The sequence below is a fragment of the Streptomyces sp. NPDC089919 genome, assembly GCF_040684615.1.
Lineage (GTDB): Bacteria > Actinomycetota > Actinomycetes > Streptomycetales > Streptomycetaceae > Streptomyces.
The window spans coordinates 1-47,367 of sequence record NZ_JBFBGK010000066.1 but is presented as its reverse complement, the minus strand read 5'-3'; the positions used below and the strand labels follow the sequence as shown (position 1 = coordinate 47,367).

Below are 47,367 nucleotides of genomic sequence, written 5' to 3'. Positions count from 1 at the left end.
CAGAGTCCGCGGGGGACGGTTCTGCGCCCCCTCGACCAGCAGCTCCGCCACGGCCTTCACCGGACTCCTCCGCGGAGTCCGGCGACCCGGGGCCCGGGCGTCGACGGGGTCGGGGAGCGGTCAGCTGCCGACGGTCAGGGTCAGGCTGGTCGGAGCGTCCGGGTTGGGCAGGGCCACGAGCGAGTCCTGGCTGTTGACGTCGTCGTAGGCGAAGCCGTACGCCTTGCCGTCGAGGCTCTCCTTGTGGAAGAAGGCTGCGTACGCGTTGAACGTGGTGCCCTTCTTGTAGTAGGTGCTGGCGTCGTTCCAGGTGGCCGGGCTCTCCTGGGCGACACCGCGGTTGAAGGCGGCGCACAGCCGGGCCTCGACGGCCTTCTCCGTGTCGTTTCCGTCCGCGAGGCTCCCGGCGCACCCGGTGACGTCGGTGGTGGACGGCTTCTTCACCTGGAAGGTGTCCGAGCCGCCGCCGACCGCGGTGAAGGTGAGGGGACCCGTCCCGTCGGAACCGGTGTCGCCCTTGTACGTCGTGTTGCCGACCGTGAGCTGGAAGGGGGTGGTCCCCCCCTTCTTCCATCCGGTCCACGCCTGGGCGATCGCGCTGTCGAAGTACTTCCCGTACGTGCCGTCGGGCTGGAAGCCGGTGGCCGACCGCGGTGCGGTGATGCCGTTCGCGCCGACGAGCGACGAGAAGGCGGGGTTGTCCTTGGTGAAGTCCTTGTAGTCGGCGATGACCTGCGCAGTCGACTTGTTCTCGATGCCGACCTTCTTGTCGACGCCGGAGGAGTCCTGCTTGAGTTCGAGCTTCATGGGGATGGCGAAGCCGTCGACCTGGGTGGTGTTGCCACCGAAGGCTACGGAACCGTTCTCGAAGGTGTACTCGACGAAGTCGAGCACGGGCTTGTTGCTGTCGGTCGGGGCGTACTGCACGTAGCCGGAGTCGCTCGTGCCGCCATCCGCCGCGGGCATGTGCAGCGGCTCGTGGGAGACGAAGATCCGGCCGCCGAAGTGCGCAGGGAGCTCGACGGTGTAGCCCGCATCGCTCTTCTTGAGGTCCGACAGCTTGATCGACATGGTCTTGTCGGCCGCCGTCGCCCCGGGCTGGTCGGTGACCGGCTTCACCGTGCCGTCCGCGGTCACGTAGGAGTAGTGCTTCGGGCTGGCCTGACCGACGACGGTGACGTAGTCGCCCGCGTTCTTGTCCACGATGTTGAGGGGGAAACCGCCCTTCCCGTCGGGCGGCGTGGGCGGGGCGACCGGCTTGCCGTCCTGGTCGAACGCGCCCGACTGCTTCTGGCCGCCGGGCAGGTCGCTCGGCTGGTACACGAAGTAGTAGGTGAACTTGCCCGTCACCGGGGCCGTGGTCGTCCAGGTGCCGTCGGCGCCCTTGGTCATCCGGATGCCCTGGGGCTGGCTCGTGCCGGCGGGCACGTAGTCGACGTCGACCCAGTTGAGGTCCACGCCGGGCTTGGGGTCCTTGAGGCCGAACGACCAGGTGGTGCCGGTCTGGTCCGTGCTGACCTTCTGGGTGAAGTCCTGGTCCGCGTCGGCGTTGGTGGCGGCCGGGGCCGCGGGCGCGGTACCGGTCGCGGCCGCCGGCGGGGCGTCGGCCGCATGCGCCAGGGCTGCGCCGCCGATCGAGACGACGGGTACCGCCAGGAGCAGCGCGGCGCACGCGGCGGTGCGCAGGGTACGGCGGCTGGGGCGTGCGGGACCGGAGGGGGCGGTCGGGCGAATGGACATGACGTTCCTTCGTGTCGGACGGTGTCTGCCCTTCAACGGATACTCCGCCACCCACCGCGAGGGCCTGCGCCAACGGACAAGCGTGGGGACGCCGTCCGACGGCCCAACGTCATGCGCCGTACGCGGGACCGCCTCCTCCGGCGGGGTCAGCGCACGCCGGCCACCGGGAGCTCGACGGTCACCGCGGTCCCGTGGGGTTCCACGGCCTTCAGGGTGAACCTCCCTCCCATGCCCTCGGCCCGGACCCGTTGCGAGGACATCCCGATGTGGCCCGCCTTGGCCTTCGCGGCCAGTCGGCCGGGCGGGATGCCCCTGCCGTCGTCGGCGACATCCAGCCGCACCACGTCCTCGTCCGCCTCCACCCGCACCCGGACGTGCTGCGCCTGCGCGTGTTTGACGATGTTGGAGAGGAACTCGGCGGCGGCTCGGAAGACCAGTTCGTCGACGGGGGTGGGGCCGGCGCTCCGGAAGGAGAACTCCACCTCGAAGCCGCCCCGTAGCGCCCCCTCCTTGAACAGGGCCCGCAGGGCGCTTTCCAGGCCGGCCAGCTCCACCTGGTCGGGGTGCAGCTCCGTCACGGACGAGCGGAGCTGGCGGGCCGCGTCGGCCAGGGCGGACTCCAGCCGGGTCAGGTGCCCGGTGAGGTCCTCGCCCGGCCCGGCCTCGCCGATCTCCTCCGCGTCGAGCTTCGCCGCGAGCACGCTCTGCAGGGCGCCGTCGTGGAGCACTTCGGAGATCCTGCGCCGCTCGTCCTCCTCCAGCGTGATCACCTGGCTCAGGAGCACCGCGCGCTGCCGGACGAGGCCGGCGATGGTGGAGACCCGGGAGCGCTGGAGGGCCGAGAGGAGCACGCAGCACGTCGACACCATCGCGATGAAGCAGGCATGGGTGATCAGGTAGACCCAGTCGGGCGCGGGGGCGGCGGCGATCGCCCCCCCGATGTACGCGCTGAGCGATGCGACGCTGGCGAAGACGGTGACGTACGGGACCAGCTGGAAGGCGGCGACGAGGGGCACCAGGAAGTACAGGTCGTCGAAGAGCGTGATGTAGTTCGAGGTGTCCTTGGGGAAGCCGCCCGAAAGGACCAGGACCGTGGTGATGGCGGTGAGGTCCAGGATCATCGGCCAGAACGCGACGTGGAGCGGGGACATCCGGTCCCACCACGCCAGCAGCAGGAGCAGGTTGACCGCGCCGTAGCCCCACATGATCGCGTAGACGACCGCCGGATGCTCACGGGGCGGAAACACCGTCATGTTCATGGTGAACAGCGCCAGCATGGCGACGATCCGGAAGGCGCTCTGGATGCGCAGGGCGCGCCAGGTGTTGTCCCGCATCAGGGCGTACACAGAGGCGCCGGGTACCAGGTCCGGACGCCGGAAGGACGGTCGCCCGAACCGGAGCGACCCCATGCTCCACGTCATACGACCTCCCGGTCCGGCACCCCATTATCCCCGCCCCGTGCCCGCCCCGCCGCCCGGTGGCGGGCGGGTGGGCGGGGCCGCGACATCGCCCGCCGGGGCGGATGCGCCGTCGTCGGTCCGGTGGCGGGGTTCAGCCGTCCGGGGCGTGGTCGCCGAGCTCGTCGATGATGCGGACGAACGGGCGGCGCAACACCACGACGGCGGGCCGCGCGTCCGTGTGCACGTAGTCGAGGAGCGCGGCCCGGACGGTGGCCGAGGCGGGCCCCGGGTCGCCGCCCGACAGCGACTGCCGGATCGCCTCGGCCGTCGGGACGGCGATCTCCGAGAGCCGGGTGCCGGTCTCTGCGAGCAGGGGTGCCAGGCCCTCCCGGCCGGCGAATCCGGTGATCTCCCGGGCCAGGATCAGGACGTGCTCGGCGAGCCGGCCGGCCCGCTCGACGGCCTGTGTCAGCTCCGCCACCTCCCGGCCGTGGTGCCGGCGCAGGGGATTGAAGCGCAGCAGACGTGCGGTCTCGCGGGCCCGCGCGGCGTGGGCGCGGACCACCGCGCAGTGCTCGGTGGTGACGGTGAGGTTCTCACGGGCGGCCACGGGCCCCGTGCCCAGGACCGCCACGCAGTCGTCGAGGGCGGCGGTGAGGCGGGTCCGGCAGTCGTAGGCGAGCCGGGTCAGGACCCGGCGCGGGTGCGGCGGCCAGAGCAGGGGCGCGAGCACGACGGTCACCACACCGCCGACCGCCGTCTCCCACAGCCGGTGGAAGCCGTAGGCGTCGGGGGAGGGGTTGGCGAAGACCAGCAGTGAGGAGACGGCGACCTGGAGGTTCAGCCCGCCGGCCCGCACGATCATGCCCAGCGCGAGTCCCGCGGCCAGCACCAGCGCCAGCGCGGCGGTCGACGGGCGGACCAGATGGAGGACCGCGATGCCGAGCAGCACGCCCGCGAAGACGCCGAGGACGCGTTGGAACGACACGACCAGGGCGTTCATCGGATCACCGCGCAGGGCCACCAGCGGCACGATCGCCGCGTAGACCGGCGGCTGGTCGGCGCCGAGCCAGAGCGTCACCTGCCATCCGACGACGGCGGTGACGAGGATCCGGGCCGCGGCGGGTCCTTCGGCGGCCACGATCGTGCGGATGCGCTCCGAGCGCGTCGGGCCGGGGGTGTCCACGCTGCTCATGTGCCGTCCTCGTGGGAAGAACCGTAGGGGCAGTGTGGCCTCCGGCGGCCCCGAGGCGTACGAGGCGTACGGAGCGTCGCGGCGGAGCACCGGACGGAGCACCGGACGGAGCACCGGACGGAGCACCGGACGGGGGCGCAGGACGCGGAGCCGCCGCAGCAGCCTTCCCCGACGGCGCGCGGGGTCCGGTACCGCCCACCGATCGGAGGATGACGGCCCGGACCCCTCCCCGGACGATGACGGAAGGACGCACCCGCGCAGGGCAGGAGGCCCCGATGACCGTTCGCACGTGGTGGAGCCGCCGCCGGCGCCGGCCCGTGCCCCCCTCGAGGGAGGCGCGGCACTGGCAGGCCGCGGTGTCGGCAGCCGACTGGTGCGTCACCCGGGCCTACCACGGCGGGTACTCGGGAGTCCCGTACGAGGTGACCGTCGAGGACGTGCGGCTCTGCGCCGACCAGGACTTCGGCCGGCCGGACGTCACCGCCGACCAGGCGGCCGCCGCCATCCGGCAGCGCTGGTACGCCCGGCGCTGCGGGTGGCACCTGCAGACCGACGCCTTCGACCGGGCGGACCGCCCGTGAGGCCGGCGGGCCGCCCCGCCGGCACGGCCACCGCCCGCCCGGACGACGGCGCCGCCGCACCCGGAAGGCGATGCTCCGTCATGTGACGATGGAGCCATGAGCAGTCCCCCCGGACGACGGGGCCGACTCCGCTTGTTCGCGTTGTTCGCGCCCGTCCCGGGCAGCCGGCCCGCCGCCGTCGGCGGCCTCGTCAACGGGGTGGCGGTCGCCCTCCCGCTGCTGGCCGGCATCGCCGCGGGCGACCCCGGAGCGGGGGCCTGGGCCTGCCTGGGCGGGTACCTCGCGGCGTTCACCAACAAGGGCGGACCCCGCGGCCGCCGCACCCTCGCACTGGTCACCGCCGCCCTGGCCGACGCCGCCGCCTTCGCCGCCGGAGAACTCGTCACGGGCCTGTTCCCGCTCGCCCTCGTCCTGCTGGGGGCCCTGGTGTTCCTGGCCGGCCTGGGCGACGCGGTCCACCCCGCGGTGGGCCGGCTGGGCACCATGCCCACCACCGCGCTGGTGGCCGGCTCGGCCGCCGCCGCGGCGGCACCCGGCTCCGGCCGCACGGCCCTGCTCGTCCTGTGCGGCGGGCTCTGGTACGCCGCCGCCACCGCCCTGATCACACCCCCGCCGCGGCTGCGCGACGTCCTGGCCCGCGTCGCCGAGCCCTACCGCGAGACCGGCCGCCACCTGACCCGCATCGCGGCCGGCACGGCCGGTACCCCGGAGGACTACGCCCGGACCGCCGCCTCGCTGGACCGGGCCGGTGCCGCCGTACGGTCCCTGCACGGCGAGGGCGGTGACGACCGGCTCGCCGCGCTCCTCGACCCCCTGGTGGGACACGCCACCGCCCTGGCCGACCTGACCCGGGCGGTGCACGCCACCGGCCCCCCGCCCGCGGGGACCGCCGAGGCCTTCGACGCCGCCACCGGCGCGCTGGCCGGCCGGATCGCCCGCCTGGCCGGGCTCCTGACCCACCGGCGCGGCAGCGCACCGGCAGGCCCGGACCCCCACCCCGCCCTCGCCGGACTCGACGCGGCCTGTGACGCCCTGCGCCCGCTCGCCGCAACCGGGCAGGTGTCCTATCAGGCACTGTCCCGAGCCGGACACCGCCGCCGCCTCCTGGCCCGGATCGCGGACGAGGCGGACCTCGCCGATGCGGTGGCCGCCGGCCTGCCCGTCGCGCCCGGCGACCGGGCCCGTCCCGCCCCCGGACCGCGTCCCGCGTTCGACCGGGCCCGGCTGCGCGCCGCGTTGGCACCCGACTCCGCCGGCCTGCGCCACGCCCTGCGGACGGCCGTGGTCGCCTGCGGCGTGTTCGCCCTGGTCCGGGCCTGCGGACTCGGGCACGGCGAGTGGGCCGTCCTCGCGGTGCTGCGGGTGCTGCGCCCCCGGTACGGGGACACCCTCGAACGCGCCTGGCAGCGCACGCTCGGCAACCTGGTGGGCGGGACCTGCGCCGCGCTGCTCATCATGGGCGTCCGGGAGCCGGTCGGGCTCGCGGCCGCGCTGTGCGCCCTGATCGTCCTCGGCTTCACCGTGCGGCCCGTCAACTACGCCTTCTGGGTCGTCTTCGGAACCCCGCTGGTGCTGCTCCTCGGGGACGTCTCCCATCCCGGGGACTGGCGGTCGGCGCTCGCCCGGATCGCCATGACGCTGCTCGGCAGTGCCGCCGCCCTGCTCGGCGGCTACCTGCTGTGGCCGACCTGGGAACAGGGGCGTCTCGCCGCGCGGGCCGAGGAGGCCACGGCCGCGGCCGCCGCCCACCTCGACTCGGTCCTGGGCCGGTTGCTCGCACCGCCGCCGGCCGTCGGGGCGTCCGCGGGCGGCCGCACGGGGGCCGGGGACCCGGTCCGCACCGCCGCCGAGCGTGCGCTGGCCGCACTGCGGGACGCCGAGCAGCAGGCCCGCCGCGAACCGCACCACGACAGCGCGGACGTCGACCGGGCGGCAGCCACCGCCGACACCCTGTACGACCTGGCCCTGGCCCTGGCCGCGCTGGCGGCCCACCCCCCGCCCGCGGTGCCCCGTATCCCCGCCCTCGCCGGGTACGCGGCCCACGCCGCACCGGCCCTGACGGCCCGTACGGCGGACGAACGCAGGGAACGGCTCGCCGGGCTGGCCGACGCGCTGGAGGAGATGCGGCTGTACATGGAGGAGCTGCACGTCCGGCGGCAGCGGGAACTGGCGGCCGGACGGTCACGGGCGGAGACGCCGGCCCGTGTCGCGGTCCGGGAGGACGGCCCCGTCGTCGAGCTGCTCGCCGGGATCGCCCGTCGGATCGGGGAGCTGCCGCCGCACCGGCCCTGACGACGCGTCGAGCGGCCCCCGCCAGGGCGGGGGCCGCTCGACGCCGGTGTCGGCCGCCGGGGTGCGGCGGCCGGTTCAGGGAGTGGTGGAGGTCAGGTCGGCGTAGACGACGAGGTTGTCGAGGTAGCCGCTGCCCACGGTGGTCCCGGCCGGGACCGCGCAGGTCACCAGCCGCAGCTGGGGAGTGCCGGTGGCCCCGTAGACGGCCTGGGAGGGGAACCGGGACTTGGGGTAGACCTCGGACTTCGTCACCGTGAAGACCGCGGTGCTGCCGTCGGCCCGGACCGTCTCGATCCGGGCGCCGGGCCGGAGCTCGTGGAGGCGGTAGAAGACGCTCTTGCCCAGGCTGCCCACCGTGACGTGGCCCAGCAGGACGCTGGCACCGGTCTCGCCGGGCGTGGGGGAGCCGTCGTACCAGCCGACGGGGGAGTCCGCCTCGATGGGCGGCACCTCGACCGTGCCGTCGGCGGCCAGCCCCAGCGCCTCGACCCTGCTGTCCACGCCGATCGAGGGGATCTCGATGCGCTCCGGCACGGAGCGGGCCATGGCGGGCGGCCGGCCGGCCCCCGCGGGGGCCGTGGCGGCCGGGGTGCCGTCGTGCCGGGTGAGGGCGAGGGCGGCCAGCACGGCCGCCACCAGGACCAGGACGGCGCCGCTCCACAGCCACCGGGCCCGCCGCCGGCCGCGGCCGGGGGGTGCCTGCGGCGTCCCGGCGGGACCGGGCGCCGGCGGTGCCGGGTAGCCGCTCACCGCTTGTGCACCCGCAGCCAGCGGCGGCCCAGGAATCCGGCCGCTCCGACGGCTGCCGCGAGGCCGGCGCCCTCACCGGTCTCCCGGAGCGGGCTCTGGTGCCCGCCGCCGGTCACGACACCGGTGTCGGGCGCGCCGTTGGGGATGTGCGGGGTCACGGGCGCCGCCGTGGGCGTGGGCGTGGGCGTCGGCGTGGGAGCGGGCGGCGTGTAGGGGGTCGCGACGGAGAAGCTGGTGGAGAACTGCTGGCTGACCGGAGGGGCGCCGGGGATCGTGCTCTTGGCCGTACACGTCACGGTGACCGGGTACGTCGTGGGCTTCGGGGCGAGGTCCGGCAGCACCTGCGCCGTGGCCGCGAAGTGGGCGGGGTCCGAGGCGGTGATCGTCGCCTGCCCGCCCGCGAAGGCGTTCGAGGTGATCGAGTCCACGGCGATGGCCCCCGAGGGGCAGGTACCGGAGAGGTTGAGGCTGTCCGGGGTCAGGATCTGGTGCCGGCCGAGCGCGGTCGACTTGATCACGAGGGACCCGGGGGTGGTGGTGCCGGGGTCGGTCGTACCCCCGCCGCCGAGGGGACCGCCGCCGTCGGTGCCGGACCCGTCCGCGGCCGTGCCGCCGCCCGAGCCGCCGCCGGCACTCGTCCCGCCGGTCGTGGGAGCCGTGGCGGTGCCGGGCGCGGGCGTCGCGGTGCTGCTGGTCGCGGGCGTCGCCGCGAATGCCGGTGCGGCTGCGGGGAGGAGCAGCGCAGCCGCTCCGACGGCGGCTGTCGCGATGCCCGTTGCGATGATCGACCTCATGCCCTGTCTCCTTCTGAGCGCGTTCCAGGCCGGATCCCCGATGGAGGCGCCTGTGTGTCGCGAGGGACACTCTTCGCCTGGTAGGGGGGTCCGGTCATGGACCGATCGGAGGACCGGCCGGTGGATACGCGGTCGTGGAGGGTTCCGCCGGGGGAGCGGGCCGATCCGCGGACGACCGCTCCCGGCGGGCGCGGGCCGGGCACCCGCGCCGGGCCGGGGACGTTCCCGCTCCGGCCCGCCCGCGGTCAGTCCCGCCGGAAGAGGCCGGTCAGTACCGCCTGCTCCAGGACGTGACCGGTCATGGCGGCCTCCAGTTCCGGCCGCCCGGCGGTGTCCGGGAGGTCGAGCACCGTGTCCAGTGCGTACAGCGTGAAGACGTACCGGTGGGTGCCGTCGCCCTGCGGCGGCGCGGGTCCGATCCAGGTGTTGGTGCCGCGGGTGGTGCGGCCCACCACGGCCAGGTGGTCGTCCCCGCGGAAGAGGCGTTGCTGACCCGCCGGGATGTTCCACAGCACCCAGTGGTCGAAGTTGCCGTCCGGGCGCCGGTCCCGCGGTACGTCCGGATCGTGCACCACCAGCGCCAGGCTGACGGCCCCGGCGGGCACGTCGCCGAACAGGAGGGGCACGGGGGACTCGTCGCCGTCCACGGAGTGTTCGACCGGGATCCAGCCGCCGTCCCGGAAAGCCGTGCTTTCGATCTTCATGTCGCCATGGTGTCCCCGAACGGGCCGGCCGGCCCGTCGGGACGGCCCCCGGGCCGGTCCGCGCACGGGGGCCGGTCCACCCGGGCGGGGGCGTCGCCGTCCGCCCCCGCGTCCCCCGGCCGGGGGACGCGGCCGGCCGCGGTCCGCGCGGATGCTGGGGGTACCGTCCAGCACGTTCCGAACCGGAGGCCCCGGATGCCCGCGTCGCCCGCCCCCCACCCGGCCCGGGCCCCCGAGCCGTCCGTCCTGCCGGCTCCCGGCCGCGAGGCCGGGGAGTACGGCGGGGGCGAGCGCGTCCCCCTCGCCCAGCAGCTCGCCAAGGGCACCGCCCGCGAACCCATCGAGCTGCACGTCGAAGGCGTCGCCGAGGTCCTCATGCGCAGGATCGCCCTTCCGGTCGGCGGTGCCACCGGGTGGCACTACCACCCCGGGGACCTGCTCGCGGTCGTCGAACAGGGCGAGCTGACCCACACCGATGCCCATGGCAGGACCCACCGCTACGGGCCGGGGGACGCCTTCCTGGAGCCCCGCGGCTCCGAGCACGTCCACGAGGGCCGCAACACCGGTGGCGACGAGGTCGTCCTCCACGTCACGTACCTCAACCCGTCCGCGGGTCCGCTGGCCGTGCCGGTCGGCTGACTCCGGGTCAGCACCCGGTCCCGGTGCCCGTCGGCCGGGACCCTTCACACGGGCCGGCGGAGGAGTGCCGTACGGCCGGGCGGGTGGGAGATCCGCTCCACGGAGGAGAACCACGGGGCGTCGTGCCATACGTACATGCACATGCCCGTACGGACGAGAGGAAGTGAGCCGATGCCCAAGTACCTGGTGCACGCCACCTACACGGGAGAGGGCCTCCAGGGCCTGGTCGCCGAAGGCGGCAGTGGGCGGCAGCGGGCCGTGGAGCAGGTGCTCGCCTCCGTCGGGGGCAGCCTCGACTGGATGTCCTTCGCCCTGGGGCAGGCCGACCTGTACTGCGTGGTCGACGTCCCCGACCAGACGGCCATGGCCGCGGTGGCGATGGCGGCGCGTTCCTCCGGGGCGGTGGTGTCCTGGGTGGTCCCGCTCCTGAGCGTCGCCGAGATCGACGAGGCGGCCAGGAAGACGGTCGAGTTCCGGCGGCCCGGGGCCTGAGGCACGGCACGGGCGGGACTGTGCTGAGCGGGTCTACTCACAGACTGGTTACTGCCGGGTCTTTCACCCCGGAGAGCGGTTGCCGCATCAGCCGTGCATGCTCCTCATGTCACGGACGGTCCTGCACCGAGCTGCCTGTTCTCTTGTTCCGCACTGCATCCGGTGTGCGCTTTCGACGCTACGGGCCGCGGCCGTCGGGGCGGATGCCCCGACCGGCCGGCCCGACGGGGGACCGGCGCATCCCCCATCGGGCTGCCTCGGCCGGTCCGGCCCGAAGGCGGGCATAGTGGGACTGAACACCCCGAGGGCACCGCGGGCGCCGGGCGACGCCGACGGAACGGCGCGTTGCCGGACCGCGGCAGCCGCGCCGGTACGGGACGAGCCACCAGGAGGAGCGTTGACCGGGGACCGCGCAGCCGACGAGGAACAGATCTGGAACCAGATCCTGGCGATCGCAGCCGGGTTCAAGGCGAACGACGCCGCGGTCTTCTCCGACGTGTACGCGCACGACGCGGACTGGACCAACGCCTTCGGGACGACCCGGCACGGCCGCGAAGAGATCGTCTCCTACCTGCGCAGGCTGTTCGCGGACCCCCGGTTCGCCGCCGGCAGGCCCGTCGGCCCCCCGCAGGCGAAGCTGCGCTGGGTGACCGACGACGTCGCGGTCGTCACCACGTACATCGAGCGCGAAGGCCAGCAGACCACGTCCGGCGAGGTCCTGCCGACCCGGCGCAACCACTCGATCAAGGTGCTCCAGCGCCAGGGCGACCGCTGGCTCGTGGTCTCGGACCTGTACATGGACGCCCGGGACGAGCAGACCCTCGCCCCCGGGGACGCCCCGGAGCCGGGCCGGTAGCTCCCGCCGGGAGCGCCCTGCGTGTGCCGGGGGTGCGCCTCACACGTCCCGTCCGGACCTGCCGGACTTCGCCGAGCCGGTTCGGCGGCTGACGACCGGAGGTCCCCCGATCCGGGCCCCGGATATCCCCCGGCAGGGCGCCGTTCGGGGGGATGCCGGGGCGGCGCACCCCTTCCTAGGCTGACCCGGCTGTCAGAGGTGGTGCTGATGAGGGAGCAGGTCTTGGTCGCGGTCGAGGGCATGTGTGACGTCCGGTTCGAGCCGGTGAGGGCGGTGCTGCAGGAGCAGCTGCGCTCCGGTGCCGAGCTGGGGGCGTCCCTCCACGTCGACGTGGACGGCGAAGCCGTCGTCGACGTCTGGGGCGGGTTCCGGGACACGTCCCGGACCGTGCCGTGGACGGCGGACACCCTGACCAACGTGTGGTCGACCACGAAGGCCGTCACCTCCCTCGCGGCGCTGGTGCTGGTCGAGCGGGGGCTGCTGGACGTCGACGCCCCCGTGAGCGCGTACTGGCCCGAGTTCGCGGCCAACGGGAAGGAGGACGTCCGCGTCCGCCACATCCTGTCCCACACCTCCGGCGTCTCCGGCTGGGAGCAGCCCTGCACCCTGGAGGACGTCTACCGGACCCGGTCCGCGGCCGCGCGGCTGGCGACCCAGGCACCGTGGTGGGAGCCGGGCACGGCGTCCGGCTACCACGGCATGAACTTCGGCCACCTCGTGGGCGAGCTGGTCCTGCGGACCACCGGACAGTCGCTGACCTCGTTCGTCGCCTCCGAGCTGGCCGGCCCGCTGGGGGCGGACTTCCAGATCGGGGCGCGTCCGGCCGACTGGGACCGGATCGCCGACCTCGTCCCGCCCGCCGTCGACCCCCACGCGTTCGACGAGATAGACCCGGCGAGCACCATGTACAAGACGCTGACCAGCCCGGGCGCGAGCGCCGAGGTCGCCAACACGGCCGGCTGGCGCCGCGCCGAGATCGGCGCCGCCAACGGGCACGGCACGGCGGCGGGCATCGCCCGCCTGCTGTCCGTGGTCTCGCGCGGGGGAACGGCGGGCGGGGTGGACCTGCTCTCGCCGCAGACGATCGACCTCGTCTTCGAGGAGCAGGCACACGGCACCGACCTCGTCATCGGGCTCCCCATGCGCTGGGGCATCGGTTTCGCCCTCCCCGAGGCCCGGACCTTCCCCTACATCCCCGACGGGCGGGTGTGCTTCTGGGGCGGATGGGGCGGTTCCGTCATCGTGATGGACCTCGACCGTCGCCTGACGCTGGCCTACACCATGAACCGGATGGGCGGCGGGGTGGTGGGTTCGGAGCGTACCGAGGCGTACGTCAGGGCCGTCTACGACGTCCTCGCGGGCACCTGACGTGCCGTACGCGGCCCACGACACGGAGGAGCGGGACATGAGCGGACGACTGCAGGGGTCGGTGGCCCTGGTCACCGGCGCGAGCAGCGGGATCGGCGCGGCGACCGGCCGGGCGCTGGCGGCACAGGGAGCGGCGGTGGCCCTGGTGGCACGCCGGGCCCACCGGTTGGACGAACTGGTGAAGGAGATCGAGGCCAGCGGCGGCCGGGCGCTCGCGATCCCCTGTGACATCACCGACCGTGCCGGGGCCACCGCCGCGGTGCGGCGGACCGTCGACGCGTTCGAACGGCTCGACATCGTGGTCAACAACGCCGGGCAGATGCTCCTGGGCGAGTTCGCCGCCGCACCGGCCGAGCTGGCCGACCGCATGGTCGGGCTCAACGTCACCGGCCTCCTGAACGTCTCCCGGGCGGCTCTGCCGCACCTCGTCGAGGCCGCCGCGGACGGCGGCCGGGGCGTGGCCGACCTGGTGAACATCAGCTCGGTCGCCGGGCGCAAGGCCGTCGCCGGCGGCGCCGTCTACGCCCTCACCAAGTACGGGGTCGTGGGCCTGTCCGAGGGCCTGCGCCAGGAACTGGCCGGCCGTCAGGTCCGCGTCACGGTGGTGGAACCGGGCGCGGTGGCGACCGAACTGGCCGACCACCTCGCCCCGGAGATCCGGGACCGGATCCTGCGAGGGATGGAGTACGAGCCGATGGCACCGGCCGACATCGCGGAGACGATCGCCTTCGCCGTCACCCGGCCGCGCCACGTCGCCGTCAACGAAGTCCTGGTCCGGCCGACCGGCCAACTCCTGTGAAGCACCCGGTACGTACGCCGGGGGCGGACCGTCCCCCCATGGAACGGTCCGCCCCCGGCGGGGTACCGGCCGGCTCCTTCGAGCCGCCCGGCGGGGCGCCGGCGGCGGATCGTCCCCCCACGGAACGATCCGCCCCCGACGGGTATCAGGGTGTGCGCCCTAGCTGCAGGACGCGCTGACGGTGGCCGTGCCGTTCGCCGTGCGGCCCGGGACCTTGACCCAGCCCGACGTGCTGGAGACCTCGGTGCACTCGGAGAACCGGCCGTCGGTGACGGCGGCGGTCATCAGCGCGCGCGCCTGCGCCAGGGCGCCCCGCGGGTCGCCGGCCGAGCCGGTGAAGGTCTGCAGGCCGGCGACCCGCGCCCGGCTGATCCAGCCGTTGGTGACGCTGGCGACGACGCGCGCCGAGCCGGGGTCCGCGAGGCTGCCGTAGCGGACCTCCGTGCGGCGCAGGCCCAGGTCCGGTGCGAAGACCGCCCCGCTCCAGCTGCGGACCGTGTGGACGAGGACGTCGTCACCGACGGAGAAGGACCCGGCGGACTCCTCGGCGTCCGGGTCGTACAGGAAGAAGACGCCGCCCGGCTCGACGACCGGATCGGTGTCGACCCGGAGCATCCAGGTGGTCCCGCCGGTGATGGTGCGCACCGGCGTCCAGCGGAGGTTGTCGAGCTCTGCGCCCGCCATGGTGCTCACGCCGTCGCCGGCCGGGGAGGAGACCGCGGGGGCGGCGGCAGGCGACGGGGCGGCGAGTGCGGCCGGCGCGCCGAGCCCTGCGATGACGGCCGCGGCGGCCAGGGCGAGGGTGAGGCTGCGGGGGTTGGACATCGTTGCTTCCTTGTCGGTGGTGTGATCGGGAGGGTGCGCGTCAGGAGAAGAGCTTGGCCGCGGAGCCGATGAACGTGCCGGCCCAGGGAGCGGCGGGGTCGCCGTACATCACCTGCACCAGGCGCTGACCGGGGGCCATCCGGAAGCTGACGTCGTGCCAGTCGGCGGCGGTGGTCGCTCCGTCCGCCATCGGCACGGGGCTTCCGGTGAGGACGTCGAGCACGAAGTACTCCCCGCCGGTGCAGCCGCCGGGCTCCTGGGTGAGCGCGTAGGAGGCGTAGGCGTTGGTCTTCGGGGCGTCCGACCGGTAGCGGGCGCGCAGGTCGGTCAGCGCGTAGTGGTCGGCGGTGGTCACCGTCTGCCGGGCCGGTGCGGCACAGGCCGCCGCCGGGGCGGACGCCGCCTGCGCCGACTGGAGACCGAGGACTCCGGTGGCGGCTACGGCGGCCGCGACGGTGGCCAGGGTCTTGTACGTGGTGCGCACGGTCTTACCTCGTCTCGCTGCGGAAAGGGGTTCCGCTCGGGTGGGGTGTCGCCGCGGGGCCGGTGGTGGGACGGCCGGGCCGCGGCGTGATCACCGTGCCCAGGCCCACTTCGGCCCGCGCAATCCCGTCGACGCGATCCGGCCACCCGGATCCGGCTCGGCGGGCCGTCTCCGAGCCGCGGGGACGCGTGCTCCGAGCCGTCCGGCCGGTCCCGCGGCACGCCCTCGACCCGTCCAGCCGCCGGGTTCCCAGCGAGATCCCTTGCGATCGTATGTGACTGAATTTGGTCGCTGTTTTTCTCTCTTTGTTCGTTATAAGAACACTCGACCGTGGTGGCGAGGCCTCGCAGGTGGCCGTCGCAACGATGCGTGGAGGAGGCCGCCCGGCGGTGTCCGGGGCGGCCCCTGCGGCGCCTAGCGGAACGACTGGTGGTTCTCGACGCGTCCACCCGGGCTGTTGATGTTGTTCGCGGTGCCGATGTTGTTGTAGACGGTGAAGATCCCGTTGAGGCTGATCGGGAGGACCGACCCCCCGCCTCCGCCGCCCCCGCACCCGCTGCCGGTGACCGTGACCGTGCTGGCGGCCGTCCGGACGCCCACGGAGTCCTGGACGTTCACCTGGTTGGTGACGCTCCCGCACGGCGCCGAGGCGGGCACGGAGACCACCACCGTGATCGTCGCGCTGCCGCCGGGCGGCAGCCCGGCGGCACTGGAGCACGTGACGTCCTGACCGGCGTTCGAACACGTGAAGCCGGCGGGCGCCGTGACGCTGCTGACGGGAAGGGCGGCCGGGACGGCGTCGGTGACGGTCAGCGACGAGGTCGGCGTGGTCCCCTGGACGTTGCCGATGACGATCTCGTACGTACCCTGGCCCCCCTGCGTGAACTGGCCCTCGACATGACTCTTCGCCACCGTGGGCCGGGCGAGACCCGGGCAGCCGGGATAGAGGACGGGTGTGGGGTCCTCGGCGACCAGCACCGTGACCGGCTCGGGCGAGTCGAGGTCACGCTCGAAGACCTGGTTGACCGGCACGCACTCCAGCGGCTCGGGCGGTTCGGGCGCGACGGCCACCGTGACGGTGAACTGGGCCGTCTGCTGCGATTCCAGCGTCCCGACGAGGAGGCAGCCCACGGTGGTGGGATTGACGGCGCAGTTGAACAGCGCCCCGCCGTCTGCCGCCGTGGGCGTCATGCCCGGCGGCAACTGGTCCAGCAGGGCCAGCTGGGTCAGCTGCGGCCCGGAGTTGGTGACGGTGATCGTGTACGTGCCCGACCCGCCGGGGGCGAACGCCAGGGGGCGTGGCTCTTCGTCACGACGACGTCCGACTGCGCGTGCGCCGGGCCCGCACCCGCCGCGATCGGCAGGACACAACCCAGCGCCATGACCAGTCCCATCAGGATGCGACGGCCCTTGAACGGTTTCACGTCTCCTCAGTTTCTGCGCGGTGGGGGGAAGGTGGCCCATGGCCAACGCCCGCACCCGGATCCCATCGACGCGGATGCGCACGAACCACCCGTCCGCCACGGGAGTCCGCCCGTTCGGCCGCGCAAGGGGGAGGACGCCCCGGCCGGAGTACTAGTACCGAAGGCAGGACGTCCGGGTCATATCCCGCCGGGCGCCGGGGGCTGCACGCTCTGCGCAGGCACGAAGCAGGCCCCTCCCACCATGCTGGAGCACCCTTGAACCGCAAGAACGCCGTTTCGGTACTCGCCGCGCTGACCGTCCTGTCGGCGTCCGGTGTCGCGCAGGCCGCAGACACCGCTCCGACCGCCAGTTACTGCCACTACAACGGCACCCTCAGCTGTTTCAAGACCTTCCGCGAGCTCGTGAACGCCGCGTCGTTCGGAGCGGTGCAGGACGCCCCGCTGACGCCGCCCGGCGGGGCCGCCGCGACGCTCGCCCTGAGCGCGCGGATGGAGAAGGGGAACAAGTACCTGTCCTCCATGCACTTCGCCAACCCGGACTGGACGGGGAACGTGCTCTCCATAGCCGCCAACGGCTGCAAGGGCGACATGCCGCTGCCGGCCGTCATGAACTTCCACGTCATCAACTCGGCCTTCGACAACCGGGTCAACTCCGAGGTCGGCATGAACGGGTGCCAGGTCAGCCCGGCGGCCGACCCCAACCACACGGGGTACGTCGGGCACGCCCGGCCGATCGGCTGGCACAACTCCGGAACGGCCCTGTACAACCAGATCACCTCGGTCTCCTACTACCGCACGCCCACCCGGGACGAGGCCGCGAAGGCGTGCCAGAACGGGACCGCGAAGTGCACCCTCGACGCCGGGGCCTCCTCCTCGATCGTCACCGGTGAGAGCAAGGCCGTGGCCTTCAGCACCAACTGCACCTCCGTGCTCCAGAACCGGGCGCTGTGGTGGGAGACGAGCGTGGCCAACGAGGAGTCGATGCAGACCGAGTACGGGCAGAAGCTCACCATCGGTCTGGAGTTCGGCGACCTGAAGACCGGCATCGAGGCCTCCTTCGCCCAGCGGTACGGGCACTCCACCACGAACACCACGACCTTCAAGCAGCAGGACACGGTGAACATCCCGCCGCGGACCCGGAGCATCCTCTACAAGACCCCGGTCTTCGAGGTGCTCTCCGGCTCGGCCACGGCGGAGATGAACGACGGCGGGGCGATCGCGACCCTGCCGTGGACCGTCAAGCAGGCCGTGGCCGACGGATCCGACGGCCTGACCTGGGACGAGGTCCCGCTGACGGCGGCGGAGCTCAAGAACACGGCCCTGTGCCCGATGTCGGGAGGCGTCACCCGGGCGCTCTGAGCCGGGCCCGCACGACGAGGACCCCGCCGCCGGCAGGACGAGTCATCGTCACGCCGGCGGCGGGGTCCCCTGCCGTCGTCAGGCCGCCGGGCACCGGTCCCGGCGGGGGCCTCAGCCCCGGCCGAGGGGGCCGCCGGTCTCCGGGAGGGGAGCGACGACCACGTTCACGGCCTGGAGGCCCTTGGGGCCCTTCTCCACGTCGAAGGTCACCCGGTCCGCTTCGTTGAGCGACCGGAAGCCCTTGCCGATGATGGCGCTGTAATGGACGAAGACGTCGGCGCTGCGGTTCTCGGGGGTGATGAAGCCGAAGCCCTTCTCACCGTTGAACCACTTGACTGTTCCTGCTGGCATTGCGTTCCCACTTGCTGGAGGTTGTCGAACCGGCGTGCCCGGGGCCGAAGTGCCCCGCACCCGGCCGGTTCCGATGCCCCCATCCCACCGCGTCCATCCCGCCGCCGCGCCCCCCTCCGGCCAGGAGACGGGGCAGTCGCACGGGCACCGCAGCGGCCCGGGCCGCCTGCCCCGGGCCGGGGCCTGCCCCGGTCAGCCGGTCGCCCGGTGCAGCGCCCGCCCGCGCCGGCCCCCGCGCTCCAGCCGGGCCGGCAGGTGCGCGACCAGCCAGCGGTTGGCCGGCTCCTCGACGTACCGGTGCGTGGCCCAGGCCAGCACGGTGATGACGAGGCCCATCCCGAGGAAGGCGAAGAGGGCTCCGTCGTTGTCGGCCGTCCGGCCGAACTCGTACGTGGCCCAGCGGCTGACGGTGTGGTGGATCAGGTAGAAGCAGTACGACCAGACACCCAGGTTGACCAGGGCCGGCCTGTTGAGCAGGCCGCGCCGGCCGGCGATCTCCCGCTGTACGAAGGCCAGCATGACCAGGGCGGCCAGGACGGCGATGACCGGCCGGAGCGAGTAACCGGCCTGCTGGCTCCAGGTGTCGGAGAGCCGGGGTATCCACCGGTAGTACGCGTACGTGTACGCGGCCAGGGCCAGCAGGGGCACCGCCGGGTGCAGCCGCGGCCGCCAACCGCGCCTGACGGCCACCGCGAGGGTGATGCCGACCAGGAACTCCGGCAGGTGGTAGGGCGGGGTGCGGGCGATCCAGGCGGCGAAGGCGGCGGGGTGGTGGGCACCCGCCAGGTTGCTGACGAGGACCATGGAGGCCAGACCGGCCGCGGTGAGCACCACGAGGCTGCGGGTGCGCAGGCGTACCAGGAACCGGGCGGCGAAGGGGAACAGCGCGTAGAAGAGCAGTTCCACGCTCAGGGTCCAGGTGACGGGGTTGCCCGGCAGGCTCGGCCGGCTGTTCGGGAACCAGTTCTGCACGAGGAAGAGGGAGGACACCAGGCTTCCCCAATGGGTCCGCTGATGGGCCATCACGTAGAAGACCAGGTAGGCGGGGACCGCCGTCACCAGCGTGGCCGGCCAGATCCTGGCGATCCGCCGCCAGTAGAAGGCCCCGGCGCTCTGCTCGGGCTTGTGGGTCCAGGTCAGGACGAAGCCGGACAGGACGAAGAAGAACGTGACGCCCTGCGCGGCCATCTGGGAGTACGGGAAGACCAGGGGCGCGGTGCCGTACCCGGTCTTGTCGCCGATGCCCGTGAAGTGGTGCAGGAAGACACCGAGCGCGGCGAAGAACCTGAGGCTGGTCAGGCAGTCGAGGCGGCGCGGCAGGGCGCCGGGGGCCGCAATCGTGCCTCTGACCGGTGCGGAGTGCTTCGCTTCGATGAGGCCGGTCGTCATGGAGGTGCCTGCTTCCGGGGTCGTCGGTCAGAGCGGGGGGCGGGCGGTCTCGTCGTGCCCCGTCCGGGGCGGCGGTCGCGGCTCAGGCCGTGCGCAGGCGCAGACGCAGGCGCTGGAGCGGGATCAGGTTGAGGAGGAGGCCGGCGGCGGCGACGGCGGTGACGAGGTTCAGGCCGGGACGGTAGGGGGCGAAGGAGCCGCCGCCGTGCCCTGCGCCGCCGAGCAGGCCGGTGAGCACGGCCAGGACCAGCGCGGCTCCGACCATCGCGGAGGTCTGGACCAGGCCGGAGGCCAGCCCCTGTTCCTCGTCGCGGATGCCCTCGGTGGCCTGCGCCATGACCGTGCTGTAGCCGAGGGCGAAGCCGGTGCCGAGCAGCAGCAGGGTCGGCAGCATCGTGGCCAGGTAGGGCGGCGAGGTGCCCGCGGTCACCAGGAACCACGCGTACCCCAGCGTGGTGGCGACCATGGAGAAGCGGATCAGTGCCTGGGTCCCGAAGCGGTTGATCAGCCGGCCCGAGCCGGGTGAGCCGACCACGACCACGATGCCGATCGGGAGCAGCGCGAAGGCCATGCGCAGCGGTGACCAGCCGCGGCCGTCCTGAAGGAACAGGGTGAGCAGGAACTGGAAGCTCATGTACGAGCCGACCAGCGCCACGATGCTCAGATTGGCGCGGACGGTGCTGGCGTGCCGCAGGATGCCGAGCCGGATCAACGGGTGGCGGACCCGCTTCTCGACCAGGACGAAGGCGGTCAGCAGCGCGAGGGCGAGGGCCAGCGGGCAGAGCGTGGCGGCCGAGGTCCAGCCCTTCGCCGGGGCCGTGACGACGGCGTAGACGGCCAGCAGCATGCCCGCGGTCAGGGTGAGCGCGCCGGCCGGGTCGTGGCCACCGGTCCGGGCGGGGCGGTCCCGGGGGATCAGCTTCCAGCCGACCAGGAGGGCCACCAGCGCGAGCGGGGCGGGCATCAGGAAGACGTAGCGCCAGCCGAAGCCGGTGAGCAGGCCGCCGAGGACCAGGCCCAGGGAGTAGCCCAGCGCGCCGAAGAGGCTGAAGACCGACAGCGCCCGGTTGCGCTGGGGCCCCTCCGGGAAGGTCGTGGTCAGCAGGGACAGCGCGGTAGGGGCGGTGAAGGCCGCGGCCACGCCCTTGACGAAGCGGGTCGCGACCAGCAGGGAACCGCTGTCGACCAGACCGCCGAGCAGCGAGGCGGCGGCGAAGACGCCCAGGGCGATCAGGAAGACCCGCCGGCGCCCCAGCAGGTCGGCGGCCCGGCCGCCGAGCAGCAGCAGGCCGCCGTACCCCAGGAAGTAGCCGTTGACGATCCACTGGAGCGACGTGGGCCCCATGTGCAGGTCGCGGCCGATGGACGGCAGGGCGATCCCGACCATCGACCCGTCCAGACCGTCCAGGAACAGCACGAGGCACAGCACGGCGAGCACGCCCCACAGCCGTGCCGACCACTGGGGGGCGGCCCGGTCCGGCAGCGCGCGGGTGGGGGAGACGGTCGTGGACATCGGCAGGACTCTCCGTGAAGGGCCGCGGGGGCGCACGACACCCCGGGGGCGAACGAAAGACGACGGTCATATGACCGTATTGATCAATGGGTGCGGCCCTCATCCCCTGATCGGCCCCCGCCGCGGGGGACGCGGCCCCGGCGGCCGTACGGTCAGGCCGCGGCGCGGGCGTCGTGCGGGGACGGGAGTCGGCGAAGGAGCCGAACGACGCCTGCAGGTGGGTCGCGATCAGCGGGGCGGCAGCCGCCCCCAGTACACCGCCGAGGTTGTAGGTCAGGATCGCTCCGGTGTACCGGACCCGTGCGCCGAAGAGCTCCGGCAGGTAGGCGCCCATCGGGCCGTACGTCAGGCCCGTGCAGAAGTTCAGGCCGCCGAGCGCCGGCGCCGTCAGGACGATCTGCCGGGTGTCCATCAGCGGGAACACCACCAGGGCGCACGGGAGGGTCACGGCCGCCCCCAGGAGCAGGGTGCGCCGGCGTCCGATGCGGTCCGACCACGCTGCGGACGCCCAGATGCCCGAGGCGAAGGCCAGAGCGCCGATCAGCGAGATCACGAGCATGTCGCCGCGCGGGATCCCCAAGGTACCGGTGGCGTAGGACAGGCAGAAGGCGGAGGCCGTGTAGAAGGTGCAGAAGACGACGACCATGGCGCCGGCGCCCAGCAGGACCTCCCCCGGACCCGTGCGCAGCACCTCCCTGAGCGGGACCCTGCTCAGGGCGTCCGCCTGCGACATCGCACGGAAGACCGGGGTCTCGGTCACCTTCAACCGGACCAGCAGGCCGACCGCGGTGAACACGAAGGACAGCAGGAACGGGATGCGCCATCCCCACGCGACGAACGCCGTGTCCGGCAGAGCCGAGGAGACGGCCCAGAAGACAGCCGTGGCCACGAACAAGCCCAGCGGAGCACCCAGTTGCGCAGCGGATCCGTACCTGCCCCGGCTCCGGCGGGGCGCGTGCTCGACCGCCAGCAGCGCGGCGCCGCCGAACTCCCCGCCCAGCCCGACGCCCTGGACGAACCGCAGCAGGACCAGGAGGGCGGGCGCGGCGGCCCCCCACAGCGCGTGCCCGGGCAGGAGCCCGATGAGAGCGGTCGACAGGCCCATCATCAGGAGCGAGACGACCAGGACCGACTTGCGGCCGAGGCGGTCGCCGAAGTGGCCGAACACCACGGAGCCCAGGGGCCTGGCCACGAAGGCGACGCCGAAGGTGGAGAACGAGGCGAGCAACGCGCGTGGCCGGGGCGGCCCGTCCCCGGGCCGGTCGGCCGATCGGTGGATGGCCGGGTCCCGGCCGCCCGCCGACGATGGACGCAGGGCCGGTTCCTCCGGCGTGTCCTCGAGTCCCCCGGGAGTCCCGTCGTGCCGACCGAAGCGTGTGTGAACGCCATCGCCCGTGACGGGCTCCCGTTCCCCGCTCCGGCTGTGCGCACCCCCGCGGGCACCCGGACCGGGCATCCCGAGGACACGACCGGCCTTGCGACACCTCCTGCGTAGCCCCTCCGCCTGCTCGCCCACGAGCCCCCGGGCGGCGCTGTACGCGCTGTGCACCGGATTCTTCATGATCTGCCTGGACGCCACGGTGGTGAACGTGGCCGTCCCCGACATCCGCGCCTCCCTGCACGCCTCGCTCGACGCCACGGTCTGGGTCAACAGCGCCTACGCCCTCTGCTACGCCGTCCCGCTGATCCTCGCGGGCCGGCTCGGCGACCGGTACGGCCCCCGACGGATCTTCCTGATCGGTCTGGCGGGCTTCACCGGGGCCTCGCTGGCCTGCGCGCTGGCCCCCGGCACCGGGGTGCTGATCGCCACCCGGGCCGTCCAGGGCGTGGCCGCGGCGCTGATCGCACCGCAGGTCATGGCACTGATCGTGCACCTGTTCCCGGCCGCGGGGCGGGGTCGGGCGCTCGGCACGTTCGCCGCGGTCGGGGGCGCGGCGCTGGCCGCCGGGCCGGTGATCGGCGGACTGCTCGTGGCCTGGACCGGCTGGCGCGGGATCTTCCTGGTCAACCTGCCCGTCGGGGTCGCCGGCTGGATCGCCGCCGCCCGGCTGCTGCCCGATCGGCGGCCCGCCCGCAGGCACCGGCTGGACCTGTGGGGCGTCGTGCTCAGCGGCCTGGGCCTGACCGCGCTGGTCTTCGGCGTGCAGAGCGGCGAGGCCTACGACTGGGGCACCGTCGCCGGACCGGTCACGATCCCCTCGGTCCTCGTCCTCGGGGCCCTGTGCCTGGCCGCGTTCGGGTGGTGGCAGCGCCGCAACGCCCAGGACCCGCTGCTGCCCCCGCGGCTGTTCCGCAGCCGGGACTTCTGCGCCGCCGCCCTCGCGGGCGGGGCCATGGGCGCGGCCATGGGCGGCCTCTTCCTGCCCCTGATGCTCTACCTGCAGAGCGACCTCGGCCACAGCGCCCTGACCGCGGGGGCCGCGACGGTCCCGATGTTCGTCCTGTCCTCGCTCTGCGCACGGCTCTGCGGCAGGCTGTCCGACACCGTGGGGCCCCGTGCGCTCGCGGCCCTCGGGTTCGCCCTCCTGGCCGCGGGCACCGGATCCCTGGTCCTGCTGCTGCACCCGGGTACCGGACTCGCCGTGCTGACGGCCCCGCTCCTGCTGTGCGGCACCGGCATCGGACTGGTCTCCGCACCGATCGCCGACATCGCCACCCGGAGTCTGGAACCCGCCCTGGCCGGCGCGGCGTCGGGGGTCTTCAACACCACCCGGCAGCTCGGCGGGGCCCTGGGCGCAGCCGTGACCGGAGCCCTCCTCCAAGCCGACGTCGGAGGCGGCCCCACCAGCGCCACCCGGGCCGCCCTGGGCTTTCCCGTGGTCATGCTCCTGCTCGGCCTGGGGTGCTGCGCCGTGGTCCGGCCGGCCCCGGCACCCGCGGGGTGAGGGGAACGGGCCGCGCCCGCCCGGCAGCCGGGAACCACCCCGGCGGGGCGTCAGCCGATGTCCGGGAGCACCCGCCCGGTCAGCGCCGCGATGCTGTCCAGACCACGGACGTGGTGGCGGGCCGTGTAGTCGGCGGTGGCCGCCACCGGGACGAACACCTCCACGTCCCGGGCCAGGGCGTCGAAGCTGGTGGCCAGGATCCCGGCACTCGCGTAGACGCCCGTGACCACCAGCTGGTCCCGCCCGGTACGGCGCAGCTCCGCGGCCAGGTCCGTGGCGTAGAAGGCGCTGTAGCTGCGCTTCGCGATCCAGGTGACGTCCACTCCGGCCAGTCGCGGCACACCGGCTTCGTGCGCCTGCGCGCTGCTGGGCCCCAGGCCCCACAGGCTCCCCAGCAGTCCCCGCTGGGCCTGCTCACGCGCCGGACGGGGGCGGCTGGCGAGGACCGGCACCCCGTGGCGGTCCGCCCAGGACAGGGCGCGTTCCACGCCGGCGCACAGCCAGGACCGCACGCCCGGCGCCAGCACGTCCAGGTAGTAGGGCTGCAGGTCGTGGACCAGGAGCGCGGCGCGACCGGCCGACGGCTCCCAGGGCGGCCCGCCGCAGTGGTCCAGGAGATCCGCGGGTGAGTACTCCTCGACCTGGACCGTGAACGTCGCCATACCCCGACGGTAGGACCCGCGCCGCCGCGCGCAAGCGCACCCATGCCGCACCGGTCGGTCCGGCCCCGTCGCGCGGGGCGACCGTGCACGCCCCGCCCCGCCCGGCACCCGCTTTCCTGACCGAACGAGCATGGAATCCGCCGGATCCGGCCCTAGCGTGCGAGGTGGCTGAAGCACAGCGCCCGATCAACGCAGCGAGGATGGATTTCCGTGGAAACGTTCGACCAGGTCTTCAAGACCGATCCCAACCAGGGCAATGTACTCCTGCACAGTCAGGACAATGCGCCGCTCTGCTTCGATGACGGCTATCCGATGTTCCTGAAGGACAACTTCCTCGTCTACATGTACGGGACGGCCGGTCTGATGGCGGTGCAGCACTACACCGACCCTGAAACTCAGATATTCCTCAATTTCGACACCAATTCCCCCAAGCCCGGGAACCTCATGGCCCTGGACGGCGGCGGTGGCGCCACGATGGTCATCCCGGAAAGCTGCCTGGTGAAGGGTGGTAACGGCTGGCGGTTCAAGCACGAGAACACCGGCCTGAGCGTCTATTCGTGCGACAACTTCTACGGCGTGCCGGAGCAGAACGCGCCGGGTTCCGAGGTGCAGCCGGCCGAGCGGCCCCGGAAGGCCCTGACCCTGACCGCAGAGGACCGGGAGGCGATTTCAGGGTACAAGAAGGCTCACAAGGAATACGAGAGCGAGGTGAAGCGGAATTCCGGCAAGGCGATCCCGCCCATCATGCCCGAGGCGCTCGTCGGGCAGTTCGTGGAGGCCTCCAAGAAGAATCCGCGCAAGTCCTTCCCGGTCTGCCTGGCCAGAGGCCTGCGACCCGACCAGGTGAGGAAGCTGGTGGCTGGAGGAAAGGACGCCGACACGACGCGCCCGACCGAGCAACAGGCGCGGGACCAGGTGGGTGAGAAGGAGTCGCCGGACCTCGTGGAGTTCACGTCGAGAGCGGAGATAGCCCTCCAGTTCGCCGGCAGGGGCAAGGGCAATTACGTGGTGGCCGTCGAGATCGAGGCCAGGTACCTCGAGAAGGGCAGCGTTGCCGAAGGCGGCTGGGTCTGCCGGGCCACCGCTCCCGTGAAGGTCCTGTGGAAGCAGCAGATGTGACCGGTGCGGGCGCCGGCGCGTCCTAGGCATGTCGGATGGCCGATGGGCGGATCCGTTCCGCCGCCCGTCCCCGTAGCGTCGACGGACGGGTCAGCGAGCGGCCGGCCCCTGCGCTGTCCTGCCGGCCGGACCGTGTCCGCCGGGGCAGCAGCACCGGGTGCAGGGCGGCGTCAAGGGACGGCCGTCGCCTTGCACCCGCAGGCGTGAGCGGGCACCGCCCATGGGGGCGGGCGGTGCCGCGGCGTGAGCGCAGGCCGGTCACCCCGCACGGGCCGCGACCTTGCAGGGCATCGCGGTCGCGTCGGCGAACACGGGGATCTGACCCGGTCGCGACGACGCCCGGGCCGTCCCTGCGGCACAGCGCTGACGGTCCCGGCAGTCGGAACACCGGCACACCGCGTTGGGGCTCGCGGTGAGGTAGCCCCGCTGGAGCAGGAGGCTCTGGTCGTCCGGCCCCCGGTGCAGCCAGCGGGTGAAGTTCCGGTCCACCGATCGACGGCCCGGGACGATCCACGGCCCCGGAGAGGGAGCGCCGGCCGACTTCCGGAATACGAGCGGTCAATCGCCTTCTCTGTCCGGCGGGCAGCCCCTACCGTACGTTCGGGCGGAGCGCCGGACCCGGCGCCGGCGTCCCGTGGTCCGTGCTGCCCCGGTCCGGGCACCGACCCGCGGAACGACCCGTGCCGTGCGTCCCGGCGCGCGTCCGCCCGGCTCGGTCGGCACGACTCCGGCATTTCTTCTGACAAGGAGAAGACCTGTGTGTGGTCATCACGGTGAGCAAGGGGACTCCGGCGGCGACTGCGGTGCCGGGCACCGCCGGCCGCCGGGCGGGCGGGGCCGCAGGGACGTCCTGCGCCTGGGCGCCCTCATGGCGGCCGGCGGCCTCGCCGCGCTCGTACCGGTGGACACGGCGTACGCGCGGACCGTCTCGGGGGGCGCCGGCGCGCCCGGGCCGGGGGACCGGGTCACCACCGCCTACCCCGGGCACTCGCCCTTCGGGTTCGACCAGTGGTCCGCGGTCGAGTTCGTCGTCCCGGCGGGAGTGAACCGGATATCGGTCACCCGGACCTTCGACCACTACGACGGACTCCCCGGCATCATGTCCGATGTCCTCGACATCGGTCTCTTCGGTCCCTCCGGCTTCCGCGGCTGGTCCGGCGGGGCCCGCGACTCCTTCACGGTCTCGGGCGCGGACGCCACGCCGGGCTACGTCCCCGGCCCCGTCGAACCGGGCACGTGGTCGGTGGCGCTGGGGCCCGTCGTGTTCAACCCCGCCGGGATGAACTGGCGCGTCGAGGTCACCCTGGAGTACGGCGCCCCCCTGGCCGGCACCCCGTTCGCGGTCCTCCCGACGTCGGCGCCCAGCCGGGGCCAGATCCCGGGATTCCCGTTCCCCCTGCCGTTCTGGTACCGCGGGGACATGCACACCCACACCGTGCACTCCGACGGCGGACGCACCCTGGGGGAGCTGGTGGCGGCGGCGCGCGCGAGCGGCCTGCACTTCCTCGGCTCCACCGACCACAACACCAGTGCGGCCGGCGTCTCCTGGGCCGGCAGCATCCCCTCGGACATCCTCGTCATCAACGGCGAGGAGGTGACCACCCGGCACGGGCACTGGCTCGCCCTGGGCCTGCCCCAGGGCGAGGTGACGGACTGGCACTTCGGGCCCGCGGACGCGGGCGCCATGGCCCGGCACGCCGACCACGTCCGGGACCGGGGCGGCCTGGTGGCCGCCGCCCACCCCCTCACCCCGGCACCCGGTTCCTTCTGGGAGTTCGGCTTCGCCGACGTCGACGCCATCGAGGTGTGGAACGGTCCGTGGACCCTCGACGACGCGGCGGCCGTCGCGATGTGGGCCACCATGCTCTTCTTCGGCCAGCGGATTCCCGCCGTCGCGAACAGCGACACGCACGCGCCCACGGACGTGGTCGGCCTCCCGCAGACGGCGGTCCGCGCGACCGCGCTGACCCGGGACGCGATCTTGGACGGGGTCCGCCGCGGCCATTCCTACCTGGCGGAGTCCGCCCAGGTCACCGTCAACCTCAACGCGAGCTGCAACGGCCGCTCGGGCGGCCCGGGCGACTCGGTCCCGGTGTCGTTCTTCGACGCGGTGGACGTGTCGGTCACGGTATCCGGCGCCCCCAACTCCTTCCTGACCCTGTACACCGAGTGGGGTCTGATGCTGGCGACCTGGATCGGGGACGGCGGCACCGGCCGCCTCGACTGGCGCGGTTGGGGGTACGCCTCGGTCTTCGCCCGCGCCGAGGTGCGCCGCCCGAAGCCCGGCAGCAGCACGCTCGACCAGATGGTGGCGCTCACCAATCCCGTGTGGTTCGGCCCGGCGCCCACCCCCAAGCCCGTCTACCAGGGCGGTCAGACCTTCCTGCACACCGTCCGGTCCGCGAACGGCTGGAGCCAGGTGGCCCCGCTGCCCGGCATCGGCGGCGCGCCCACGTTCAACGGGCCCAGGGCGTCCCTGGCCGGCCTGCCCGACGGGTCCGCCGTGGCGGTCGCCCTCAACGGCGACAACACCCTCTGGACGGCGGCGCGCCGGGCCGACGGGCAGTGGCAGGCCTGGCAGCAGTCGGCCGGCCCGGACGCCCAGGGCAGGCCGGGGCCCACCGCTCGTGCGGCGACGGGGGCCGCGGCCCGCATCGTCGCCTCGGGCGCCACGGCGGGGATCGAGGCGGCCGGCCCGGCCGGGGCGGCCGCGAGCGCCGTCCAGACCGGTGCGGCGGTGCTGGACACCGCCGTCGCGGGGATGCCCGACGGCTCGTGCCAGATCATCGCCACCGGCCTCGACGGCACCCTGTACCACCAGGTTCGGCAGGCCGACGGGCGCCTGACCGGGTTCACCCGGGTGCCCGGCCTGAACGGCAGCACGACCTGGACGTCGGTGAAGGCCGCCATCGCCGCCCTGCCCGACGGCAGCACCCAGGTCCTGAGCTACGGCCCCAAGGGTGACATGTACCTGACCATCAGGAGGTCGAGCGGCGCCTGGGGCACCTGGACCCGGGTACCCGGTGCCCACGGTGCGCCGAACTTCGCCGGCCCCGCCCTCGACATCACCGGCCTCCCGGACGGGAGTTCCCAGCTGGTGGGGATCGGGCTGGACGGCACGCTCTACCACCAGGTCCGGCATCCCGACGGGCGCTACGACGGGTTCGCCGCCCCGCGCGGCGTCACGACGGCGACCATGTCCGCCAGCGCCGTCGCGATCGCCGGCATGCCGGACGGCACGGCCCAGGTCGTCGCCGTCGGCGCGGACGGGAACGTCTGGCACGACATCCGCTTCCCGGCGTCCTGGCAGGGCTTCCGTCCCCTGGGCGGGCTCCAGGGGGCCGACCGCCTGCGGGGCGGAGCCCTGAGCATCGCGGGGATGCGCGACGGGAGTTCCCAGGTCCTGGTGATCGCCCCCAGCTGACGGGCCGCGGACGTCGTGCGGCCCCCGTCCGTGTGCTGAGCACATGGGCGGGGGCCGCCGCACGGGGCTACCGGCCGCTCGTGCCGGCCGGCGCTGCTCTTGGCGCCGGTGGGCTTCGCCCCGCCGTTGCCCCCGACCTTGACGGTCAGGGTGCGGGCCGAGACCTTGATGTCGGCCGCGACGTCCGAGCCGGCGCCCCCGGGCAGCCCCTTCTGGTCGCCCTTCCACTCGTCCTGCTCCGACGCACCGCCCTTGGCGCCCACCACCTCCACCTCCAGGTGGTCGACGCCGGCGGCACCGAGGACTGGCGAGGACCGGCGACCGTCCGGGATGGACCTACGCCAACCGGCCCTGGGACATCGCCAAGTTGACTGTTCAACGAGTGGATGCGGCTCGCCGCGCAACGGTGCTTTGGTGCAACTGCCGCTCCCCGGTCGCCCGTCAGGGCCCTGCGGGGAGCGCCTGCACAGCGCTGTCGGGCCCACGCCACAGGAGGAATTCGGATGGTCTCCACGATGCCGGTCGGGGGACTGGTGCCCACCGCCACCCCTGACGCCGCGGACCTCGTCGTCCGCAACGCGAAGGTCCACACGGGCGACCCGGCCCGCCCCGCCGCCCGGGCGATCGCCGTCCGCGACGGCCGCGTCACGGCCATCGGCGACGACCGGGACATGGCCGCCCACGTCGGCCCCGCGACCCGGGTGGTGGACGCGCTCGGCCGCCGGATCGTGCCCGGGCTCAACGACTCGCACCTCCACGTCATCCGCGGCGGCCTCAACTACGTGCTGGAACTGCGCTGGGACGGGGTGCGCAGCCTGCGCGAAGGCCTCGCGATGCTGCGCGAGCAGGCCGCCCGCACCCCCAAGGGCCAGTGGGTCCGCGTGGTCGGCGGCTGGTCGGCCGAGCAGTTCGCCGAGCGCCGGCTGCCGACCGTCGCCGAACTCAACGCCGCCGCCCCGGACACGCCGGTCTTCGTCCTGCACCTGTACCAGTCGGCGATCCTCAACCGGGCCGCCCTCGAGGCCGCCGGCTTCACCCGCGACACCCCGGACCCCCGGGGCGGCCAGATCGTCCGAGGCCGGGACGGCGGGCCGACCGGCATGCTCCTCGCCGCCCCCAGCGCCCTGATCCTCTACTCGACCCTCGCCAAGGCCCCGGTCCTCGACGACGAGGACAAGAAGACCTCCACCCGCCACTTCCTGCGGGAGCTCAACCGCTTCGGCCTCACCTCGGCCATCGACGCGGCCGGCGGGTTCCAGAACTTCCCCGACAACTACGCCACGGTCGTCGAGCTCGCCGAGGCCGGCCAGCTGTCGCTGCGCATCGCCTACCACCTCTTCCCGCAGACCGCGGGGCAGGAACTCGCCGACCTCACCCGGTGGATCGCCACCACCCGCCCCGAGGACGGCGACGAGTGGCTCCGGCTCAACGGCGCCGGCGAGAACCTGACCTGGGCCGCCGCGGACTTCGAGAACTTCACCCAGCCCCGTCCCGAACTCGCCGCGGCCTACGAGGCGGAGTTCGAACAGGCGGTGCGCCTCCTGACGGCGAACGGCTGGGGCTTTCGGCTGCACGCGACGTACGACGAGACGATCCGGCGCGACCTGGCCGTCTTCGAACGCCTCGCCGCCGAGGGGCTCTTCCCGGCCGGCAACCGCTGGCTCTTCGACCACGCAGAGACCGTCACCGAGGACAGCCTGGACCGGATCGCCGCGCTCGGCGGCGCCCTGTCCGTACAGAACCGGCTGTCGTTCCAGGGCGAGGCCTTCGCGCGCCGCTACGGCGTCGGCGCCGCGGCCGACGCCCCGCCGCTCAAGGCCATGCTCGAGCGCGGCCTGACCGTCGGCGCCGGCACCGACGCCACCCGGGTCTCCACCTACAACCCGTGGGTCGCCCTGCACTGGCTGGTCTCCGGCCGCACCGTCGGGGACGTGGTCCTGCGCCCGCCGTCCAACCGGGTCGACCGGCACACCGCCCTCGCGATGTTCACCGCCGCGGGCGCCGCGCTCACCGGCGAGCAGGACGTCAAGGGCATCCTGCGCCCCGGGTACCTGGGCGATTTCGCGGTCCTGTCCGATGACTACTTCACGGTGCCCGAAGCCGAGATCGCGGACATCGAGTCCCTCCTGACGGTCGTCGGCGGCCGCATCGTCTACGCCTGCGGCGAGTACGAGGGCCTCGACGAGGAACTGCCGCCGGTCAGCCCAGGCTGGAGCCCGGTCGCCCGCTTCGGCGGCTACCGGTCCGCCGACCCCGCCCGCCCCGGCGGCGTCCGCCAGGCGGAACTGATCGGCGAGGCCGTCGGCGAGGCCGCCGAGCACCTGCGGTGGCGGGCCCGGCGCGGCCTGGCACCGCAGCCCGGGGACGCGGACGGGACCGGCTTCGTCGACCCCTGCGTCTCCCTCTGAACCCACCGACCCCCTTGCACATCCGTACGAAAGGCAGTCCTCCCATGCTCGACACCACCCAGGTCACCGCCACCCCCAGCGCCGACCTGCTCACCCCCGACAACTGCGTGGTCCTCTTCGTGGACCACCAGCCGCAGATGTTCTTCGCCGCCGCCAGCGGAGACCGCAGCGCGACCATGAACGCCGCCGTGGGCCTGGCCAAGGCCGCCCGCATCTTCGACGTGCCGGTCGTGCTGAGCACCGTGGCCGCCGAGTCCTTCTCGGGCCCGCTCATGCCGCAGCTCGCCGAGGTCCACCCCGACCAGAAGATCATCGACCGCACCACCATGAACGCGTGGGAGGACGAGGCCTTCGTCGAGGCGGTGAAGGCGACCGGCCGCACCAAGCTCGTCATCGCCGGCCTGTGGACCGAGATCTGCGTGGCCCTGCCCACCCTCTCCGCCATCGCCCAGGGCTTCGAGGTCTACGTGGTGGCCGACGCGTGCGCGGGCGTCAGCCCCGAGGCGCACGAGCACGCCGTGCAGCGCATGGTCCAGGCCGGTGCGGTCCCGATGACCTGGGTCCAGGTGCTCCTGGAGCTCCAGCGCGACTGGGCGCGCGGCGAGACGTACGTCGCCACCACCGACCTCGCCAAGGAGCACGCCGGCGCCTACGGCCTCGGCGTCGTGTACGCCCAGGCCGTGATCGGCGCCCACGCCGCCGGCTGACCCGGCGCACGACGAGACAGCAGACGCAGAACGGCGGGAACACCATGGACACCGGACTGTTCATCCTCCGGATCGTGACCGGACTCCTCATCACCGGGCACGGCGTGCAGAAGGTCACCTTCCGGCTCGGCGGCGCCGGCCTGGCAGGGGGCACCGAGGAGTTCCGGCGGGACGGGTTCCGGGGCGGCCGGCTCACCGCGCTCGCCGCGGGCGCCGGCCAGATCGGTTCCGGCCTGTTCCTGGCGGCCGGGCTGCTCACCCCCCTGGCGGCGATGGCCGCCGCGGGGGTGATGACGGTGGCCGTGACCGTCAAGTGGCGCCACGGGCTCTGGGTGCAGAACGACGGGTACGAGTACCCGCTCCTCCTGGTCGTCGTGGCGGGGGCGCTCGCGTTCACCGGACCCGGCAGCGCCGCCGCGGACCAGGTGCTCGGACTGGACCCGTGGCCCGTGTGGGTCTCGGCCGCCGCCTTCGTCATCGGCCCCGTCAGCGGCCTGCTGGTCCGGGTCCTGCTGCACCGTGGCACCGTCGCCGAAGGAGCAGCCACCGGTGCGCGCCCTGCTGCGTGACGCGGCCCGTACGCTGGTCCCCCCCAAGGGGGACCGGCACGGGCCGCTGCCGCCGGTGCTGCTGGCCCTGACCGTGGTGACGGGCCTGGTGGACGCGGTGAGCTACCTGGGACTCGGGCACGTCTTCGTCGCCAACATGACGGGCAACGTGGTCTTCCTCGGCTTCGCCCTGGCCGACGCCCAGGGCCTCTCGGCCCTCGCCTCCGTCGTCTCGCTGGCGGCCTTCCTCGCCGGCGCGCTGGCCGGCGGCCGCTTCGGGGTCCGGTTCGCCGGCCACCGGGGCCGGCTGCTCGCCACGGCCATGACCGTGCAGGCGGTGCTGTTCGCCGGTGCCCTCGGCGCGGTCCTGACGGGCCACGACGACGTGGGCACCGCCGTCGGGTACCCCGTGATCGTCTTCCTCGGACTCGCGATGGGACTGCAGAACGCCGTCGCCCGGCGGCTCGGCGTCCCGGACCTCACGACGACCGTGCTCACCCTCACCCTGACGGGCCTGGCCGCCGACTCCACGGCCGCCGGCGGCCCGGCACCCCGGCCCGGGCGGCGCATCCTGTCCGTGGCCGCGATGTTCCTGGGCGCCCTGACCGGCGCCCTGTTGCTGACGGGCGGGCTCTGGCCCGTGCTGGCCCTGGCGCTGGCCCTGCTCGTCCTCGGCGCGACCGCGATGTGGCGGCTCTCGACCCCGGACGCGACCTGGGCCGCCCCGATGTGAGCCCGCCCGCGCCGTCCGCCGCCCTGCGGCGGGCGGGCAGGCCCGGACCCGTCCTAGCCACCCGCCGCGGGACGGCGCCCGGCGGCCCCGGGCCCGCCGCCCGTGCGCTGCGTGCGGTACGCCCCCGGCGGCATGCCCTCCCAGCGCGTGAAGGCCCGTACGAGCGCGGCCCCGCCGCTCAGTCCGGCCGCCGCGGCGACCCGGTCCAAGGGCAGGTCGGTGACCTCCAGCAGCGCCACCGCCCGCCGGTGCCGCGCGGTGTCGAGGAGTTCGCGCCAGGAGGTCCCGTCACCGGCCAGGGCCCGGCGCAGGCTGCGCACCCCCAGCCCGAACTCGCGGGCGGCGTCGTCGGGGCGCACGCCCTGCAGGGGGGCCCGCTCCAGCCACCGCAGCACCTGCCGGGCCACCGTCTCCCGCCCGGCCAGCCGCTCCAACAGCCGTTCGGCGTAGGCCCGGTGCAGCGCGCCGAGCGCCGGATCGGACGGGGTGCGGCGCTGCTCGAAGTCGGCGTCGGCCACCTCGATCAGGTTCTCCGGAGCACCGAAGGACACCGGGCAGCCCAACGCCCGTGCGTACTCCTGCACCGGGGCGACGCGCGCGTGCGTGAACGAGACCGACAGCGGTGCCCAGTCGTCGCCGGCGACCCAGCGGGCCGCCCGCACCATGCCGGCGACGACCGCCTCCACCTGCTGGGGGTGGAGGGCGGCCGGGTCGAGCGGCCGGTAGCGGACCTCGGCGACCCCGTCCCGCCGGCGCAGCGCGACCGAGCCCGCCTCGCTGACGAGGGGGTGGTAGCGCTCGGCGGCGGCCGCCGCCTCCGCCAGGCTCGCGCACCCGAGGACCACGTGGCCCAGGATGTGCAGGTTGTCCGGACGGATGCGGTCACCCACCCGCAGCCCGACACCCGGGTCCCCGTCGGGTCCCGCGAGCGCCGCGTCCCACAGGGCGCGCACCTCGGCGAACGGCAGCCGCTCCCCGTTCGAGGACCAGGGGGCCACCCGGCCGCCGCCCTCGGGGGTGGCGTTGAGGACCGCGAGCGCGTAGCCCGCCGAGACGGAGGCTGACTGGATGCCGGACATGACGGCCAGTCAAGGCCCGGGCACGGCACCGCGTCAACGCCGCGCCGCGTCAGGAGAGTCAAGGAGTTGGCCTCCCCGGTCAATGCCGGCGCGGCGCCCGCCCCCGTACTGTCGGCCCCAGGGACCCCGGGAGCAGGCCGTATCCGTCCCCCCGTCGGCGGTCCGGTGGCCGTTCGGCCGCATGTCCCCGGGGTCCCGCACCGTCGTGACCCCGCACCGCCCCCGGTCCGTCACCAGGCCGCCCACCGCCCCAGGAGTACGCGTGATCCTCTTCCTGCTGCCCTCGTCCGACTACGACCCCACGGAAGCGGCGGTTCCGTGGGCGGCGCTGCGGGAGGCCGGCCATGACGTGTACTTCGCCACCCCGGACGGCCGGGTCGCCCTGGCCGACCGGCGTCTGACGGACACGGGCTTCTCCTGGCTCTCGCCCTGGCTGATGACCCGCCGCGCCGAACTGGCCGCGTACCGGCGCCTGACCGAGGACGCCGCCTTCCGGTCGCCGGTGTCGTACGCCGAGGTGGACCCCGCCGCGGTGAGCGGCCTGTTCGTGCCCGGCGGCCATGCCCGGGGGATGCGCACCATGCTGGAGGACGCCACCGCCCAGCGGCTGTTCGCGGACGTGTTCACCCGCGGCCTGCCGGTGGGCGCGGTGTGCCACGGGGTGCTCCTGGCGGCGCGCGCCGAGGACCCCGCCACGGGGCGTTCGGTGCTGTACGGCCGCCGCACCACGGCGCTGACCACGCTGCTGGAGCTGACCGGCTGGAACCTCACCCGGCTGTGGCTGGGCCGGTACTACCGCACCTACCCGACCACGGTCCAGGAGGAGGTCACCGCGGCCCTGGCCGACCCCCGGCACTTCCTGGCCGGTCCCCGGCTGCCGCGGCGGGACACCGCCCGGCGCCCGGGGCGCGGGTTCACCGTCCGGGACGGGAACTACCTCTCCGCCCGGTGGCCGGGCGACTGCCACCGCCTGGCGGCCGACTACCTGGACCTGGTCGGTGCGCACCGCCCGGAAGCGGCCGGGGCCTGAGGGCCCGGCGGCCGGGCGGCGGGCCGGCGGGTCACGCCCCCGCGCGGGCGCCGTGCGGCCCGGCCGCCGCGGCGGCCGGGGACCCGTACGTCTCGAGGACCCAGTCGTAGGCGTCGGAGACGACCTGGGACCGGGAGGCGGCCGGGTCGCGGAAGACCGGTCCGGTGCCCGGGGCGACCCGCTGACCGTCGGTGGAACGAAGCGTCGTCGTGATGTCCATCGTCCTGATGCCTTTCCCGTGGCCCCTGCACCAGGTTCCGCCGCACCGCCGCCGGGCTCGCCCCCCGGCCGGGGGACCCACCCGGTGGACGCCCGCCCCCACCCGTCGGCGGACCTGCCGCGGCGCCACCGGAGCACCCCGGGTCCGTGAGCCGACGGGCGGGTGCGTGTCATCGACGCCGAACCGCCGGCGCGCGCCCACAGTTGTCCCATGACGCCTCACCTCCCGGCCCCGGGTCCGGAGCAGTACGCGAAGCCCGCGGGGAGCGCGCTCGCCACCGTCGTGCGCTGGGTCCGGCAGTCCTCCGGGGGGCTCGCCGCCCTCGCCGTCGTGACCGGTGTCGGTGCCGGGTACGGGGCCGTGCTGTTCCGCTGGATGATCGAAGGGGTCACCCGCGTCCTGACGGGCCACGCCGACTACTCGGCGGCCGGGCGGGCCGACAACCCGTACGTGCCCTGGCTCGGCCCGTACTTCGTGCTCCTGACCCCCGTGGTGACCGGACTCCTCTACGGGCCGCTGGTCCAGCGCTTCGCCCGGGAGGCCCGCGGACACGGCGTACCGGAGGTGATGTACGCGGTGGCCCGCAGCGGCGGCCGGATCGCCTCCAGCGTCGCCCTGGTCAAGTCCGTCGCCTCCGCCCTGTGCATCGGCGGTGGCGGCAGCGTCGGCCGCGAAGGGCCCATCGTCCAGATCGGCTCCGCCCTGGGCTCGTCCCTGGGGTCCTGGCTGCGCGCCGGCGAGGCGCACACCCGGCTCCTGGTGGCCTGCGGCGCCGCCGGCGGCATCGCCGCCACCTTCAACGCCCCCCTGGCCGGCGTCTTCTTCGCCATGGAACTGATCCTGGGGGACTTCGCGGTACGCAGCTTCGGCATGGTGGTGCTGTCCTCCGTGACAGCCAGCGTCATCGGGCGCTCCGTCCTGGGCGACGAGCCCTTCCTCGACCTGCCCCCGCTCGCCGTGGACCACGTCTTCGCCTACGGCCTGTTCCTCCTCCTCGGCGCCGTCGCAGGCGTCGTGGGCGTGCTGTTCACCAAGGTGCTCTACCTCGTCGAAGACGGGTGCGACGCGCTCTGGCGGGGGCCCGAATGGCTGCGCCCGGCCGTCGGCGGACTCCTGCTCGGAGCGTTCCTGCTGGCACTGCCCCAGATGTACGGCGTGGGCTACCCGGTCCTCCAGAAGGGTGTCGAGGGCGGGTACGCCATCGGCTTCCTGCTCGTCCTGCTCCTCGGAAAGGTGTTCGCCTGCAGCCTGACCATCGGGATCGGCGGATCGGGCGGGGTCTTCGCACCGAGCCTCTTCGTCGGGGGGATGCTCGGCAGCGCCTACGGCCAGGCCTGGCACCACGCCTCCGCCGAGGTGACCGGGTCACCCGTGGTCTACGCGGTGGTCGCGATGGCCGCCGTCTTCGCCGGCTCCGCCCGGGCCCCCATCACCGCGGTGATCATCGTCTACGAGCTGACCGGGGAGTACGGGATCATCCTCCCGCTGATGGCCGCCGTCGCCGTGGCCACCGCCGTCAGCCGGCTGCTCAGCCGCGACACCGTCTACACGGCCAAGCTCCGGCGCCGCGGGATCGACCTGGAACAGGACGAGCCCGGCCGGCGTCCCGTCGCCGCCGTCATGGACCCACCGCCCACGGGCCTCGCGCCCGGGACCCCGCTCGAGGAGGCGATCGGGGCGCTCATCGCGTCGGGCCAGGCGAGCCTGCCGCTGGCCGACGAATCCGGGACGTACCGGGGGATGGTCGACGCGCTGGCCGTCTCCTCGGCGCTCAACTCGGGCGCCGGCGGACGGGACCCGCTCTGGAAGGCCGCGTTCTTCCCACCGACCCTGGCCCCCGACGCCACCCTCGGCACGGCCCTCGCGCTCTTCTCCGGTGAGGACGCCCGGGTGCTTCCGGTCCTCGACGAGGACGGCAGGACGATGATCGGCTGGCTGTCGCAGCGGCAGACCCTGCGGGTCATGGCGGAACGCGCCGGCCGGTGAGCTCCGGCCGGGCACCCCCACGGCCCGGAAGACTGACCGGGCGGACGTCCCCGGTCGCGCCGGGCCCCGGGAGAGTGGTGCCAGGTGGGGGGACCACGAAACCGACGGGACCGCCTTTTCATGATCCTCCACGAATCCACCTACCCCGACCTCTTCCGGCACCTCGACCTGACCGCGGGCTTCCGCACGGCGCTGGCGGCCGAGCTGGCAGTCGTACCCGCGGTGCCCGACCAGACCGGGCTCGCCGGCATGGCCGTCCTCGGCCAGTGTCCGGAGCCCGCGCTCACCCAGTTCAAGACCCTGTGCACCGACCTCGCCGGCCACTACGGGGACCAGGCGCTGGACGAGCTGCGGTGGGCCGTCTGCGCCCAGCCCGGTGAGGCCGGCTTCGAGGTGGTGTCCGGCGAGGGCAGCTACGTCTGCCCCCACCGCCTGGGCCCGTCCGGGACGTGGGCGTTCCGTCCGCATCCGACACCGGGTACGGAGGAGAAGCAGCCGTCGGCCGGCTGGAGCAAGCGCCGGTACGAGGAAACGGTCCGCGCCGTCCTGACCGCCGCCGTCGCGGAGATCGAGGAGAGCGGCCCGCTGACCGGGGACGAACACGCACTCATCGCCAAGGAGGCCGCCGCCGGCGTCCCGAAGGACGGCCGGGGCTGGACCGACGCCGCCTTCACCGTCCTCCAGGACGAACTCGTCTGCAACCACGACACCCGGAACCTCTACGTGCCGGACCCGGCCGTCGTCGCCGACACGGTCAGGGCGGTCGAATCGCTCAACGCGACGCTCCGCATCCACATCTCCTCCCTGAAGAAGAGCCTCGACATGATGGGCAAGAAGTAATGGGAAACAACCAGGCGAGCTCGGGCAACACCATGGCCGACCGGATCAGAAGGGTCGACGAGCGGCTGAAGCAGAAGCTGATCCCGGCCGAGCAGGCGGATGCCGAGATCCAGAGGATCATCAAGGAGTACCAGGACGGCCGGCTCTTCTACGAGCCCGAGGACGACGGCGACCTCGGGGCCCGGCTCGAGGAGGCGACCGAGCTCCTCACCGAAACGCTCTCCCTCGAAGCCTCGTTCAACGACCGGATCCGCAGCAGGGAGGCGGAGCTCGCGGCCCGGATGCTGAACACGGACCCGAAGGAGGTCTCGAACGACCTGGTCGGATGGGCCACGCGCACGGAGAAGATACCCGGAGGCGTGGCGGACGTCTTCGACGCGCTCGCCACCCACCGCAGCAAGCTCGAGCTCCCCAAGGACTACCCGGGTGGCTGCTACGCCTCGACCTACGCCCTCGTGGAGACCCTGAACGGCCGGCCGACCGTACCTTCCTTCGGCAGGGACACGGTCCCCAAGGAGTTCGGTCCGGAAGCCCGTACCGCCCGTCTGGGGGAGCCGCTGCTCAGCGACGTGCCCCTCAAGAAGGTCCTCCGCGTGATCAGCCAGGCGCAGCCGGGAACCGTCTTCGAGCTCCGTGGCGGGAACTCCGAAAGCGGGCACGTCATCGTCGCCGTCGCACCGAAGAGCTTCCTCGACCTGGAGAACGGCGTCAGCGGCGAGCACGCGATCAAGACGATGATCGGACTCGGCAAGACCGACTTCAGCCTCTGGTACTCCGGCAAGCTCGGCGACGACGTGGACCTGTGACCCCCGCGGCAGCCCCGCCGGGCGCCCGCGGCGGCTGCCTCCGACGGCCGGTCACCGGGCCAGGAAGCGGGTGGCCCCCGCGAAGACGTGCCCCGAGGAGACGATCGGCTCCTCCCGGACCACCTCACCGGTCCCCGGCGCGTCGATCATCAGCGCCTCGCCGTCCTCGTCCGTGCGGGTGTGGACGCCGACGTGGACGACGGGCCCGCCGGCCTCGGCGCGGAACGCGACGACGTCACCGGGGCGCAGCGCGTCCAGGTCGTGGACCCGCACCCCCCGGGCCGAGCCCGCGGGCGCCGCCCCCGTACCGGCGTCGAACTGCGGCCCGGCGTCACGGGGGATGACGACGCCCAGGCGCGCGTAGACCTGACTGGTCAGGCCCGAGCAGTCGAACCCGAACCCGGAGGCGCCCGACCAGGCGTACGGCAGGCCCAGGAAGGCCCGCGCCTCCGCCACGACGTCCGCTCCGCTGGGCTCCTGCGGCACCGCCGCGAGGTCCGTGCTCCGGAAGAAGACCGGGCCGTCGTCCGTGGCGGCGGCCGTGACACCGTCCACCGTGCCCGGGCCCACCGCGAAGGCGGTGTTGTACGAGTACTCGGCCGTCCTCCCGGCAGCGCCCCGGGCCCGGGCCGCCTCCGCCGACGCGTAGCCCCAGGCGGTCCGCCGCACGACCCGCTCCCCGTGCGTCCCGGCCGGTGCCGGCGGCGGGGTCCGGACGAGCTGCCGGTCGGGGACCCAGCCCGGGTAGGCGCCCCGGCCGGCGGTGTCCTTGGGCGTGGGCTGACCGTGCACCCAGACGTGGTCCCAGAGCACCCCGTCGTACCACTGCGAGTCCGTCACCGTCACCCGTGTCCCGTACAGCGCCTGCGTCTCCCCGGGGATGCGCCGCAACTGCCCCTCGCTCATGCCCTCCAGCCAACCGCGGACGTCGGCGGGGTGCCCGACGGCCGGGGCGTCGACCGGCCGCACGTCGGCGGGGTCCGTCCAGACCTCGGCGACCGGCACGTCGACGTAGCACACCGCCGTCGACCCGCACGCCGTCCCCCGGCCGACGGCACCCAGGGCGGGCGGACCGGCCGGCCCGCCGGACACGAGAGCGGCGCCGACGCCCAGGCACGACACGAGGGCGATCTTCGAAAGGAGCACGGATCCCATGCTGGCGCATCCGCCCCCGGCCCGCTCCTCCGGAGCCCGGCCGGAGCCCGGTCAGTCCCGCGGGGGCGGACCGGCTTCCTCCGGAGCGCCGGACGGCAGCCGGTAGAACTCGGCGGCGTTGCCCCAGAAGACGGCGTGCAGGTGTTCCTCGCCGACCGTCTCGGCGACGGTCTCGGCGACCAGGGCGAAGTCCTCGTCCCGGAACGGGCGGCGGGCACGGGTGGAGGGCAGGTCGGTCCCGACGATCAGGGCGGTGGGGTCGGCCCTCAGGACGGCGGCCATGGCCTCGGCGGGATCGAGGTCGATGCGCCCGAACCCGGTGGCCTTGACCTTGACGCCCCGCTCGACCAGCCCCAACAGGTGCACCAGGCCGTCCCGGTGCAGCCCCAGGTGGTCGATGCTGACCGCGGGCAGCCCGGCCAGGGTTCCCGCCAGGTCCGGAAGGGCCCGTGCGTCGATGTACAACTCGCTGTGCCAGCCGGCCACGTCGTGGACGCGCCGGGCGAGCCGGGCGAGCTCGTCGAGCGGGGCCGACCCGCCGCGGTGCACGTTGAAACGGACGGCCCGCACCCCCGCGGCGTCGAGAGCGGCGATCTCGGAGTCCGTGACACCGGCCGGCACCTGGGTGACACCGGCGTAGGAGGGGCCCAGCCGGGCCAGGGCGTCGAGCAGGTAGCTCTGGTCGAACCCCTGGAAGGAGCCCGAGACGACCGCGCCGCCCCGGACGCCGAGGCCGGCCACCCGTTCGCGGTACCGGTCGACGGTGAACGGATCCGGCAGGTACCCGTCGTTCGGGACCAGGGGGAACCGCGGATCGACGATGTGGAGATGGGCGTCGAAGACCGGCGCTCCGGCGGTACGGTCGCTCACAGTCCCATGACCTCTGACCTCGCTCCACGCCTCGTGCCCCCGGTCCTGCGCAGGCTACCCTCCGCCCCTGCCCCGCCGCCGCCCCACACGCCGCAGGCCGAACGGCCGGGCGCGTCGGCGGCCGGTGCGGGACGCTGTGTGGACCGACGAGGAAGGGCCGGGCGGCAACCCGCGTCCCCGAAGGAGGAACCGGTGACGGACCCGTCACGACCGCTGCGCAAGCTGGGCTTCCTGACCATCGGCCTGTTCGACGCAGCCGATCCCGGCCCCGGCCACCAGGAGACGCTGCGCCTGATCGAACTCGGCGAGCGGCTCGGCTTCGACAGCGCCTGGCTGCGCCACCGGCACCTGCAGCACGGGATCTCCTCCCCCCTGGCCGTCCTGGCAGCGGCCACCCAGCGGACCGACCGCATCGAACTCGGCACCGCGGTCACACCGCTGGGCTGGGAGAACCCGCTGCGGCTGGCGGAGGACCTGGCCACCGTGGACGTCCTGTCGGGCGGCCGCCTCAACCCCGGAGTCAGCATCCGCCCGCCCACCCACTGGGAGCAGGTCAAGGGCTCCCTGTACCCCGACAGCGCGGACGTCGAGGACTTTGGCTACCAGCGGGTGCGGCGCCTGCTGGACCTGGTCGCCGGGAAACCGGCCTCGGGCTTCAGCGGCACCGAGGGCATCGAGACGTACTCCGAGCGGGTCCAGCCCCACTCCCCGGGACTGATCCACCGCATGTGGTACGGCGCCGGCAGCCTGCGCTCCGCCCGCTGGGCCGCCGAGCAGGGCATGAACCTCCTCACCAGCAGCGTCGTCCAGGCCGAGGAGTCCGAGGACTTCGACGAGGTGCAGCTGGCCCACATCAGGGCCTTCCGAGGCGCCCACCCCGACGGTGCGGGGGCCCGCGTCTCACAGGGGCTCGTCGTCATCCCCACCGACAGCGCGACGCCCGCCCAGCGCGCCCGGTACGAGGAGTACGCCCGCGCCCGGCTGCCGCGCACCGCCCGACCGCAGGGGCCGGCCCGCCTGATGTTCGCCCCCGACCTGGTCGGGAGCAGCGCGGACATCGCCGAACGGCTCGTCGCCAGGGCCGCCTTCCGCGAGATCGACGAGGTCGCCTTCGCCCTCCCGTTCACCTTCGCGCCCGACGACTACGAACAGATCCTCACCGACATGGCCACCCGCCTCGCCCCGTCCCTCGGCCGGCGCCCCGCCGACTGAGCGACCGCGCCGGCGTCCCCCGCGCCGAGCCGGAGGCGGCCGCGGCCCCGTGTTCCGAGAACACCACGCAGCGCTGCGTGTAAGGGTGCGTGAAAGGGAGCGATTCCTGCCCGTAGCCGGTCCACAGTCGGGGACACGGCGGTTTCGCGAGAACGGCTTCGCGGGCCCGGAGCAGGAGGCAGGTGTGCCGGTGGAACGTGTGAGCATGACAGAACGCGCCGCGCGCTCGGCGGGCGAGGTCCTCTCGTCCGTCGGAGAGGCGGGCACACTGCTCGCGACGGTGTACCCCTTCTTCAAGCCGTGGCGCCTGGGGGACGAGCTGACGCTGCCGCCGGACCTGATGTCCCTGGAGCCGTGGGAAGAGCGGACGGGGATCGGCGCCGGCACGTGGTTGGTGGGTGCCTCCGTCGATTGCCTGGAGACGGCGTTCGTGGACGTGTGGCAGAACGAGGACTTCCATGCGTCGGTGGCTCTGCTGGAGAAGCTCCGGGAAAGTCCCGGACGGACGATGTCCGGTGGTCGGCATGCCCTCACCAGCGAGTTGGTCACACGGCACAGGAGGACCCGGAAGACGTCGTTCCTCGTGCAGGACCTCCTGGGGAGGGCGAGCGCCTACCAGTTCAGGTACGAGGAACTGAAGAGCGAGGCGGACCGGATTCCCGGCACGGCCTTCCATCAGGGCTCTCCGTCCCACCTGACTCCCCCGGGTGACGGGGACCTGGGGAACGTCGCCGGATGCCTGACGGCGACCTGGAAGGTGCTGGAGCAGATGTCCGGGACCTTCCACCGGTTGGCCCGGGAGGGCTTCGTCGACAAGAGCCCCGCCTTGGCGTATGTCGACGCCATGACCGCCGCGGTGGAGGATCCGGACGCCTCCCTGTGGGGCTCACCGCAGCGCATGGCACGGAAGCTGAAGGACATCACAAACGATCTCGACTTCAGGGCCGAGGGATGCGCCATGGTGAACACCGCGGTCATCGAGTCGCTCAAGGGCCGCCCCACGGTACCGACCCGTCGGCCGGGGGCCGGGGAGACCTGGCCGAGGGACGGTGCGAAGCAGCTGTACGGCAAGGAGGGCGCCACGGTGTACGGCATGGACGAGCTGACCCGTCACCTGACCGCCAAGGCGAAGGCCCCGGGTGACCTCTTCCACGTCCAGATGGTGGGCAAGAAGATCGCTGTCGGCCACGCGGTCACCGTACTCAGGACGAACCGCGGCTTCTTGTACGTGGACGTCGGTCTGGGAGGTTGCAGGCGGAAGGTCACGGGGCTGCTCGCCACCGCGCAGTGGCAGGAACGCGGCTTCGACGTCTTCACCGTGACGTACGCGGGCCAGGCGGCCGATCACGTCGACCTGGATGCGGACCCGGCGAGCTGAGGGAGCTGGTGGTGGTCTCGCGCTCGCAGCGGACCGGTGAGGGTGCCCGCGGGCCGTCGGTACCGGTGGGGGTGCCGACGGCGTCGCCGGGACTCGGTTGCCCTAAGGGGCCGGGCGGAACTGCTGGTCGGTGACGTTGGTGCCGCCAGGGCTCTTGATGTTGTTGTTGATGGAGATGTTGTTGAAAGCGGTGATGATGCCGTTGAGGTTGATCAAGGAGCCGCCGCCGCCTCCCCCACCGCCCGAAGGGTTGACGGTCAAGGAGGTGCTGGCCGTCGACCCCGAGTGCGTGGCGTCGCCGGCGTAGGAGGCGACGACCGCGTGGCTGCCGGCCGCCAGCGCCGTGCCGGTCGCGAACGACGCGGTGGAGCTGGTGCCGGACGGGGCGGGCTGGAGGGGGACGTCGTCGCCGACGAGGACGCCGTCGACGGTGAAGTCCACCGTGCCCGTCGGCGCGCCGGTGCTGCTGGTCGTCACCGTGCAGGTCGAACCCTGGCCGACCTGGACCGGATTGGGGGAGCACGAGAGCAGGGAGGTCGTGGCGAGGAGGCCCACGCCCAGGGTGGTGGCGCCCGTGGACCCGGCGTGCGTGGCATCGCCGCCGTAGACCGCGGTCACCGGGTAGCTGCCGACCGCCAGGCCGGTGTCCGTGGTGAACTGCGCGGTCGAACTGCCCCCCGCACCGGGGGACAGGGAGCTGCTGACGGAGGTCCCGTTCACGGTGAACACGACGGTGCCGGTGGGCGCGGACGTGCCGTCGCTGCTCGTCACCGTCGCGGTACAGGCCGACGCCTGGCCGGCCGGGACCGGATTCGGGGCGCAGACGACCGAGGTGGCCGACGCGACGAGCGCGACGGCGAGCGTGGTGGCGCCCGTGGACGGGGCGTGGGCGGCGTCGCCGCTGTACGAGGCGCCCACCGGGTGGTCCCCGACGCCCAGGGCGGTGTCCGTGGTGAACGACGCGGTGGAGCTGGTGCCGGAGGGGGCCGGCTGGAGCGGGACGTCGTCGCCGACGAGGACGCCGTCGACGGTGAAGTCCACCGTGCCCGTCGGCGCGGTGCTGTCGCTGACCGTCGCCGTGCAGGTCGAGCCCTGGCCGAGCGGGGTCGGATCGGGCTCGCACGTCACCGAGGTGACCGTGGTGCCCAGCTGGTAACTGACCTGGATCTGCGGATTCGTGGGCCCGGGAGCCACGGTGCGCGAGGTGGTACGGGGGTCGGCGAAGGACGACCCCGAGCCGCCCCCGGAGGGGGAACCGTCGACGGATCCGCTGCCGCCCCCGTAGTAGCCGGCCCCGCCCGCCCCGCCCCCGCCGGCCGGGGCGTCGGCCCCGGTCCCCAGGGCGCCGGCGCCGCCGACGGTCGGGGAGGCGCCGCCGCCCCCACCACCGGTGGCGCCGCCACCGCCGCCGCCACCGGCGCCCGGGCGTCCGAAGGCGCCCGCCCCGCCGCCACCGCCGCCGCCGCTGCCGCCGGCCACGTCGGCGGCCGTGCCACCGCCGGCTCCACCCGGGCGGGTGACACCGCCACCCTGTCCGCCCACCCCGCCCGCACCGCCTGCGGTGCCGAAGGACCCGCCGGCCCCGCCGGTGCCGCCCGGGGGTCCCCCGCTGCTGCCCTGTCCGCCCTGGCCGCCGGGGCCGGGTGCGGATCCGCCGCCGGCACCGAAGCCCGCCGTTCCGAGCGCGCCGCCCCCGCCGCCCGCGGCGACGAGGAGACGGGAGTCCGTCGTCGGGAGGGGAACGGACCCGGGTTCGAGCCGGACGTCACTGGCACCGCCGCCCCCGCCGTTGCCGGCGCCGGCGGTACCGCCGCCGTTGGCACCGCCGTTGGCGCCGGTCGCGTTGCCGCCGACGTTCAGGTACAGGGTGCGGTCCGCGTCGAGGACGCTCTCGGGGACGTCGGCGCGGACGGTCGCGCCGCCGCCGCCCTGCCCGCCGCCTCCGGAGGGTCCGGAAGCGGGGGTGGCCCCCCTGCCGCCGGTCGCCGCCACCGTGACCGAGCCGATGCCCGCCGGCACGACGAAGGTCTGGTCGAGCCCCGAGAGGAAGGTGTACGTGCAGGTCCGGTTCCCGGAGGTGTACGTCCCCGCGACACCGGACTGCGTGGGGCAGGGCGGGGCGGCGTACGCAGGAGCGGCGGACAGGGTGCCGGGAAGGGCGGCGGCGAGGGTGCACAGAGCAGCCAGCCATGAGGACCGTCCGTGACGGCGGACCCTTCCGGTGTACAGGACGTTCGCTGGCATGTGTCTCCCGGTGTCGTACGACGGGTGGCCGGAGCAGGCACGGGCCGGCCGGTCGCAGATCATTCCGGCCCTTCTCCGATCCGCCGCGCGTGACGCACGCAGACGGCCGCGATTACCCCGTACGGCTGCGGCGCGGCACCCCGGCGCAACCTGCGCAGTTCCTTAGGGGAAGGTGAAGCGGCTGAGGGGGGAGGGGCGGGCGTGGGCACAATCCCCGTGGTCGTGACCGGGGGCGTGGTGTCACGTGAGGACAAGGGGAGCGGACATGGCGGCGGGTACGTCGGAGACCGGACCGGGCGGCCGGGAGGCGGAGGTCCTGAACATGGTGCGCGCGCACGTACGGCGGCGGTACGGCCCCGGGGACGTGATGGGCGGGCTCGCCGACGTCGCACAGGAGTTGGGGGTGTCACGGATCGCGGTCCGGCAGGCCGTGCGGCGGATGGACATCCTGGGCGAGATCGCGATCTGCCGCCCCCGCCTGCGCATCGTGCTGGGCCCGGGCCAGGTGCACCCGCACGACCTGCCGCTGGTGGCCGCCGTGGGCGCCCGCATCCGGGCCGGTCGCTACCACCGGGGGCAGGCCCTGCCCACCGGCCTGCTGGGCGAGGAGTTCGGACTGACCCCCGCCCAGGTGCGCCGGGCCTGCACCCGCCTGCAGGCCGACGGCCTGCTGGGAGAGGACGAGGCCGGCCCGCACGGCCCGGCCTACTACGTCACCTGAGCCGGGCCCGGTCCTGCCCCGCGAACAGTCCGCGTTCCCGGACCGCTTCAGGACCACGCCGCCGCGGGGACCGGCCGGCAGGAGACACGGGCGCCGATCGCAGTCCACACTGGCCGTACGCGATGAGGAGGTGAACGGGACCATGAGCGTTGCCGGCATTGCCGGGCACCACGGGCCCTGGAGCGTCGCCGACGTCCTGGGCCTGCCCGAGGACCGTTCCGTGCGCTACGAGTTGCTGGGGGAGTCGCTCCTGATGTCCCCCGCCCCGGGGCTGCGCCATCAGCGGGCCGGTTTCCGTCTCCATGTGGCGCTGGATGCCGCCGCCCGTGCGGCGGGGGCGCCGGTGGAGGTGCTGGAGGCCGTCAATGTCACGTTGCCGTCCGGT

At 73.9% G+C, this 47,367-nt stretch carries 40 protein-coding genes and 2 pseudogenes; 23 read left to right on the top strand and 19 right to left on the bottom strand.

The window, feature by feature from the left end; all coding sequences use genetic code 11:
- Positions 1-120: 120 nt before the first annotated feature.
- The 3 genes from AB0O40_RS24445 to AB0O40_RS24435 all read right to left on the bottom strand — a co-directional run bounded on the left by AB0O40_RS24445 (position 121) and on the right by AB0O40_RS24435 (position 4,335).
- Complete coding sequence (locus AB0O40_RS24445) at positions 121-1,740, bottom strand: beta-1,3-glucanase family protein (protein WP_365045521.1); 1,620 nt, start codon at positions 1,738-1,740, stop codon at positions 121-123.
- A gap of 146 nt (positions 1,741-1,886) precedes the next feature.
- Positions 1,887-3,161 carry a sensor histidine kinase gene (locus AB0O40_RS24440; RefSeq protein ID WP_365045518.1) on the bottom strand — a complete coding sequence of 425 codons (1,275 nt, stop codon included), beginning with the start codon at positions 3,159-3,161 and terminating at the stop codon, positions 1,887-1,889.
- Between the two features lie 130 nt (positions 3,162-3,291).
- On the bottom strand, positions 3,292-4,335 hold the full coding sequence (locus AB0O40_RS24435; RefSeq protein ID WP_365045515.1) for an FUSC family protein: 1,044 nt from the start codon (positions 4,333-4,335) through the stop codon (positions 3,292-3,294).
- 275 nt (positions 4,336-4,610) lie between these two features.
- On the opposite strand from AB0O40_RS24435, the gene AB0O40_RS24430 reads away from it, so the two are divergent.
- Positions 4,611-4,916: a hypothetical protein gene (locus AB0O40_RS24430; RefSeq protein WP_365045513.1), complete on the top strand. Its 306-nt coding sequence runs from the start codon at positions 4,611-4,613 to the stop codon at positions 4,914-4,916.
- A gap of 96 nt (positions 4,917-5,012) precedes the next feature.
- Positions 5,013-7,208 (top strand): FUSC family protein, encoded by a 2,196-nt coding sequence (locus AB0O40_RS24425; protein WP_365045510.1) that lies wholly within the window; start codon positions 5,013-5,015, stop codon positions 7,206-7,208.
- A gap of 75 nt (positions 7,209-7,283) precedes the next feature.
- On the opposite strand, the gene AB0O40_RS24420 is transcribed toward AB0O40_RS24425, so the two are convergent.
- From AB0O40_RS24420 to AB0O40_RS24410, 3 genes are all read right to left on the bottom strand, one after another.
- On the bottom strand, positions 7,284-7,958 hold the full coding sequence (locus AB0O40_RS24420; protein WP_365045507.1) for a class F sortase: 675 nt from the start codon (positions 7,956-7,958) through the stop codon (positions 7,284-7,286).
- Complete coding sequence (locus AB0O40_RS24415) at positions 7,955-8,752, bottom strand: hypothetical protein (protein ID WP_365045504.1); 798 nt, start codon at positions 8,750-8,752, stop codon at positions 7,955-7,957. The genes AB0O40_RS24420 and AB0O40_RS24415 overlap by 4 nt, the downstream gene beginning before the upstream one ends.
- Positions 8,753-8,997: 245 nt before the next feature.
- Positions 8,998-9,456: a YbhB/YbcL family Raf kinase inhibitor-like protein gene (locus tag AB0O40_RS24410; RefSeq protein ID WP_365045501.1), complete on the bottom strand. Its 459-nt coding sequence runs from the start codon at positions 9,454-9,456 to the stop codon at positions 8,998-9,000.
- A 195-nt stretch (positions 9,457-9,651) separates the two neighbouring features.
- Between AB0O40_RS24410 and AB0O40_RS24405 the strand changes: the two genes are divergently transcribed.
- From AB0O40_RS24405 to AB0O40_RS24385, 5 genes are all read left to right on the top strand, one after another.
- Positions 9,652-10,095 (top strand): cupin domain-containing protein, encoded by a 444-nt coding sequence (locus tag AB0O40_RS24405; RefSeq protein WP_365045498.1) that lies wholly within the window; start codon positions 9,652-9,654, stop codon positions 10,093-10,095.
- 171 nt (positions 10,096-10,266) lie between these two features.
- Complete coding sequence (locus tag AB0O40_RS24400) at positions 10,267-10,587, top strand: GYD domain-containing protein (protein ID WP_365045495.1); 321 nt, start codon at positions 10,267-10,269, stop codon at positions 10,585-10,587.
- A gap of 397 nt (positions 10,588-10,984) precedes the next feature.
- The gene (locus tag AB0O40_RS24395; RefSeq protein WP_365045493.1) at positions 10,985-11,443 is read left to right on the top strand and encodes an SgcJ/EcaC family oxidoreductase; all 459 of its coding nucleotides are present in this window, start codon (positions 10,985-10,987) and stop codon (positions 11,441-11,443) included.
- Positions 11,444-11,650: 207 nt separating this feature from the next.
- Positions 11,651-12,811 (top strand): serine hydrolase domain-containing protein, encoded by a 1,161-nt coding sequence (locus AB0O40_RS24390; RefSeq protein WP_365045491.1) that lies wholly within the window; start codon positions 11,651-11,653, stop codon positions 12,809-12,811.
- A 37-nt stretch (positions 12,812-12,848) separates the two neighbouring features.
- On the top strand, positions 12,849-13,610 hold the full coding sequence (locus tag AB0O40_RS24385; RefSeq protein WP_365045488.1) for an SDR family NAD(P)-dependent oxidoreductase: 762 nt from the start codon (positions 12,849-12,851) through the stop codon (positions 13,608-13,610).
- Positions 13,611-13,769: 159 nt separating this feature from the next.
- Here the strand turns inward: AB0O40_RS24385 and AB0O40_RS24380 are convergent, their stop codons facing one another.
- The 3 genes from AB0O40_RS24380 to AB0O40_RS24370 form a co-directional block, all read right to left on the bottom strand.
- Positions 13,770-14,435, bottom strand: a complete 666-nt coding sequence (locus tag AB0O40_RS24380) for a hypothetical protein (protein WP_365045486.1) — start codon at positions 14,433-14,435, stop codon at positions 13,770-13,772.
- Between the two features lie 40 nt (positions 14,436-14,475).
- The gene (locus AB0O40_RS24375; RefSeq protein ID WP_365045484.1) at positions 14,476-14,919 is read right to left on the bottom strand and encodes a hypothetical protein; all 444 of its coding nucleotides are present in this window, start codon (positions 14,917-14,919) and stop codon (positions 14,476-14,478) included.
- A gap of 414 nt (positions 14,920-15,333) precedes the next feature.
- On the bottom strand, positions 15,334-16,383 hold the full coding sequence (locus tag AB0O40_RS24370; RefSeq protein WP_365045526.1) for a hypothetical protein: 1,050 nt from the start codon (positions 16,381-16,383) through the stop codon (positions 15,334-15,336).
- A gap of 215 nt (positions 16,384-16,598) precedes the next feature.
- Here AB0O40_RS24370 and AB0O40_RS24365 point away from each other — a divergent pair, with 215 nt between their 5' ends.
- The gene (locus AB0O40_RS24365; RefSeq protein WP_365045481.1) at positions 16,599-17,702 is read left to right on the top strand and encodes a hypothetical protein; all 1,104 of its coding nucleotides are present in this window, start codon (positions 16,599-16,601) and stop codon (positions 17,700-17,702) included.
- Between the two features lie 111 nt (positions 17,703-17,813).
- Here AB0O40_RS24365 and AB0O40_RS24360 read toward each other — a convergent pair whose 3' ends face one another.
- From AB0O40_RS24360 to AB0O40_RS24345, 4 genes and pseudogenes are all read right to left on the bottom strand, one after another.
- Positions 17,814-18,053, bottom strand: coding sequence for a cold-shock protein (locus tag AB0O40_RS24360; protein WP_365045478.1), 240 nt, complete (start codon positions 18,051-18,053; stop codon positions 17,814-17,816).
- 192 nt (positions 18,054-18,245) lie between these two features.
- A complete protein-coding gene (locus AB0O40_RS24355; RefSeq protein ID WP_365045475.1) occupies positions 18,246-19,442 on the bottom strand; it encodes an acyltransferase in 1,197 nt (398 codons plus the stop codon).
- A gap of 82 nt (positions 19,443-19,524) precedes the next feature.
- On the bottom strand, positions 19,525-20,955 hold the full coding sequence (locus tag AB0O40_RS24350) for an MFS transporter (protein ID WP_365045471.1): 1,431 nt from the start codon (positions 20,953-20,955) through the stop codon (positions 19,525-19,527).
- Between the two features lie 232 nt (positions 20,956-21,187).
- Positions 21,188-22,411, bottom strand: a pseudogene (locus AB0O40_RS24345) (MFS transporter); the annotation flags it as partial.
- A gap of 19 nt (positions 22,412-22,430) precedes the next feature.
- Here AB0O40_RS24345 and AB0O40_RS24340 point away from each other — a divergent pair.
- On the top strand, positions 22,431-23,840 hold the full coding sequence (locus AB0O40_RS24340) for a DHA2 family efflux MFS transporter permease subunit (RefSeq protein ID WP_365045469.1): 1,410 nt from the start codon (positions 22,431-22,433) through the stop codon (positions 23,838-23,840).
- Between the two features lie 50 nt (positions 23,841-23,890).
- Here the strand turns inward: AB0O40_RS24340 and AB0O40_RS24335 are convergent, their stop codons facing one another.
- Positions 23,891-24,502: an isochorismatase family protein gene (locus tag AB0O40_RS24335; protein WP_365045466.1), complete on the bottom strand. Its 612-nt coding sequence runs from the start codon at positions 24,500-24,502 to the stop codon at positions 23,891-23,893.
- Positions 24,503-24,712: 210 nt separating this feature from the next.
- On the opposite strand from AB0O40_RS24335, the gene AB0O40_RS24330 reads away from it, so the two are divergent.
- The 6 genes from AB0O40_RS24330 to AB0O40_RS24305 all read left to right on the top strand — a co-directional run bounded on the left by AB0O40_RS24330 (position 24,713) and on the right by AB0O40_RS24305 (position 33,441).
- Complete coding sequence (locus AB0O40_RS24330) at positions 24,713-25,621, top strand: DUF4765 family protein (RefSeq protein ID WP_365045463.1); 909 nt, start codon at positions 24,713-24,715, stop codon at positions 25,619-25,621.
- 757 nt (positions 25,622-26,378) lie between these two features.
- The gene (locus AB0O40_RS24325; RefSeq protein WP_365045460.1) at positions 26,379-29,045 is read left to right on the top strand and encodes a CehA/McbA family metallohydrolase; all 2,667 of its coding nucleotides are present in this window, start codon (positions 26,379-26,381) and stop codon (positions 29,043-29,045) included.
- A 503-nt stretch (positions 29,046-29,548) separates the two neighbouring features.
- Positions 29,549-31,453 carry an amidohydrolase gene (locus AB0O40_RS24320; RefSeq protein WP_365045457.1) on the top strand — a complete coding sequence of 635 codons (1,905 nt, stop codon included), beginning with the start codon at positions 29,549-29,551 and terminating at the stop codon, positions 31,451-31,453.
- Between the two features lie 44 nt (positions 31,454-31,497).
- Positions 31,498-32,160: a hydrolase gene (locus AB0O40_RS24315; RefSeq protein ID WP_365045454.1), complete on the top strand. Its 663-nt coding sequence runs from the start codon at positions 31,498-31,500 to the stop codon at positions 32,158-32,160.
- Between the two features lie 44 nt (positions 32,161-32,204).
- Positions 32,205-32,729: a DoxX family protein gene (locus AB0O40_RS24310; RefSeq protein WP_365045451.1), complete on the top strand. Its 525-nt coding sequence runs from the start codon at positions 32,205-32,207 to the stop codon at positions 32,727-32,729.
- Positions 32,710-33,441: a YoaK family protein gene (locus tag AB0O40_RS24305; RefSeq protein ID WP_365045449.1), complete on the top strand. Its 732-nt coding sequence runs from the start codon at positions 32,710-32,712 to the stop codon at positions 33,439-33,441. Before AB0O40_RS24310 ends, AB0O40_RS24305 begins: the two co-directional genes overlap by 20 nt.
- A gap of 53 nt (positions 33,442-33,494) precedes the next feature.
- Here AB0O40_RS24305 and AB0O40_RS24300 read toward each other — a convergent pair whose 3' ends face one another.
- The gene (locus AB0O40_RS24300) at positions 33,495-34,520 is read right to left on the bottom strand and encodes an AraC family transcriptional regulator (protein WP_365045446.1); all 1,026 of its coding nucleotides are present in this window, start codon (positions 34,518-34,520) and stop codon (positions 33,495-33,497) included.
- Positions 34,521-34,782: 262 nt separating this feature from the next.
- Between AB0O40_RS24300 and AB0O40_RS24295 the strand changes: the two genes are divergently transcribed.
- Positions 34,783-35,550: a type 1 glutamine amidotransferase domain-containing protein gene (locus AB0O40_RS24295; RefSeq protein WP_365045443.1), complete on the top strand. Its 768-nt coding sequence runs from the start codon at positions 34,783-34,785 to the stop codon at positions 35,548-35,550.
- Positions 35,551-35,581: 31 nt separating this feature from the next.
- Here AB0O40_RS24295 and AB0O40_RS24290 read toward each other — a convergent pair whose 3' ends face one another.
- On the bottom strand, positions 35,582-35,770 hold the full coding sequence (locus tag AB0O40_RS24290) for a hypothetical protein (RefSeq protein ID WP_365045440.1): 189 nt from the start codon (positions 35,768-35,770) through the stop codon (positions 35,582-35,584).
- A 375-nt stretch (positions 35,771-36,145) separates the two neighbouring features.
- On the opposite strand from AB0O40_RS24290, the gene AB0O40_RS24285 reads away from it, so the two are divergent.
- From AB0O40_RS24285 to AB0O40_RS24275, 3 genes are all read left to right on the top strand, one after another.
- Positions 36,146-37,756: a chloride channel protein gene (locus AB0O40_RS24285; protein ID WP_365045524.1), complete on the top strand. Its 1,611-nt coding sequence runs from the start codon at positions 36,146-36,148 to the stop codon at positions 37,754-37,756.
- 120 nt (positions 37,757-37,876) lie between these two features.
- Complete coding sequence (locus tag AB0O40_RS24280) at positions 37,877-38,596, top strand: hypothetical protein (protein ID WP_365045437.1); 720 nt, start codon at positions 37,877-37,879, stop codon at positions 38,594-38,596.
- The gene (locus tag AB0O40_RS24275) at positions 38,596-39,402 is read left to right on the top strand and encodes a hypothetical protein (RefSeq protein ID WP_365045434.1); all 807 of its coding nucleotides are present in this window, start codon (positions 38,596-38,598) and stop codon (positions 39,400-39,402) included. The genes AB0O40_RS24280 and AB0O40_RS24275 overlap by 1 nt, the downstream gene beginning before the upstream one ends.
- Before the next feature lie 51 nt (positions 39,403-39,453).
- Here the strand turns inward: AB0O40_RS24275 and AB0O40_RS24270 are convergent, their stop codons facing one another.
- Both AB0O40_RS24270 and AB0O40_RS24265 read right to left on the bottom strand, forming a co-directional pair.
- On the bottom strand, positions 39,454-40,548 hold the full coding sequence (locus tag AB0O40_RS24270; protein ID WP_365045431.1) for an NlpC/P60 family protein: 1,095 nt from the start codon (positions 40,546-40,548) through the stop codon (positions 39,454-39,456).
- Positions 40,549-40,608: 60 nt separating this feature from the next.
- Positions 40,609-41,427, bottom strand: coding sequence for an amidohydrolase family protein (locus AB0O40_RS24265; RefSeq protein ID WP_365045428.1), 819 nt, complete (start codon positions 41,425-41,427; stop codon positions 40,609-40,611).
- 192 nt (positions 41,428-41,619) lie between these two features.
- Between AB0O40_RS24265 and AB0O40_RS24260 the strand changes: the two genes are divergently transcribed.
- Both AB0O40_RS24260 and AB0O40_RS24255 read left to right on the top strand, forming a co-directional pair.
- Complete coding sequence (locus AB0O40_RS24260; RefSeq protein WP_365045425.1) at positions 41,620-42,639, top strand: LLM class flavin-dependent oxidoreductase; 1,020 nt, start codon at positions 41,620-41,622, stop codon at positions 42,637-42,639.
- A 205-nt stretch (positions 42,640-42,844) separates the two neighbouring features.
- A complete protein-coding gene (locus tag AB0O40_RS24255) occupies positions 42,845-44,017 on the top strand; it encodes a hypothetical protein (RefSeq protein ID WP_365045422.1) in 1,173 nt (390 codons plus the stop codon).
- A 102-nt stretch (positions 44,018-44,119) separates the two neighbouring features.
- Here AB0O40_RS24255 and AB0O40_RS24250 read toward each other — a convergent pair whose 3' ends face one another.
- Positions 44,120-46,261: an Ig-like domain-containing protein gene (locus AB0O40_RS24250; protein WP_365045419.1), complete on the bottom strand. Its 2,142-nt coding sequence runs from the start codon at positions 46,259-46,261 to the stop codon at positions 44,120-44,122.
- A 265-nt stretch (positions 46,262-46,526) separates the two neighbouring features.
- On the opposite strand from AB0O40_RS24250, the gene AB0O40_RS24245 reads away from it, so the two are divergent.
- Positions 46,527-46,982 (top strand): GntR family transcriptional regulator, encoded by a 456-nt coding sequence (locus AB0O40_RS24245; RefSeq protein WP_365045416.1) that lies wholly within the window; start codon positions 46,527-46,529, stop codon positions 46,980-46,982.
- 142 nt (positions 46,983-47,124) lie between these two features.
- Positions 47,125-47,367: pseudogene (locus AB0O40_RS24240) on the top strand (Uma2 family endonuclease); the annotation flags it as partial.

Excerpts from the sequence above, each read along its gene's own strand:
- AB0O40_RS24445 (WP_365045521.1), bottom strand. The coding sequence starts at position 1,740 with ATGTCCATTCGCCCGACCGCCCCCTCCGGTCCCGCACGCCCCAGCCGC.
- AB0O40_RS24440 (WP_365045518.1), bottom strand. The coding sequence starts at position 3,161 with ATGACGTGGAGCATGGGGTCGCTCCGGTTCGGGCGACCGTCCTTCCGG.
- AB0O40_RS24435 (WP_365045515.1), bottom strand. The coding sequence starts at position 4,335 with ATGAGCAGCGTGGACACCCCCGGCCCGACGCGCTCGGAGCGCATCCGC.
- AB0O40_RS24430 (WP_365045513.1), top strand. The coding sequence starts at position 4,611 with ATGACCGTTCGCACGTGGTGGAGCCGCCGCCGGCGCCGGCCCGTGCCC.
- AB0O40_RS24425 (WP_365045510.1), top strand. The coding sequence starts at position 5,013 with ATGAGCAGTCCCCCCGGACGACGGGGCCGACTCCGCTTGTTCGCGTTG.
- AB0O40_RS24415 (WP_365045504.1), bottom strand. The coding sequence starts at position 8,752 with ATGAGGTCGATCATCGCAACGGGCATCGCGACAGCCGCCGTCGGAGCG.
- AB0O40_RS24410 (WP_365045501.1), bottom strand. The coding sequence starts at position 9,456 with ATGAAGATCGAAAGCACGGCTTTCCGGGACGGCGGCTGGATCCCGGTC.
- AB0O40_RS24405 (WP_365045498.1), top strand. The coding sequence starts at position 9,652 with ATGCCCGCGTCGCCCGCCCCCCACCCGGCCCGGGCCCCCGAGCCGTCC.
- AB0O40_RS24400 (WP_365045495.1), top strand. The coding sequence starts at position 10,267 with ATGCCCAAGTACCTGGTGCACGCCACCTACACGGGAGAGGGCCTCCAG.
- AB0O40_RS24390 (WP_365045491.1), top strand. The coding sequence starts at position 11,651 with ATGAGGGAGCAGGTCTTGGTCGCGGTCGAGGGCATGTGTGACGTCCGG.
- AB0O40_RS24385 (WP_365045488.1), top strand. The coding sequence starts at position 12,849 with ATGAGCGGACGACTGCAGGGGTCGGTGGCCCTGGTCACCGGCGCGAGC.
- AB0O40_RS24380 (WP_365045486.1), bottom strand. The coding sequence starts at position 14,435 with ATGTCCAACCCCCGCAGCCTCACCCTCGCCCTGGCCGCCGCGGCCGTC.
- AB0O40_RS24370 (WP_365045526.1), bottom strand. The coding sequence starts at position 16,383 with ATGGGCCACCTTCCCCCCACCGCGCAGAAACTGAGGAGACGTGAAACC.
- AB0O40_RS24360 (WP_365045478.1), bottom strand. The coding sequence starts at position 18,053 with ATGCCAGCAGGAACAGTCAAGTGGTTCAACGGTGAGAAGGGCTTCGGC.
- AB0O40_RS24355 (WP_365045475.1), bottom strand. The coding sequence starts at position 19,442 with ATGACGACCGGCCTCATCGAAGCGAAGCACTCCGCACCGGTCAGAGGC.
- AB0O40_RS24350 (WP_365045471.1), bottom strand. The coding sequence starts at position 20,955 with ATGTCCACGACCGTCTCCCCCACCCGCGCGCTGCCGGACCGGGCCGCC.
- AB0O40_RS24335 (WP_365045466.1), bottom strand. The coding sequence starts at position 24,502 with ATGGCGACGTTCACGGTCCAGGTCGAGGAGTACTCACCCGCGGATCTC.
- AB0O40_RS24320 (WP_365045457.1), top strand. The coding sequence starts at position 29,549 with ATGGTCTCCACGATGCCGGTCGGGGGACTGGTGCCCACCGCCACCCCT.
- AB0O40_RS24315 (WP_365045454.1), top strand. The coding sequence starts at position 31,498 with ATGCTCGACACCACCCAGGTCACCGCCACCCCCAGCGCCGACCTGCTC.
- AB0O40_RS24310 (WP_365045451.1), top strand. The coding sequence starts at position 32,205 with ATGGACACCGGACTGTTCATCCTCCGGATCGTGACCGGACTCCTCATC.
- AB0O40_RS24300 (WP_365045446.1), bottom strand. The coding sequence starts at position 34,520 with ATGTCCGGCATCCAGTCAGCCTCCGTCTCGGCGGGCTACGCGCTCGCG.
- AB0O40_RS24290 (WP_365045440.1), bottom strand. The coding sequence starts at position 35,770 with ATGGACATCACGACGACGCTTCGTTCCACCGACGGTCAGCGGGTCGCC.
- AB0O40_RS24285 (WP_365045524.1), top strand. The coding sequence starts at position 36,146 with ATGATCGAAGGGGTCACCCGCGTCCTGACGGGCCACGCCGACTACTCG.
- AB0O40_RS24280 (WP_365045437.1), top strand. The coding sequence starts at position 37,877 with ATGATCCTCCACGAATCCACCTACCCCGACCTCTTCCGGCACCTCGAC.
- AB0O40_RS24275 (WP_365045434.1), top strand. The coding sequence starts at position 38,596 with ATGGGAAACAACCAGGCGAGCTCGGGCAACACCATGGCCGACCGGATC.
- AB0O40_RS24255 (WP_365045422.1), top strand. The coding sequence starts at position 42,845 with ATGACAGAACGCGCCGCGCGCTCGGCGGGCGAGGTCCTCTCGTCCGTC.
- AB0O40_RS24250 (WP_365045419.1), bottom strand. The coding sequence starts at position 46,261 with ATGCCAGCGAACGTCCTGTACACCGGAAGGGTCCGCCGTCACGGACGG.
- AB0O40_RS24245 (WP_365045416.1), top strand. The coding sequence starts at position 46,527 with ATGGCGGCGGGTACGTCGGAGACCGGACCGGGCGGCCGGGAGGCGGAG.